At 33.8% G+C, this 57,671-nt stretch carries 57 protein-coding genes, 3 pseudogenes, 1 riboswitch and 2 other annotated features (1 of these 63 running past the window's edge); of the genes and pseudogenes, 17 read left to right on the top strand and 43 right to left on the bottom strand.

The annotated features are described in order from the left end of the window. The 3 genes from TA89_RS01605 to TA89_RS01595 form a co-directional block, all read right to left on the bottom strand. A protein-coding gene (locus TA89_RS01605) for a DUF58 domain-containing protein (protein ID WP_040210330.1) crosses the window boundary here: on the bottom strand, window positions 1-59 show its beginning. 1,141 nt of this gene lie to the left of the window's left edge; only the first 59 of its 1,200 coding nucleotides appear in the window; the start codon lies at window positions 57-59; its stop codon lies off the left edge, out of view. Between the two features lies 1 nt (window position 60). Beyond that, window positions 61-1,002 carry an AAA family ATPase gene (locus tag TA89_RS01600; RefSeq protein WP_040210329.1) on the bottom strand — a complete coding sequence of 314 codons (942 nt, stop codon included), beginning with the start codon at window positions 1,000-1,002 and terminating at the stop codon, window positions 61-63. Window positions 1,003-1,159: 157 nt separating this feature from the next. Then, window positions 1,160-2,578, bottom strand: coding sequence for a VanW family protein (locus tag TA89_RS01595; RefSeq protein ID WP_052447262.1), 1,419 nt, complete (start codon window positions 2,576-2,578; stop codon window positions 1,160-1,162). Window positions 2,579-2,797: 219 nt separating this feature from the next. On the opposite strand from TA89_RS01595, the gene TA89_RS01590 reads away from it, so the two are divergent. Beyond that, window positions 2,798-3,844, top strand: a complete 1,047-nt coding sequence (locus TA89_RS01590; protein ID WP_040210328.1) for a M42 family metallopeptidase — start codon at window positions 2,798-2,800, stop codon at window positions 3,842-3,844. 178 nt (window positions 3,845-4,022) lie between these two features. Here TA89_RS01590 and TA89_RS01585 read toward each other — a convergent pair whose 3' ends face one another. The 5 genes from TA89_RS01585 to TA89_RS01565 all read right to left on the bottom strand — a co-directional run bounded on the left by TA89_RS01585 (window position 4,023) and on the right by TA89_RS01565 (window position 8,922). Continuing rightward, window positions 4,023-4,952 (bottom strand): glycoside hydrolase family 25 protein, encoded by a 930-nt coding sequence (locus TA89_RS01585; protein ID WP_040210326.1) that lies wholly within the window; start codon window positions 4,950-4,952, stop codon window positions 4,023-4,025. Window positions 4,953-5,004: 52 nt separating this feature from the next. After that, on the bottom strand, window positions 5,005-6,567 hold the full coding sequence (locus tag TA89_RS01580) for a sensor histidine kinase (RefSeq protein WP_040210324.1): 1,563 nt from the start codon (window positions 6,565-6,567) through the stop codon (window positions 5,005-5,007). Continuing rightward, window positions 6,557-7,255: a response regulator transcription factor gene (locus TA89_RS01575; protein WP_040210323.1), complete on the bottom strand. Its 699-nt coding sequence runs from the start codon at window positions 7,253-7,255 to the stop codon at window positions 6,557-6,559. The genes TA89_RS01580 and TA89_RS01575 overlap by 11 nt, the downstream gene beginning before the upstream one ends. Further along, entirely contained in the window at window positions 7,201-7,890 is a 690-nt protein-coding gene (locus TA89_RS01570) for a phosphatase PAP2 family protein (RefSeq protein ID WP_040210322.1), read from the bottom strand. The genes TA89_RS01575 and TA89_RS01570 overlap by 55 nt, the downstream gene beginning before the upstream one ends. A 129-nt stretch (window positions 7,891-8,019) precedes the next feature. Beyond that, window positions 8,020-8,922 (bottom strand): D-alanine--D-alanine ligase, encoded by a 903-nt coding sequence (locus TA89_RS01565; RefSeq protein WP_040210321.1) that lies wholly within the window; start codon window positions 8,920-8,922, stop codon window positions 8,020-8,022. A gap of 233 nt (window positions 8,923-9,155) precedes the next feature. Here TA89_RS01565 and TA89_RS01560 point away from each other — a divergent pair, with 233 nt between their 5' ends. Further along, complete coding sequence (locus TA89_RS01560; RefSeq protein ID WP_040210320.1) at window positions 9,156-10,028, top strand: DMT family transporter; 873 nt, start codon at window positions 9,156-9,158, stop codon at window positions 10,026-10,028. Window positions 10,029-10,063: 35 nt separating this feature from the next. Here the strand turns inward: TA89_RS01560 and nth are convergent. The 5 genes and pseudogenes from nth to TA89_RS01535 form a co-directional block, all read right to left on the bottom strand. Continuing rightward, window positions 10,064-10,697 (bottom strand): annotated as a pseudogene (nth, locus tag TA89_RS01555) (endonuclease III). A gap of 140 nt (window positions 10,698-10,837) precedes the next feature. Then, window positions 10,838-11,847, bottom strand: a pseudogene (gene queG, locus TA89_RS01550) (tRNA epoxyqueuosine(34) reductase QueG). A 25-nt stretch (window positions 11,848-11,872) separates the two neighbouring features. After that, entirely contained in the window at window positions 11,873-12,460 is a 588-nt protein-coding gene (gene epsC / locus TA89_RS01545; protein WP_040210319.1) for a serine O-acetyltransferase EpsC, read from the bottom strand. 11 nt (window positions 12,461-12,471) lie between these two features. Continuing rightward, complete coding sequence (gene cysK, locus TA89_RS01540) at window positions 12,472-13,380, bottom strand: cysteine synthase A (RefSeq protein WP_040210318.1); 909 nt, start codon at window positions 13,378-13,380, stop codon at window positions 12,472-12,474. A 58-nt stretch (window positions 13,381-13,438) separates the two neighbouring features. Then, window positions 13,439-13,670 (bottom strand) — a binding site (T-box leader). A gap of 112 nt (window positions 13,671-13,782) precedes the next feature. Beyond that, window positions 13,783-15,037, bottom strand: a pseudogene (locus tag TA89_RS01535) (magnesium transporter). A 259-nt stretch (window positions 15,038-15,296) separates the two neighbouring features. Continuing rightward, a riboswitch (M-box (ykoK) riboswitch) is annotated at window positions 15,297-15,463 on the bottom strand. A 111-nt stretch (window positions 15,464-15,574) separates the two neighbouring features. On the opposite strand from TA89_RS01535, the gene TA89_RS01530 reads away from it, so the two are divergent. Further along, window positions 15,575-17,440, top strand: a complete 1,866-nt coding sequence (locus tag TA89_RS01530; protein ID WP_040210316.1) for a YgiQ family radical SAM protein — start codon at window positions 15,575-15,577, stop codon at window positions 17,438-17,440. Window positions 17,441-17,532: 92 nt separating this feature from the next. On the opposite strand, the gene TA89_RS01525 is transcribed toward TA89_RS01530, so the two are convergent. Then, complete coding sequence (locus TA89_RS01525; protein ID WP_040210314.1) at window positions 17,533-18,417, bottom strand: YegS/Rv2252/BmrU family lipid kinase; 885 nt, start codon at window positions 18,415-18,417, stop codon at window positions 17,533-17,535. 259 nt (window positions 18,418-18,676) lie between these two features. On the opposite strand from TA89_RS01525, the gene pssA reads away from it, so the two are divergent. Beyond that, window positions 18,677-19,192: a CDP-diacylglycerol--serine O-phosphatidyltransferase gene (gene pssA, locus TA89_RS01520; protein ID WP_040210313.1), complete on the top strand. Its 516-nt coding sequence runs from the start codon at window positions 18,677-18,679 to the stop codon at window positions 19,190-19,192. 25 nt (window positions 19,193-19,217) lie between these two features. Here pssA and TA89_RS01515 read toward each other — a convergent pair whose 3' ends face one another. From TA89_RS01515 to TA89_RS01480, 8 genes are all read right to left on the bottom strand, one after another. Then, on the bottom strand, window positions 19,218-19,565 hold the full coding sequence (locus TA89_RS01515; RefSeq protein ID WP_040210311.1) for a hypothetical protein: 348 nt from the start codon (window positions 19,563-19,565) through the stop codon (window positions 19,218-19,220). 76 nt (window positions 19,566-19,641) lie between these two features. After that, the gene (locus TA89_RS01510) at window positions 19,642-19,929 is read right to left on the bottom strand and encodes a hypothetical protein (protein ID WP_040210309.1); all 288 of its coding nucleotides are present in this window, start codon (window positions 19,927-19,929) and stop codon (window positions 19,642-19,644) included. Window positions 19,930-19,945: 16 nt separating this feature from the next. Continuing rightward, complete coding sequence (gene rbr, locus TA89_RS01505) at window positions 19,946-20,491, bottom strand: rubrerythrin (protein WP_040210307.1); 546 nt, start codon at window positions 20,489-20,491, stop codon at window positions 19,946-19,948. Between the two features lie 185 nt (window positions 20,492-20,676). After that, window positions 20,677-21,198 (bottom strand): isopentenyl-diphosphate Delta-isomerase, encoded by a 522-nt coding sequence (gene idi / locus TA89_RS01500; protein WP_040210305.1) that lies wholly within the window; start codon window positions 21,196-21,198, stop codon window positions 20,677-20,679. A gap of 103 nt (window positions 21,199-21,301) precedes the next feature. Then, on the bottom strand, window positions 21,302-23,092 hold the full coding sequence (recQ, locus tag TA89_RS01495; RefSeq protein WP_052447263.1) for a DNA helicase RecQ: 1,791 nt from the start codon (window positions 23,090-23,092) through the stop codon (window positions 21,302-21,304). A gap of 102 nt (window positions 23,093-23,194) precedes the next feature. Beyond that, a complete protein-coding gene (sdaAA, locus tag TA89_RS01490; protein WP_040210302.1) occupies window positions 23,195-24,076 on the bottom strand; it encodes an L-serine ammonia-lyase, iron-sulfur-dependent, subunit alpha in 882 nt (293 codons plus the stop codon). Next, window positions 24,076-24,759, bottom strand: coding sequence for an L-serine ammonia-lyase, iron-sulfur-dependent subunit beta (gene sdaAB / locus TA89_RS01485; RefSeq protein WP_040210301.1), 684 nt, complete (start codon window positions 24,757-24,759; stop codon window positions 24,076-24,078). The genes sdaAA and sdaAB overlap by 1 nt, the downstream gene beginning before the upstream one ends. A gap of 112 nt (window positions 24,760-24,871) precedes the next feature. Then, window positions 24,872-26,530: a nucleoside kinase gene (locus TA89_RS01480; RefSeq protein ID WP_040210300.1), complete on the bottom strand. Its 1,659-nt coding sequence runs from the start codon at window positions 26,528-26,530 to the stop codon at window positions 24,872-24,874. A 120-nt stretch (window positions 26,531-26,650) separates the two neighbouring features. On the opposite strand from TA89_RS01480, the gene TA89_RS01475 reads away from it, so the two are divergent. The 7 genes from TA89_RS01475 to TA89_RS01445 all read left to right on the top strand — a co-directional run bounded on the left by TA89_RS01475 (window position 26,651) and on the right by TA89_RS01445 (window position 32,678). Further along, window positions 26,651-27,328 (top strand): YetF domain-containing protein, encoded by a 678-nt coding sequence (locus TA89_RS01475; protein WP_040210299.1) that lies wholly within the window; start codon window positions 26,651-26,653, stop codon window positions 27,326-27,328. Window positions 27,329-27,340: 12 nt separating this feature from the next. Beyond that, complete coding sequence (locus TA89_RS01470; protein ID WP_040210297.1) at window positions 27,341-27,721, top strand: DUF4363 family protein; 381 nt, start codon at window positions 27,341-27,343, stop codon at window positions 27,719-27,721. A 213-nt stretch (window positions 27,722-27,934) separates the two neighbouring features. Next, window positions 27,935-28,870, top strand: a complete 936-nt coding sequence (gene fba / locus TA89_RS01465) for a class II fructose-1,6-bisphosphate aldolase (protein WP_040210296.1) — start codon at window positions 27,935-27,937, stop codon at window positions 28,868-28,870. A gap of 310 nt (window positions 28,871-29,180) precedes the next feature. Next, window positions 29,181-30,041: an ABC transporter ATP-binding protein gene (locus TA89_RS01460; RefSeq protein WP_040210295.1), complete on the top strand. Its 861-nt coding sequence runs from the start codon at window positions 29,181-29,183 to the stop codon at window positions 30,039-30,041. A 2-nt stretch (window positions 30,042-30,043) separates the two neighbouring features. After that, window positions 30,044-30,757: an ABC transporter permease gene (locus TA89_RS01455; protein ID WP_040210293.1), complete on the top strand. Its 714-nt coding sequence runs from the start codon at window positions 30,044-30,046 to the stop codon at window positions 30,755-30,757. Between the two features lie 216 nt (window positions 30,758-30,973). Next, window positions 30,974-32,035 carry an IS1595 family transposase gene (locus TA89_RS01450; RefSeq protein ID WP_040210292.1) on the top strand — a complete coding sequence of 354 codons (1,062 nt, stop codon included), beginning with the start codon at window positions 30,974-30,976 and terminating at the stop codon, window positions 32,033-32,035. Window positions 32,036-32,129: 94 nt separating this feature from the next. After that, window positions 32,130-32,678, top strand: coding sequence for a nucleoside/nucleotide kinase family protein (locus TA89_RS01445; RefSeq protein ID WP_082023802.1), 549 nt, complete (start codon window positions 32,130-32,132; stop codon window positions 32,676-32,678). A gap of 185 nt (window positions 32,679-32,863) precedes the next feature. Here the strand turns inward: TA89_RS01445 and TA89_RS01440 are convergent, their stop codons facing one another. The 8 genes from TA89_RS01440 to TA89_RS01405 form a co-directional block, all read right to left on the bottom strand. Beyond that, window positions 32,864-33,043, bottom strand: coding sequence for a hypothetical protein (locus TA89_RS01440; protein ID WP_040210290.1), 180 nt, complete (start codon window positions 33,041-33,043; stop codon window positions 32,864-32,866). Window positions 33,044-33,055: 12 nt separating this feature from the next. Next, window positions 33,056-33,502: a hypothetical protein gene (locus tag TA89_RS01435; RefSeq protein WP_040210287.1), complete on the bottom strand. Its 447-nt coding sequence runs from the start codon at window positions 33,500-33,502 to the stop codon at window positions 33,056-33,058. A 24-nt stretch (window positions 33,503-33,526) separates the two neighbouring features. After that, complete coding sequence (locus TA89_RS01430; protein WP_040210286.1) at window positions 33,527-33,946, bottom strand: DUF3788 domain-containing protein; 420 nt, start codon at window positions 33,944-33,946, stop codon at window positions 33,527-33,529. A gap of 85 nt (window positions 33,947-34,031) precedes the next feature. Further along, window positions 34,032-34,418: a hypothetical protein gene (locus TA89_RS01425; RefSeq protein ID WP_040210285.1), complete on the bottom strand. Its 387-nt coding sequence runs from the start codon at window positions 34,416-34,418 to the stop codon at window positions 34,032-34,034. A gap of 473 nt (window positions 34,419-34,891) precedes the next feature. Continuing rightward, complete coding sequence (locus tag TA89_RS01420) at window positions 34,892-35,929, bottom strand: nucleoid-associated protein (protein WP_040210284.1); 1,038 nt, start codon at window positions 35,927-35,929, stop codon at window positions 34,892-34,894. Between the two features lie 18 nt (window positions 35,930-35,947). After that, entirely contained in the window at window positions 35,948-36,448 is a 501-nt protein-coding gene (locus TA89_RS01415; protein ID WP_040210283.1) for a hypothetical protein, read from the bottom strand. Between the two features lie 223 nt (window positions 36,449-36,671). Further along, window positions 36,672-36,947, bottom strand: a complete 276-nt coding sequence (locus tag TA89_RS01410) for a helix-turn-helix domain-containing protein (protein WP_040210282.1) — start codon at window positions 36,945-36,947, stop codon at window positions 36,672-36,674. A 276-nt stretch (window positions 36,948-37,223) separates the two neighbouring features. Further along, window positions 37,224-37,466 carry a hypothetical protein gene (locus TA89_RS01405; RefSeq protein ID WP_040210281.1) on the bottom strand — a complete coding sequence of 81 codons (243 nt, stop codon included), beginning with the start codon at window positions 37,464-37,466 and terminating at the stop codon, window positions 37,224-37,226. 398 nt (window positions 37,467-37,864) lie between these two features. Between TA89_RS01405 and TA89_RS01400 the strand changes: the two genes are divergently transcribed. Together TA89_RS01400 and TA89_RS01395 are read left to right on the top strand one after the other, a co-directional pair. After that, on the top strand, window positions 37,865-38,425 hold the full coding sequence (locus tag TA89_RS01400) for a class IV adenylate cyclase (RefSeq protein WP_040210280.1): 561 nt from the start codon (window positions 37,865-37,867) through the stop codon (window positions 38,423-38,425). A 17-nt stretch (window positions 38,426-38,442) separates the two neighbouring features. Beyond that, the gene (locus TA89_RS01395; protein ID WP_040210279.1) at window positions 38,443-39,627 is read left to right on the top strand and encodes a winged helix-turn-helix domain-containing protein; all 1,185 of its coding nucleotides are present in this window, start codon (window positions 38,443-38,445) and stop codon (window positions 39,625-39,627) included. A gap of 60 nt (window positions 39,628-39,687) precedes the next feature. Here TA89_RS01395 and TA89_RS01390 read toward each other — a convergent pair whose 3' ends face one another. Then, window positions 39,688-40,233, bottom strand: coding sequence for an NADH peroxidase (locus tag TA89_RS01390; protein WP_040210278.1), 546 nt, complete (start codon window positions 40,231-40,233; stop codon window positions 39,688-39,690). 311 nt (window positions 40,234-40,544) lie between these two features. Then, window positions 40,545-40,753, top strand: a binding site (T-box leader). Between the two features lie 67 nt (window positions 40,754-40,820). Between TA89_RS01390 and leuS the strand changes: the two genes are divergently transcribed. Beyond that, entirely contained in the window at window positions 40,821-43,283 is a 2,463-nt protein-coding gene (leuS, locus tag TA89_RS01385; RefSeq protein WP_040210276.1) for a leucine--tRNA ligase, read from the top strand. A gap of 64 nt (window positions 43,284-43,347) precedes the next feature. Here the strand turns inward: leuS and trhO are convergent, their stop codons facing one another. From trhO to TA89_RS01370, 3 genes are all read right to left on the bottom strand, one after another. Then, entirely contained in the window at window positions 43,348-44,337 is a 990-nt protein-coding gene (gene trhO, locus TA89_RS01380; RefSeq protein ID WP_052447261.1) for an oxygen-dependent tRNA uridine(34) hydroxylase TrhO, read from the bottom strand. A gap of 123 nt (window positions 44,338-44,460) precedes the next feature. After that, window positions 44,461-45,207, bottom strand: a complete 747-nt coding sequence (locus TA89_RS01375; protein ID WP_040210275.1) for an rRNA adenine N-6-methyltransferase family protein — start codon at window positions 45,205-45,207, stop codon at window positions 44,461-44,463. A 24-nt stretch (window positions 45,208-45,231) separates the two neighbouring features. After that, window positions 45,232-45,654 (bottom strand): hypothetical protein, encoded by a 423-nt coding sequence (locus TA89_RS01370; protein WP_040210274.1) that lies wholly within the window; start codon window positions 45,652-45,654, stop codon window positions 45,232-45,234. 263 nt (window positions 45,655-45,917) lie between these two features. On the opposite strand from TA89_RS01370, the gene TA89_RS01365 reads away from it, so the two are divergent. Then, the gene (locus TA89_RS01365) at window positions 45,918-46,247 is read left to right on the top strand and encodes a HesB-like protein (protein ID WP_082023801.1); all 330 of its coding nucleotides are present in this window, start codon (window positions 45,918-45,920) and stop codon (window positions 46,245-46,247) included. Window positions 46,248-46,317: 70 nt separating this feature from the next. Here TA89_RS01365 and TA89_RS01360 read toward each other — a convergent pair whose 3' ends face one another. From TA89_RS01360 to yjbM, 4 genes are all read right to left on the bottom strand, one after another. Further along, complete coding sequence (locus tag TA89_RS01360; RefSeq protein ID WP_052447260.1) at window positions 46,318-47,691, bottom strand: vWA domain-containing protein; 1,374 nt, start codon at window positions 47,689-47,691, stop codon at window positions 46,318-46,320. Window positions 47,692-47,713: 22 nt separating this feature from the next. After that, on the bottom strand, window positions 47,714-48,838 hold the full coding sequence (locus TA89_RS01355; RefSeq protein ID WP_040210273.1) for an AAA family ATPase: 1,125 nt from the start codon (window positions 48,836-48,838) through the stop codon (window positions 47,714-47,716). A 20-nt stretch (window positions 48,839-48,858) separates the two neighbouring features. Next, window positions 48,859-49,638, bottom strand: a complete 780-nt coding sequence (locus TA89_RS01350; RefSeq protein WP_040210272.1) for a hypothetical protein — start codon at window positions 49,636-49,638, stop codon at window positions 48,859-48,861. A 166-nt stretch (window positions 49,639-49,804) separates the two neighbouring features. Then, window positions 49,805-50,602, bottom strand: a complete 798-nt coding sequence (gene yjbM / locus TA89_RS01345; protein ID WP_040210271.1) for a GTP diphosphokinase — start codon at window positions 50,600-50,602, stop codon at window positions 49,805-49,807. A gap of 147 nt (window positions 50,603-50,749) precedes the next feature. Between yjbM and TA89_RS01340 the strand changes: the two genes are divergently transcribed. Then, window positions 50,750-51,433, top strand: coding sequence for a DUF2225 domain-containing protein (locus TA89_RS01340; RefSeq protein ID WP_242850053.1), 684 nt, complete (start codon window positions 50,750-50,752; stop codon window positions 51,431-51,433). 14 nt (window positions 51,434-51,447) lie between these two features. Further along, a complete protein-coding gene (locus TA89_RS01335) occupies window positions 51,448-52,407 on the top strand; it encodes a methyl-accepting chemotaxis protein (RefSeq protein WP_040210269.1) in 960 nt (319 codons plus the stop codon). Window positions 52,408-52,471: 64 nt separating this feature from the next. On the opposite strand, the gene TA89_RS01330 is transcribed toward TA89_RS01335, so the two are convergent. The 5 genes from TA89_RS01330 to TA89_RS18470 form a co-directional block, all read right to left on the bottom strand. Continuing rightward, window positions 52,472-54,958: an FAD-dependent oxidoreductase gene (locus TA89_RS01330; protein WP_040210268.1), complete on the bottom strand. Its 2,487-nt coding sequence runs from the start codon at window positions 54,956-54,958 to the stop codon at window positions 52,472-52,474. Next, window positions 54,958-55,257, bottom strand: a complete 300-nt coding sequence (locus TA89_RS01325; protein WP_040210266.1) for an ArsR/SmtB family transcription factor — start codon at window positions 55,255-55,257, stop codon at window positions 54,958-54,960. Before TA89_RS01325 ends, TA89_RS01330 begins: the two co-directional genes overlap by 1 nt. A 235-nt stretch (window positions 55,258-55,492) precedes the next feature. Next, a complete protein-coding gene (locus tag TA89_RS01320) occupies window positions 55,493-56,182 on the bottom strand; it encodes a metallophosphoesterase (protein ID WP_040210265.1) in 690 nt (229 codons plus the stop codon). An 8-nt stretch (window positions 56,183-56,190) separates the two neighbouring features. Then, a complete protein-coding gene (locus tag TA89_RS01315; protein WP_040210263.1) occupies window positions 56,191-56,457 on the bottom strand; it encodes an EscU/YscU/HrcU family type III secretion system export apparatus switch protein in 267 nt (88 codons plus the stop codon). An 11-nt stretch (window positions 56,458-56,468) separates the two neighbouring features. Next, window positions 56,469-57,671 (bottom strand): hypothetical protein (locus TA89_RS18470; RefSeq protein WP_052447259.1); only part of this gene is annotated, 1,203 nt, incomplete at its 5' end.

The raw sequence follows: 57,671 nt of genomic DNA, 5'->3' as shown, positions 1-57,671 counted from the left end.
TAAGCAAATATCCATGCTAAAATCATCAATATTATAAATCTTATATTAAATTTAATCATATTATACTACCTTTGGAACACTAACTCTCTTAATCAAATCCTGAAGAATTCCTTCTTCCGTATATCCGTTAGCCTTACCTAGTGAAGATAAAATAATCCTATGACTTAGCACCAAAGAGATATTTTCTTTTACATCCTCAGGTATAACATAATTCCTTCCTTTAATCAAAGCGTTTGCTTGCGAAATTCTAAGTAAAGTAAGTGCCGCTCTGGGACTTACCCCTAAGCTTATATAGCTGCTGTTCCTTGTCATGTTGGCAATATCTACAATATACTCATTTACAGCGGAATTTGCCTTTACCTCTTTAACCTTTTTTTGGAGGTTAATAATATCATCTCCTGAAGCTACAGAATCAATATTCTGCAGCGGCTCCATTTCTCTATAAACATCTAAAATATTTATTTCTTCTTCTCTTTGAGGATAACCTATTTTAACCTTCATAATGAACCTGTCAAGCTGAGCTTCCGGCAGAATGAATGTACCTTCGTAATCTATAGGATTTTGAGTAGCCAGTACAACAAAGGGTTTCTCCAGGGTGTATGTATAGTTTCCTTCAGATACCTGCTTCTCTTCCATTACTTCAAGCAGTGCTGATTGAGTTTTAGGAGATGTCCTGTTTATTTCATCCGCTAATACTATATTAGAAAAAATAGGACCTTTTTTAAATTGAAATTCCATCTCTTTTTGATTGTAAATAGATATTCCGGTGATGTCAGAAGGCAGCAAATCCGGTGTGAATTGAATTCTGCTGTAAGATAGGCTTAGGGATTTTGCAAGTGCTTTTACAAGAGTTGTTTTTCCTACTCCCGGTACATCTTCAAGGAGAATATGTCCTCCTGCAATAATTCCCTTCATTATATCAGTAATAACATCTTCTTTTCCTATTATAACTTTACTTATGTTATTTATAATATTTTTTAATATTTGCTTTTCTTTATCCATATTTTCACCTCATAAATATTGCTAATTATAATTCTACCACATAGCTGTATTTCAATACTATAATAATGGTAATTATTAATAGATAACTATTGAAAAGCAATTATTTTATCAAAAGCTAAGGCTTCTGCTATATTAAGCAGAAGCCTTAATTTATTAATTATTGTGTTTTTGCAGCTTCATTATTTTGAGGAGCAGCAGGAGCTTTTTTAGTTCCCTTTCTTATCACACCATCAACGGTTTTATAAGTATCTGTGGAAACAGCTTCCCTCTTTATCTCTTTTCCATTTTGATATGTTACTAAATAAGATTTAGCTACATATCCCGTTACCGGTTTCTTTTCAATTTCCGTCTTACCATCTTCAAGGTTTGGATCTTCTATTGTTCTTATCTTAGGTTGATTAACCTTAACTATATCTGAAATTAGCTGATAGCTTTTTCCACCCATTCCTTCTTTATTTCCATATATATTAAATGTAAGATTTCTGTTTTTTGTTACGGCTTCAATGTAAACAGGGAAATCATAATTATTTTTAAATTTATAATCAATAGCTCCCCAAACTACAGTCGCATCCATTCCCACCTTTAAATAACTCACAGGCATGGAGTGGTTAGTTCTGTCTACGGACCTCAGGTTTGCCATCATAGCTGCTACATAAAGTGTACTGGAGGTTTGACATATTCCTCCTCCTATTCCCTGTTCAACCTTATCTCCTACATATACTGCCGCATCCTGATATCCTCTTGCCTTAGATCTTTCTCCTACGGTTTTGTTATAGCTAAAAACCTCTCCCGGCATGAGCAGGGTTCCATTTATTGAACTTGCAGATAAATCAACATTATGTGCTCTAGCTGCAGTAGAAGAAGTATAGTTTGTAGTATAGGAGGATATTTTACTATTTATCTTACCTAAGGTTTCAGCGGTTATCTTTGGTTCCACCGCTTCAGCTTTAGCTTGTACAATTATATTCTCTTTTATACCTTCGGTTATCCTGCTGTTAATCTGGTTTTCAAGATCTTCTGTATCAACCTTATAGCCTTTAACATCCTGGGTGATTTTAATATTGCCTTCATTTATTTTTATTTTTGCATTTACCGGCTCCTTATCTAATTCATTGGCAATATCCTTGGAGAAGTTTGATATAACCTCTTTATTATAGGTAAAGGCTGTAGGAATATTCTTTTCAATTGGGTTTTTTATTAAAGAATATTTTTTAAACATGTTAAGCTCTTTACCATAACCATAGGCTTCATTAACAGCCTCTTCAAGATTATATTTTATTCCCAGTTTATCCAGGCTCAGATTGTATTCTTTATCTCCTACTTTAGCAGTTATACTGCTGCTGTTAATTTTGCTGTTATATCTGTCATTTAATATCTTAAGCGCTTCTTCCTTGGTCTTTCCTGATACCTCTGTACTTCCAATCTTTATACCCGGATAAATAATATTAGTCCATTGATTAACCTTTGAATAGGTATAAGCGGTATATGCCGAGGCACCGCCGATTATTGCTGCTGCAGCAATACCAGCTATAATAAATGGAGTCTTGCTCCTTTTTACTTTTTTATTTTCACTCATGGTATCCTCCTTCTCCCTTTAATTATTATACTATATCCCCTTAAGAATATGAAATAATAATTTAAAAAAAATTAACATATTATGTCTTAAAGTTAAAGTTTCCTCATTTACTAATACGCGTAGTTAATATAATAGTTACAATCAAACTGTTTTTATGTGATTTATTGAATATGTTAATTTCTTAAAATAACATGTATAATTTATATTGAGGTGATTTTTATGAAACACAATCTAAAAAATAAGAGCATTTTGAAATATCTAAAGGATATACTGGCAATTCCAAGCCCAACAGGCAATACCTACAATGCTATGGACTATATAGTAAAGACCTTGAAAGAAATTGGTGCAGATTACACCATTACCAACAAAGGTGCTGTTATAGCCTCCATAAAAGGAAAAAATGACAATTACCAGAGAACTTTCTCAGCCCATTTAGATACCTTAGGTGCTATGGTAAAGGAAATAAAATCAAATGGATCTTTAGGGATAACTCCTGTAGGAGGCTTTATGATGTCTTCTATAGATGGAGAAAACTGCCTCATAGAAACTATTGATAACAGAGTTTATACAGGAACTATACAAAATATAATGCCTTCCGTTCATATAAGTGGAGATGAGGCAAGAGAACTAAAAAAAACAGCAAAAAATATGGAAATCATACTGGATGAAAAGGTGTTTAACAAAGTAGATGTTGAAGGTTTAGGAATTAATATAGGAGACTTTGTAAGCTTTGATACCAGAACGGTGTTTACTGAAAAAGGCTTTGTTAAAAGCAGACATTTAGATGACAAAGCAAGCGCAGCAGTTTTATTATATATAATTGAATATATAATCAGCAGCAAAATAGAGCTTCCATATACAACAAACTTCTTTATAAGCAATTATGAAGAGGTCGGTCATGGAGCTAAAGCTTCACACCCTGTAAACACCAAAGAATTCATTGCAGTGGATATGGGGGCTCCCGGTCCTGGTCAAAACTCCTCTGAATATTCAGTGTGCATATGTGCTAAAGATTCCTCAGGTCCTTATGACTTAGAGCTTAAAAAGAAGCTGGTTCAGGTATGCAGAGATAACTCTATTTCATACAAAATTGATATTTACCCTTATTATGGCTCAGATGCCTCCGCTGCTCTTTCTGCAGGCTGGGATTTTAAAACAGCACTAATAGGGCCAGGAGTATTTGCTTCTCATGCATATGAAAGGACCCACTCAGATGCACTTATGGCAACAGCTCAGTTGGTTTTGGAGTATTCTCTCACTGAGTAGTACAATATTAATTAACTACACATATTATAAGTCAAAAAAGAAGGATTTCTGTGTATATCCAGAAATCCTTCTTTAATTTATTCTTGTTTTCGTTAAATAAATTCTATATTTCCTTCTCCGTTTATAAAAACCTCACTATTAAGGAGATCATTACCCCTTTGACCTCTAGGCAAATTAGCTAAAGTCCTGTTTTAGAAAATTCTCCATCTATATCGAAGGCTTCAACTCCAACGGTTACCGGAGAAGTTGGAGTTATTCCATAACGTCTTTTAGATATAACGTAAGAATTTCTCCCTTTGTTTAAAGTAGTTACATAATTTCCATTTAAAAAGATGTTATACCCTGCTAAGTCTAAATCCGGGTTAGGATTCCAGTTAGCATAAACATTATTTGCATCTTCATAAACCCTTAAGCCGCTTACATCTCTGGGTGCCCTTAGCAGGTCTATACTGTTTGGTCCCCAGTTTAAATCTGTAGGAGGGTCTACTCCATTAACTTTTCCATCCTCACTGAACTGCCATATCCTCCATCTTGTCCATCCACCTTGATCAACTGGATAAGGAGGATTGCCGGGTATAGAAGTATACATAGCAATCCATAGGGGCATGTTGCTTAAAGGATAGCCTCTTCCAGGTATAAAGAAGTTATCATAAATATCGATAAAAAAGGCTCCGGTATAAAGCATTAATCTTCTTCTTGTACGGTTTTCAAATCTCCTCCTAAATCTATCAATCCAATTCACGAGCTGCTCTGTGGTTAACGATTTATCTACAGGTGTTTCTACATCAAGAACAGGAAAAAGGTCTCCATAATCCCCCTGCCCAAATCCCTGCTGAAGTACATCTGCAAAGTCGTCTGCCTGAGCATCCGCTGCAGGTAAACTAGTAGTTGGAAGAGCAAAATGATATGCTCCTACGGGAATTCCAAAATCTCTGCTGGCCTTTGCAAATTCCAAGAACTTTCTATCTACCCTGAATCTTCCGCTTCCAGAACCGGAAGATCTTAAATATAAGAAATCAACAGTTCTGGCTAATTCCTGAAAGTTGGCATTCTGGCTATACTCATTTATGTCTATACCAAATAAACTGCCTGGGTTTCTATTCTGCATTTTCCCTCCAAAAATATGTGCTTACACTATTAGGATATTATTTAAAATAATTTTAGTTCCAAAAATTTGCTTCATCCTCTAACTTTTCTTTTAGAAGAGGCAGCTGAACATAGAAAGTAATTAGATTATCCTCGCAGTTAGCCCATACCTTTCCTCCATGAAGTTCAACGATGTTTTTAGTAATAGCAAGCCCCAGACCGCTTCCTGATATAGTGCTGTTTCTTGCTTCATCCGCTCTGTAAAATCTTTCAAAAATCTTTGTAAGCTCTTCTTTAGATAAATTGTCCCCTCGATTATTTATGCTGAAAACCACAGTTTCAGAGAATTTTTCTAAATAAACCTCTACTGTTCCTGGTTTATGGCTGTATTTTATAGCATTTGTAAATAAATTTTCAAAGACCCTAAGCATCTTGTTGGTATCTACTTTTACCATTATCTTCTCTTGAAGAAAATTCTTTTTTAAGGTGAGCTGATTATCTTCATAATCAGCCCTTAATTCTTCAATTAACTGCTCTAAAAATTCATTTAGGTTTACCCTTTGAAGCTGGAGCTGCGCCTCGGCATTGGTAAGCTTGGTATATTCAAAAAGATCATCTATAAGAATCTTTAACCTTTCAGACTTGCTGAAAGCAATTTCCAAATATTCCTTAAGCTCTTTTTCATCTTTGTACTTTCCATCCTTAACCAGTCCGATATATCCCATTATTGAAGTTAGCGGAGTTCTTAAATCATGGGATACATTGGTTATAAGCTCATTCTTGGTTTTTTCAGCTTTTCTTTCATTTTCTATTTTAGTCTGGATTTCCTGAGCCATAAAATTTATATTCCCGGAAAGTATTCCAAGCTCATCCTCTCCCTTTTTATCAATTCTGTAGCTTAAATTACCTCTGGAGATTTCCTTAAGGCCCCGGGAGATTTCCTGTATATATTTCATCTTATTATTTGTTATTATTATAAAGGATAAAACAAAGCTTATTAAAGCAACTAAAATGGATAAAAAGGATTTTTTCCCTACATAAGTTCTCTCCATTATCTGCGCCGTGGGAATGGAACTGATTATCATATAGGCTTTTGTATCGGTAAAGCTTACAGGGTAAATCCCGTCTACCTTTTTACCTGCATTTCCTGAGCTTAAGGAATTCTTACTATCCATAGAATTTTTAACCATAGTATAGATATCAATTCTCGTTTCTGATGCATTATCGGTTTTAACTATAATATTTCCATCCAAGTCGGTGATAAGTACCTTGTCATCGCTGCGTCTTACAAAGCTGTTCTTTATCATTGATTTTATTTTATCTGTATCCTTTGAACTTACTTTAGATAAGTTTATGTTCCTAACCAAATCATCCGCTCTATAATAAATATTGCTTACGGATTCTTCATAATCCATATATGTTTCCCTTACTATATCCGAGAACATACTGTTGCTAAATCCAAAGGTTATAAAGGCAATCATAAAGCATACTCCAAATACCACTACAAGCTCAAACCTTATGCTTTTTTTCATTCTGCTTAAAAAGAGCTCCCACAGCTTTCTTATTGGAGAAAATATTCTGCTGTTTATAAGTTTGTAATACAAATTTTTAAGCTTTGGTTTTCTGCTATTTTTCAATTTTGTATCCAACTCCCCATACGGTTTTGATATATTTAGGCTTTCTTGGATTTTGTTCTATCTTTTCTCTGATTTTCCTTATATGCACCATGACGGTATTGTCTGATTGTATAAAGCTTTCTCCCCACACGCTTTCATATATATTTTCAATGCTGAATACCTTTCCTCTATTCCTCGCTAAAAGTTCCAATATTTCAAATTCTCTTGGGGTAAGCCTTATAAGCTTTCCCTCTACCTTAATCTCATGGGTTTCAGTATCTATCATCAAATCATCAATTTCAATGGTGTTGGTTTTATTGCTTTGGCCATTATTATTTAATTTAATATACCTTCTAAGCTGTGACTTTACTCTGGCAATTAATTCAAGGGGATTAAAAGGTTTTGTAATGTAATCATCAGCACCGGTAGTAAGCCCCATTATCTTATCCATATCCTCAGATTTTGCTGAAAGCATGATAATAGGTGTGTTTTTTTCTTCTCTTATCTTCATACATGCATGGATTCCATCTAATTTAGGCATCATAATATCCAATATTATAAGCTGAATATCAGTGCTGTTTAATATATTCAAAGCCTCCATTCCATCAGAAGCTTTCACAGTATTATACCCTTCATTTTTCAAGTAAATCTCTATTAAGTCCCTAATTTCCTTTTCATCATCCACAATGAGTATTGTTTCCTTATCCATTTAAGTATTTTCTCTCCTTCCGGCTTGTACATGAGCCTATATACTAAATATGCAGCAGTAATACCCCCTATGGCATCCATAAATACATGCTGCTTTACAAATAGCGTAGATAATATAATCAATATTCCAAGAACATTAAGTGAATTTCTAAACAAAAAGCTATCTTTAAAATTGCTTTTTCTCATTACAAAGCATCCGTAGGCTGTAGTAAACACATGAATGCTTGGAAAACAGTTATAGGGATTATCATTTTCATATATTTTTTTTGTTAATATTGAAAAAAAATCATTTTCTTCTATCAATGGCCTTGGAACGGTAGTTTGAAATATAGAATAAATCAAATAGCACATAAGCATGCCCAGCGAAAAGCCTATAAGCAGCTTAAAATAATCCTCTCTGGATTTTAGATATAAGCTTATTATTACCATAGGTAAAAATACATACCAGGAATAATAAAATATGATAAATTCCTTGGTAAAAGGAATGATTTTATCTATATATATTTCCAGATTATAAACTATGGAATCAGGTTTATTAAAAAAGATATACATTGAAGCTGTTATTAAATATACCATAAGAAGTATTATTTCTTTTTTTTGATTTTTTACTTCGTTTATAACTCTCGTTATCTCCATATAAATCACCTCTTTAATAGTTTATTTTATAAAGCTTAAATTTTTCTTAATAAACCCCTTAATTTTTTATAAATTCTATTTATAATAAAAATTCCCTCTAAAATTGGAGAGGGAATTTTTCAGTATATTTTATGCTCTTACCTTTAAAGACTTTTCTACTATAATTTCCAGCAGTCTGGTAAAACTTATTCCTATTCCAGCTGCACTTTTAGGGAAAAGACTGTTTTTTGTCATTCCTGGCAGGGTATTGATTTCTAATACATAAGGTATGCCATTTCTTATTATAATATCTACTCTGGCATAAACACTGCATTTTAGTGCTTTCCAGCAATCTAAAGCCATCTTCTCCACTTCAATTTTTAATTTTTCTTCCAGCTCTACTATAAATTCATCTGCTCCGCCGTCTGCATATTTAGCAGTATAATCAAAAAACTCTGCATTGGGCTTTATTGCTAAAGTAGGATAAAGCTCGCCATCTACAACAGGGCAGGTAATTTCATCACCTTTTATATATTCTTCAATCATAACCTCTTTATCCCATTTAAGGCCTTCCTCTACTGCTCTTAGAACCTCTTCCTTCTTTTGTACTATAAAAGTAGCTACGCTTGATCCACCGCTGTTTGGCTTTATAACTATAGGATATCCCATTTTATTTATTTTTTCGTAATCAATTTCCTCTGCGGATTTTACGTTGTACCAATCAGCAGTTCTTATACCACTGGCCTTTAATATCTTCTTTGTAAGATCCTTATCCATACACAAAGCACTGCTTAAAGGATCGCATCCGGAATATGGCACACCTAAAGTTTGGAGTACTGCCTGTACTGTTCCATCTTCTCCAAATTGTCCATGAAGGGCTAACAATGCGAAGTCTATTCCATTAATTTTATTTAATATATCTTCTTTTTTATCGATTACTATGGGTACCGCCTCATATTTGCCGTCCTTAAGGTATTTAACCATAGATTCTCCACTCTTAAGGGATATATCTCTCTCAGAAGATATTCCGCCCATTATCACACCTATTTTCATCTAAAGACCTCCATAAGTTATTTCACATTCATTATATTCGCTAGTTTTAATCTTTGTTTATTATACCACCATATAATAAAAACAAAAAGCATTTAAAGATATCTTTCGCCTTTAGAAAATGATTCCTTTTCATTAAATTTGTTAAAGTTGACCTTTTAACTGGGATTACATAGAATAGTATATGGAGTAAAAATACCTAGTATTTTAAAAGTTTTAATAAAGGACGTGAAGTGATGAATAATAAGTCAAAGGGTATACTGTATATAATAATTTCAGCATTTGGCTTTGCTGCTATGGGTATTTTTGTTAAACTTGCAGGGGATGTTCCCTCCATAGAAAAAACCTTCTACAGGAATTTAGTTTCTCTTGTTTTAGCTTTCATTTTAACTGTAATACATAAGGAAAGCTTTTTCGGAAAAAGAGAAAATCAAAAGTATCTCCTTGCTCGTTCCATTCTTGGAGCTATAGGAACTATTGCAAGCTTTTATGCCATAGATAATTTAGTGCTTTCCGATGCCACTATGCTGAACAAGCTTAGTCCATTTTTTGTTATAATTTTTTCTTTCCTTTTCTTAAAGGAAAAAATCAAACCCTCTCAGGCTGTAGCTCTTATTGTAGCATTTTCCGGGAGCTTATTTATAATAAAGCCAGGATTTTCTTCAGATATATTTCCTTCCCTGATAGGGTTGGCCTCTGCTGTCTTCGCAGGTGCGGCCTACACCTTTGTTAGATTTTTAGGAGGAAGAGAAAAATTTTATACCATTGTTTTCTATTTTTCTTTTATATCAATTTTATCAGTGCTTCCATTTTTGATATTTGTGTATGAGCCCTTAACCCTATCCCAATTTCTATATTTAATGGGAGCAGGTATATTTGCTTCTATATCACAATTTTCCCTCACTGCTGCTTATAAGTACTCTCCAGCCAGTGAGATTTCAATCTACGATTATACTCAAATATTATTTGCAGCTATTTTGGGATTCCTATTCCTTAAAGAGGTTCCTGACAGCTTAAGCATAGTAGGATATATACTCATAATAAGCGCTTCCATAGGAATATTTTTATATAACTCCCATAAAGCAAAAAAACTTAAGGATAAATTTTAGAAATAAAAGGTCAGATGCATGGCATCTGACCTTTTTTACTTTATTAGCTCTTTATAATAATCGCAGTATTCTCTAATGACACATCTTCCGCAGTCAGGCTTACGTGCATAACAGCATCTCCTGCCGTGAAATATTATAAGATGATGAGTCAAAGACCATTCCTTTTTAGGGAGCTCTTTCATAAGCTGGATTTCTGTATCTTTAACATTATCAGCCTTGGCAAGACCTATCCTGTTGGATACCCTAAACACATGAGTGTCAACTGCAATAGCAGGTACTCCAAAGGCATTGGACAATACAACATTGGCTGTTTTTCTTCCTGCACCTGCCAGTGAAGTCAGCTCTTCCATAGTACCGGGCACTTCTCCGTTAAAGTTTTCCTTAAGCTGCCTGCACATTGTCAGTATATTTTTAGCCTTGCTTTTATATAGACCAATTTTTTTAATTCTTTCCTCAAGCTCCTCCTGAGTAAGGTTTAAAAAATGATCTAGGGTTGGATAATCTTTATAAAGGCTTTCTGTAACTTCATTAACCTTTTTATCGGTAGTCTGAGCTGAAAGTATGGTGGATACAAGAAGCTGAAAGGGAGTCTCATGGTTGAGCTCGCATTTAGCATCTGGATACTCTTCCTTTTAAAAGCTCTAATACTATTTTAGTCTTCTTTTTCATAATACTTTCCTTTCATTTAATATAAGAAAATAATTAAAAATTACGGATAATATATTTATATTTTTTCGATTTAATTGATAAAAGCTTTAATAATTATCCGCTTACACCTTAATTCTACCCTTTATATTCATATTTTACAATTATTCTTTATTGCTGTTTAAAGCTATTATTCTCTTTTTATATTCCATTAAATACTCTGAATTTGACTTAAAGTCTTCAATAGATTCCTTTTCAAAAAAGGCCCTTCTAATCAAAGCATTTCTCTGAAGAACTGCTTTTCCTCTCCATCCGCAGGAGGTGATTAAATATTTTTCTTTAAAGGTCTTTTTATCAAGATTTAATACTTCTTCAGTATTCTGTTTTTCCATATGTTCGTAGGGCTTAAATTCTTCTAAGGGAGAGAGTCTTACCAGCTGGTTATACCTGCATTTTTTCTGGCAGGAATCACAGCCAAAGAGCCTTCCCTTCATCTGAGGAAGCCATTTATCCTCTAGCTTCTTCTTTTGAGTAATATAAGACATGCAGATGTTAGCATTTTTCTTAACTGCATTTTTAGATTTCGTAGGGCATTCATCAAAACATAAAGTGCATTCTTCCCCACATTCCTCATATTTAAGAAGCATTTCTGGATTTCTCTCAGGAAAGTCAGGCTCCAGTTCAATATCTGTTATAATTTCTCCTAAGAATACATAAGAACCATATTTCTTTGTAATAAGCATATTGTTTTTTCCTATAAAGCCTATTCCGCTTAAATATGCTATATATCTTTCAGGAAGGCATTGCTGTCTGTAAGTGCTACAGATTTTCCTCCCAAGGATTCTATAAATCCGCATATTTTATCTAAATAGGATTTTACCACTCTGTGATAGTCATTTCCTCTGGTATATACAGAAAAAGCGTAATTTTCCCTATTTTCTATCTTATGAAGATAGGGGAAAGCTATAGAAATTATAGTCTTCCCCTCTTCAAGATATATATTAGGGTTTATTCTTTTTTCAATATCTTTTTCTTCAAATTCATTTTCAGTACCCTGAGCTTTTCTTTCTTGAAAAAAATCTCTAAGCTCTTCAAATTTTCTGCATTTTACAAATCCTACTTTATCAAGTTTCAGTTCGCTGCAGAAATTAAGTATCTCTTGTTTTTTATCCATATTACCGCTCCTTTATAAAAGCGTATTAAATTACCATCTCGTTATAAATAGTTTTTGTTATTCCCTTATAATTCTGTATATTTATTATTGTACAAGGGGGCTTAACTATATTTCTTGCCGGAGCACCTACGGCAGTTGCATTCTGAGGAACATCATTAAGCACCACTGCATTAGCTCCTACCTTTGCATTATTTCCAATGGTTATTGGTCCTAATATCATAGCACCCGCTCCAATTATAACATTATCTCCCACAGATGGGTGTCTTTTTCCTTCAAGCTGTTTTCCCGATGCTCCTAAAGTGACACCATGATGCAGGGATACATTATCTCCAACCTCCGCAGTTTCACCAATTACTACTCCCATACCATGATCTATAAACAATCCTTTTCCTAGTTTAGCCCCGGGATGTATTTCAATCCCCGTAAAAAATCTTGCAGTCTGACTTATGAGCCTTGCTGCAAAAAACAATTTACGTTTATACAATTTGTGAGCCAGCCTATAAGCTATCATCACATGTATGGTAGGATACAGCAGAAATACCTCAAGTGCACTTTTTGCCGCAGGATCCTTTTTTAATACATTTTTTATATCATATCTTAAATTCTTAAACATTTTTATCACCTTTACTGAAAAATATCCATAGACATATATTTTTCTCCACCGTCGGGAGCTATAACTAATACCTTTTTACCTTTTCCAAGGCTGCGAGCCCTTTGAAGTGCAGCAAACACAGCGGCTCCGGAGGATATTCCCAGGAGTATTCCTTCCTTGGAAGCAAGCTTTCTGGCGGTATCTACTGCATTTTCATCACTTACCTGAATTATTTCGTCTACTACTTCTTTTTTATAATTTTCAGGTATAAATCCTGCCCCTATTCCCTGGATTTTATGAGGTCCTGCTGCTCCTCCTGAAAGCACCGGCGATCTTTCAGGCTCAACGGCTATGATTTTAACCTCTTTATTGCTTTCTTTAATGTTTTTTCCTATACCGGTTATTGTTCCTCCGGTACCTACCCCTGCAACAAAAGCATCTAAGTCAGGTAAATCCTTAAGTATCTCCTTTGCAGTAGTTGAGTAGTGTTTTTCAGGATTAGCTTCATTTACAAACTGCTGAGGCATAAAATAACCATATTGATCTACAAGCTCCTGTGCCTTGCTTATAGCCCCCTTCATTCCTTTTGTACCATCAGTTAATATGAGCTCAGCACCATAAGCCTTAATCAAATCTCTTCTTTCCTTACTCATGGTTTCAGGCATTATTATAATGACCTTGTATCCCTTAATGCTTCCTATCATAGCAAGAGCAATCCCTGTATTTCCGCTGGTAGGCTCTACTATAACGGAGCCTTTTACTAATATACCAAGCTTCTCAGCTTTTTCTACCATTCCAAGAACAGCTCTATCTTTTACGCTTCCTGCAGGGTTGTATTTTTCAAGCTTCACATATACCTCAGCACTGTTCTCCTCTGTAAGATTGTTTAATTTTAAAATTGGCGTGTTACCTATCATATGAATTACATCATTAAAAATCATGTTCAAACCTCCTTTAATTATCTCTTTAATAAAATAAAAACTCCGTCTCTATATAAATATAAGAGACGAAGTTTAACCTCCGCGTTTCCACTCTAATTAGATACAGCGTATCTCACTCATTTAAGCACATATATGCTCTATCACTGTAACGGGCGATCCCGGGAAACCTTACTTAATTTCAGGCTCCTACTCCAAAGTGCACTTCACTTTAACTTTAAGCAGAAACTTCTCAGCACCGTTTCCTCTCTGTGGCTTTCCATTAAGCTACTTTACTTTTTCACTGTATTTAAATCCGAGTAAAATAATATGATTTATTAATATTATTATATTCAAAGTTTAAAAAATGTCAACCTTAAAAAGAAGTTTTATTAAAAAAACTCTGAATTAGTATTGAAAATTTCTTTATTTAAATCTTCTTTTCCATATAGGAAGTACAATTTCATCAACAACGTCATGAATAATTGCAATTCCAACCAGCTTATCTGAGGAATCTACCACTGGAATTGATACCAAATCGTACTTTATAAACATCTCCACTATTTCCTCCAGCTTATCCTCTGCATTTATTTTTTATTATGCTTTCCATTATATCTTTAAGCTTATCACTGCCGCTATGCATTAATATGCTTTTTAAAGATACCGCTCCCTTAAGCCTTTCCTCTTCGTCGGTGATATATATATAATTAATTACTTCATCATCAGGATCCAGCTCCCTAAGAAGTTCTAAAACCTCGCTAACTGATATGTCTATATTAACGGATATAAAGTCCTTGTTCATAATGCTTCCTACAGTTTCTTCCTGATAGGACATAAGCTCTCTAATCTCATCGGCATCTTCATTTTCAAGACTCATTAAAATCTTTTCCACCGTTTCTTCATCCAGATCTTCTAAAATATCAGCTATTTCATCATTTGGCATATTATCAAAAACTTCTACTGTTTTTAATTCACTTAATTCTTTAATTATGCTTTCCTGATACTTTGGTTCTATTTCCTCCAGGGTTTCAGCAGCAAGATTCTCATCCAGGCTTTCAAAAACTTTATTCCTATGCTGGGAATCCAGGTCTTCTAATATATCTGCCAAGTCAGCAGGATGCATCTTGGAAAGCTTTTGATAAGGTATAGCCAGCTTTAAATTATCATTAACCATTTCCAAAGACTCAACATCATCCCACATAATAACGCTGTCTTTATATTCTTTATGCATAAGCTTTAAAAGTCCCTTAACAGGTTTCTCAATTCCTAACTTTCTAAACTTTGAAAGTATACCGGACTCTACTGCTATAACTTTATATTCTCCTGCAATTTCTGCAATTCTTAAATCATTAACCCTTACAACCTTCTTGCCGTTTACATCTACTATCTTTCTGTCCAGCAGATGTCTTGATAATAAGTAAGAGTATTTTTGAGCTATAATTTCTCTTGCTCCTTTAACATTAATTCTTACTAGATTATTGTCCTGAAGGAGAAATTCTATATTTTTAAATTCATAATCTATAAATATTCCATCCTTTTTCAACTTATATCCAATTATTCTTGGATAGCCTTCCTCCGTAGTGACGAATATATCTCTTATAATCCCTATACTGTCACCAAACTCATCGTATACCTTTCTTCCTAAAATTCCGCTGTACAAAAACACTGTGAGCTTTTTCATGATTCTTCCTCCTTTTACAGCATAGAAAAGAAGAAACATACAGCGGCATTTAAAAACAAATGAAAATATTTTCTATATGGAAGCCTGTACATTAACCTCTTTACTATGTCTAATATTCAATTTTAACTTGGTACTATGAGGGCCAGCCTCCATTTAAACTCCACCACCTTATATCCTTGAGAAGTTAAATATACTATTCTCAAATAAAAACCTAATTCTTAATTTAAATTAAAAAAAGAGCTCGAGGCTCTAAAATTCAACCGTGATTACTTCGTTGAGTTTTAGCACTACACAGCTTTGAATATTAAATTCAGCTGCATTAAGTTATACCTTACTTCGATAAAACCTGTTGACCCATTGGCATCTCTCGATGTTTCCGGGCAGCAGCGTGTATCCGTGTAGGAGCCTCACCTAACAAATTATAATTTTTTATACTTACATTATATGCATGAGCTTTCAAAATTGCAATATTTATTATGAAACATCTAGATATTGTGTTAATATATTATCGTTAAATAATAATTAAGGAGATATGCTATGCAGCTTGCCAAGGAATTTCTGCCTGTAAGTAAAGAAGATTTAAAGATTAGGAATATTAAAATTCTGGATTTTATTATAGTGACAGGAGATGCTTATGTAGATCATCCTTCTTTTGGAGCTGCCATTATTGGCCGTATACTGGAATCTCAAGGTTTCACTGTAGGCATAATATCTCAGCCCTCCTGGAAAGATACCATAGATTTTAAAAAACTCGGACAACCCAGGTATGGTTTTTTAGTCAACTCAGGAAATATCGATTCTATGGTTAATCACTATACTGTCTCCAAAAAAAAGAGGAGAGACGATCTTTATTCTCCCGGAGGAAAAGGTGGCTTCAGGCCGGATAGAGCTCTTATAGTTTACTGCAACAGGATTAAAGAAGCTTATAGGGATACTCCTATAATAATCGGAGGTATTGAAGCCAGCCTCCGTCGATTTGCTCATTATGACTACTGGGATAACAAGGTAAGAAGAAGCATACTTTTAGATACCAGAGCTGATTTATTAGTCTACGGTATGGGTGAAAAAACTATAATCCAAATTGCTGAACTTCTTAGATATGGAAAAAAAATCGAAAATACAACCGGGGTTAGAGGAACAGCTTATTCCTCTAACAATTTCAATTTGAGCTCCTCAGAAATTCTTCTTCCATCCTGTGAAGAGGTAACAGAAAACAAAAAGGCTTATGGTACAGCTTACAAGCATCAATATTTAGAACAAGATCCTATAAGAGGAAGAACTCTTATACAGAAACATGGCAACAGATATGTAGTTCAAAATCCTCCTCAGAATCCACTAACTCAGGAGGAAATGAACTATACCTATAACCTACCTTTTAAAAGAGCCTATCATCCTATGTATGAAAAAATGGGAGGCATCCCTGCTATAAGTGAAGTTAAATTTTCCATAACAAGTCATAGGGGCTGCTTTGGCTCCTGTTCCTTTTGTGCCTTAACCTACCATCAAGGAAGGATAATACAAAATAGAAGCGAAGAATCAATCCTTGAAGAAGCTGAGCTATTAACCAATTTACCGGACTTTAAAGGTTATATTCACGATGTAGGCGGACCTACAGCTAATTTTAGAAATAAATCCTGCAGCTTTCAGGCGGAGAATGGTGCATGCAGAGATAAGCAGTGCATGTTCCCTCACCCTTGTAAAAATTTAAAAATAAATCATAAGGATTACTTAGCAATTTTAAGGAGGATAAAAAACCTTCCTAAGGTGAAAAAGGTATTTATTCGTTCTGGAATCAGATATGACTACCTGATACATGATAGTAATACCGAATTTTTCAAGGAAATGGTTAAAGATCATATAAGCGGTCAGCTCAAGGTAGCACCTGAGCACATATCTGATAAGGTACTTTCTCAAATGGGTAAACCCAGCAGAAAGGTCTACGATAAATTTACTGCTAAATATTATGAAATTAATAAATCCCTAGGGAAAAATCAGTTTTTAGTACCTTATTTAATGTCCTCCCATCCGGGGAGTGATTTAAATGCAGCTATTGAGCTTGCACTATATATAAAAGAAATGAATTATACTCCTGAACAGGTTCAGGATTTCTATCCTACTCCGGGAAGCATTTCTACAACTATGTACTACACTGGCTTTAACCCTTTAACGGAGGAAAAGGTATATGTACCTAAAGACCCTGAGGAAAAGCAAATGCAGAGAGCATTGCTGCAGTTTAAAAAACCTGAAAACCACAGCATTGTAAAAAAAGCATTATTAAAAGCGGGACGTGAGGATTTAATTGGTCATGGAGCTAAATATTTAATAGATTGGATTCCAGAAAAATTTTCAAAAAACAAGAATAAGCTAAGTAAAAAGAAAAATTTTAAAGATAAAGTTAAATAATATACAAAATAATAAAATAGATAACCAGATTACAAAGCTGGTTATCTATTTTATTAATACTTCCGAATATCTATAATAAAAAATTATTTCTATTATTTTTCTGCTATTCCTAACACTTTAATTCCATTATGAATACATTTAATTGATAGAGGAAAATCCGGACCCTTTTCTCCGTCAATATCCGTCACAATATTTTCAGTACTATGGACTAAAAGTTCATTTGTCTTAAAATGTACTACTCCCGGATCGTCTAAATGCTCACCTTTTATCACCCTTATAAAAAGAGGAAGAAGTTCTTTTATAGGAACCGCTTTAAATATGATAACATCTAAAAGTCCATCTGTAATATGAGATTTAGGAGCAAGCTTAAAGTTTCCTGCTGTCATCCCGTTAAATATCAATAACAAATACATATACCCATCATAATTCATTTCTTTAGATGTAATATTAACTTTTAACTTTCTAAAGTTAGGCAGCTGTTCCAGTCCTTTTAGATAATAAGCCAATTTACCAATGGTATTTTTAAGATTATCATCAGTTTTTTGAGAAACATCGGTAAATAGTCCTGTACTGGCTACATTTACAAAGTATTTATTATTTATTTTTCCGATGTCAACGGGTAATGGCACCGACTTTATTATTTTTTGACAGGAATCGCTAATATCCTGCGTCATTCCTATCAACTTTGCAAAATCATTTGCAGTACCAACAGGAATCACTCCAATAGGCAGATCAATATTCTTTTCTATCATTATGTTAACTACTGAATCGATAGTACCATCTCCACCTGCTATGAGTATGTAGCTGAACGAAGAATCTATGTCATTAAAGGCATCATGAATATCACTATCACTATCTATTCTAAAAGGGATAATGGTATAGCCTTCCTTCTGATGAATCTTTATAACTTTATCTATTTCATTTATTATTAAATTTTCACCAGAAAAAGGGTTGTATATAAATTTAACCTTTTTCATTTTAAACCTCCTACCCTAATAGCTAAAAAGATTATATCACTTATAAATATCTTTATCAATGAGAATGGTCTGACATAAAACTACTTTAAAAGCTATAATATTATTATGCTGATGCATATTGGATGCAATGACTTTTAACAATTTCTTAATAAATTTTGCATAATGTGTTTAAAACTTTATCAAATTGAGGTATAATATTGTGGACATAATATATTTTATATTAATTATTCATAATTAATTTTTGGGAGTGATTATTTTCATGAGGAAAAGTACAATTCCAAATATGTTTACTTTTGCTAATTTATCATGCGGGATTTTATCAATATTAAGCATATTTAACGATAAATATCATTTAGCTGCAATTTTCATAATTATAGCTGCTTTGGTGGATAGATACGATGGAAGGGTTGCAAGATTTCTTAATGTATCCAGTGATTTAGGTAAGGAATTGGATTCTTTAGCAGATTTGGTTTCCTTCGGCGTTGCACCTTCTCTTCTAATATACAGTCTATACGAGTTTCAGACTTTAGGCCCTAAAGGTTATGCTGGGTATTTAATACTACTGATATTTCCTATTTGCGGTGCTTACAGATTGGCAAGGTATAACTCCTCAGATTTTGACGGTGTTTTTACCGGTATACCTATAACCGCAGCAGGCAGCTTTATGGCACTATTTGCCCTTATTACCTTAAATAGGGGAGTTACCAGAGCACTTCCTGTAATATTCTTGATAGTATTGTCTTATCTGATGATAAGCACTTTTAAATTTAAATAGGTTTAATAGAAAAGAAGCCTTTTAATCAAGGCTTCTTTTCTATTTCATTAAAAAAACTCAGTTCTTCATCAACTTCTGTTTTAATGATATTAAGGTTATTTTTGCAATTTATATAGTCTGATTTAATCTTGCAATATTTAAAATAAGCACAGTTGCAGTAATCTATCACCTCAAGAAGCTCATCTATGATTTCTCCCAGTTCATCTGCTCTTCTTATGGCATCTCTAACATCCTTCTTCTTTGCCAGGGCAATACTATTTAAATCTGAGGCTCCTCCTATAAGAAGCCTGTAGGAATTGGTGAATTTAAAAAGCAGCTCAGCCAGATTGTTTATATCTGAAGAATGCCTTTCAATAATTTTTCTATAACCCATACAATCACCTAACTATAAGTTAATAATACTATTTATATTAACTCAAGCCAGAATTCATGCTAAAGAAATCGTCCTCCTATTTGCTGCTTTTATGGTTATAATATTCCTCATCTATCTCTTCAAATATATCCTCTGAAGTAAAGACTGCATTTCTTTTACTGCAGCAGTTTTTCTTATGTTTTTTCAAAGGTCTATCCTTTAAAGCTTCATTAACATATTCCTTGTCAATGTCCTTCCAGTAATTTTTATCCTCCTTGCATTCATATATTTCCTCTTTGCTGGGAAGAAAATAATCCTCAGTAAACTTAAAGCTGTCTTTATACACTATAGGAACTATATATTCCTCCGGCAGGGAAATAATCATATTAATCCCTCCCAAATTAAAACTCTTCACATAAAGGTTTGAAAAAAGCTCTAGGGAATTTGCATAAAGGACAAGCAGCTGGTGCTTCTGTTCCTTCATAAATATAACCACAGTTTAAACACTGCCATTTAATAGGTACTGGGGAAGTAAATACAGTTTTACAGTTTACCTTATCATATAATGCTTTAAATCTTTTTTCATGGAACTCTTCAACTTCTGCAATTTCTTTATAAAAGTCAGCTATTTCTTTAAAACCTTCTCTTCTTGCAACCTCCTCAAATTCTTTATAAATTTTCGAATATTCCTCTGTTTCACCTTTAATAGCATCCTTTAAATTTTCCGAGGTATTTCCCACGAGTCCTAAAAATCTTCTGTAAACTTCTCTGGCATGAGCATATTCGTTTCCTGCAGTTTCATCAAAGATGTCTCCTATCCACTCATATCCTTCCATCCGAGCTTTTTCAGAATATAGGTTGTATCTATTTCTTGCTCTTGATTCTCCTGCAAAGGTTTTAAATAAGTTTTTTTCTGTCTGAGTTCCCTTTAAAGACTTTTTGTCCATTAAAATCCTCCAAATAATTATCTCTTTTTATAATATTCAAAGTAAAATAGGTTGTTACACCGTTAATTATAACTTTATGAATATTAACTGCTCCTTCAGTATAAGCAATATTCAGCTATAGTATAAAAACAGCCGGTAATATAAAATATTACCGGCTGTTTTTTTACTGATAAAATCTAAAATCTTTATTTTTCCATAATTGAAGCTACCTTTGGAAAACATATCTTAAACCAATAAGTATATTTATCAGGATTCTTTTCTATATCCTGCTTCAGCTCCTCTAAATCCACCCATTTGTAATCTTCTACTTCCTGAGGGTTAGGGATTATATCTCCTTCGTAATGTCCTATATATACGTGGTCAAATTCATTTTCACTAAGCTCTTCATGAAATTTAAAATTATAACTAAAGGTAAAAGCTTCTTTTAATTCAGTGTCAAAGCCCATTTCTTCCTTAAGTCTTCTGTGTATAGCATCTGAAAGCTCTTCATTTTGTCTTTGATGGGAGCAGCAGGTATTAGTCCAAAGACCTGGTGAATGATATTTATTCTTTTCTCTTTTTTGAAGCAGCAGCTGATTTTTAGAATTAAAAATAAATATGGAAAAAGCTCTGTGAAAGAGACCTTTCTTATGAACTTCATGCTTTTCCCCATATCCCATTTCTTTATCATTTTCATCTACAAGGAGTATCATTTCTTTTTCTTTCATGGTTTTCACCACCTTTAACTTTTATTCATATACTCGTATAATAATCCATTTTAACATTAAATAAAAATATTAAAAGGGTTTTAGTTAATAATTATTTTCCGCCCTATCCTCTGTTTTCATTGGAAGCCTTGTAAAGCTTTATTGCATTTACAAATATACTGCTGTATTTAGTGCTTTTTTTCTCTCCTATACCTTTTATTTTACTGAATTCCTCTTTGGTTTCAGGAACAAATCTTGCAATATCCATAAGTACCCTGTCTGAAAAAATTATATACGGAGGTACATTTTCAGAATGTGCAATATCCCTTCTAACTCTTCTTAATATTTGGAACAATAAAGGATCACTTACCTCTTCTATATCCTCAGCTATGACCTTAGAAAGAATTTTTTCTTTTCCTTTAAGTATGCTGTAAGATTTAGAATTAAGCTTAACCATAGAATAAGTTCCTTCTTTTTTATCAAGGTAACCATTATTAATCAATGTATGTATTAAATCCTTTATAAATTTTGAGCTGTACTCCTTCATGATTCCAAAGGTAGATAAATGATAAAGCTTAAATTCCTTTATTTTAGGTCCTCTATATCCCTTTAATATATCCGCAAGTACGCTTATTCCATACCTCTCCTCTGTTCTGTATATACAGGACAAAATCATCTGAGCCTCCAGGGTTATATCCTTTAATTCCTTATTATTTAGACAGTTGCTGCAGGAACTGCAGTAATCCTTTATGCTTTTTTCCCCAAAGTAATTTAATATATATTGAGTATAGCAGCCTGTATTAAGGGCATAGGCCTCCATGTTATGAAGCTTTGAAAGCTCTATTTCCATCCTTTCTGAAGAGGTGCTGCCTTTAATTAAAAACTCCTGCAAAGAAGCATCCTTAGGATGATATAATAGGTAGCAGCTGCAGGGGTCACCATCCCTTCCACCCCTTCCTATCTCCTGATAATAGCTTTCAATATTTTTAGGAAGGCTGTGATGGATTATAAACCGTATATTGGATTTGTCTATTCCCATTCCAAATGCATTAGTGGCTATCATCACATTAAAATTATCATAAATAAATTCTTCCTGGAATCTGTTTTTATCACTATCCTCCATCCCTCCATGATATTTACCCACACTGTAATTCATAGCACGAAGATAGTTATAAAGCTCATCTACTTCCTTTCTGGTAGCTGCATAAATTATTCCACAGCTCTCAGTATTCTTATTTAAATAATCCACAATAAAGCGTATTTTCTGTTCCTTATCTTCTGTTTTAACGACATTTAAAAGGAGATTCTCCCTGGTTAAGCTCAACGGATAGAAATATGGATCCTTAAGCTCCAATAGGTCTATGGTGTCCCGTTTTACAAGATCTGTAGCTGTAGCTGTAAAGGCTGTAACCACAGGCCTTTCCTTTAAGGTTTTTATAAAAGGAGCTATGTTTCTGTAGCTGGGTCTAAAATCGTGTCCCCATTGTGTAACGCAGTGTGCTTCATCTACAGCTACCTGAGATATATTCATGCCTCTTAAGGCTCTGCAGAAAATTTCAGATTCCAGCCTTTCAGGAGCAATATATATCATCTTATAAATTCCTATATCCGCATCATCCAGTATGTCTCTAATCTCTTCAATGCTTTGAGTACTGTTAATATAAACTGCTGATACCCCCATAGATTTCAGTGAATCCACCTGATCCTTCATCAAAGATATTAAAGGAGATATCACCAGAGTAATACCGTAAAATAACTGGGCGGGAATTTGATAGCATAGAGATTTCCCTCCACCGGTAGGCATAATTACGAAGGTGTCCTTTTTTCTTAAAATATTCTCAATTATTTTATATTGACCTTCCTTGAAGGTTTGGTAACCATAATATTTTTTCAATACCTTAAACGCTTTTTCCATCATAGTTAAAGACTCCTGCACTATATTAAAATAAAAAGGATACAATGAGTAATAAATACAGCATCGCTTAATTTATTATATCATTATACCCAATTTATGCTTCTATTTGTTCTTATCAAATATTTTTTTGCTTAATATTATTCCTCTGTTAGTAGCGGCACATCCTCCCAATGCAGTTTCTCTAAGTTCAGCAGGCATAGCCTTTCCAATCTTATACATAGCGGAAACCACATCATCAAAAGGAATTTTACTCATAACTCCTGCCATTACTAAATCCGCTGTGGTCAAAGCACTTACTGCTCCTGCTACATTCCTTTTAGCACAGGGCACTTCTACCAGACCCGCAACAGGATCACATACTAAGCCTAATATATTTTTAATAACTATGGCTCCGGCATTTAATGCCATTTCAGGGGTTCCTCCCATCATTTCCACTACCGCAGCAGCGGCCATAGCTGCAGCAGATCCACATTCTGCCTGACATCCTCCCTCAGCACCGGCAAGGGTAGCATTCTTTGCAATAATCATTCCCACTGCGGAAGAAGCTAAAAGAGCATTAACCATTTCATCCTCATCTTTATTTAATTTTTCAGCAGCAGTGAGTATTACTGCAGGCAGTATACCGCAGGAACCGGCAGTAGGAGCAGCCACTATCTTCCCCATGGAAGCATTTACTTCAGAGCTGGATAAAGCCCTTGCCATAGCCTTAACCATAACATCCCCTGTTAAATTAACTCCCGATTCCAAATATTTATTAACCCTGTAGGCATCTCCTCCGATAAGTCCGCTTACAGAGTGAACTTCTCTTCTCATCCCTTCTTCAGCTGAATATTTCATAACTGCAAGAGTATTTTTCATTTTATTATAAATTTCTTCTTTAGAGGCCCCTGAGCTTTCCATCTCTACTTTAAGAGCATACTCAGCCAGGGTTATGTTATTTTCAGCACATATCTTAATTAACTCTTCACCATTAGATGCAAACATTAAGCTTCACCATCCTTTACAGGGCTTATATAAGTTACTCTGGCTATTTCAGATATGGAATTGATTTTACTTAATACCTCCTCTGGTATGCTATGGTCTGTTTCAAAAACCATAGTTGCAATTGTCCCTCTATGATTTCTGAACACCTTCATAAAGGCTATATTAATATTCTCTTCATAAAGAAGTGTCGTAACTTTAGATACCTGACCTGGAACATCTCTATGGCTGATAATCAGTGTAGGGTAGGCTCCGGTAAATTGAACTTTATCTCCGTCTACTTCTGTGATTTGAATATTTCCTCCTCCTATAGAAGAGCCCATTACTGTAACCTCTCCACCGCCTTGGCATTTAATTATAAACTTTACTGTATTAGGATGAACATCCCCTAAATCTTCTTCAATAAAATTTACTTCTATACCCTTTTCCTTGGCAATGGTTAGAGCATCTCTAAGCCTTTCATCACTGGGTTCCATTCCAAGTATTCCAGCAACCAGTGCTCTGTCCGTTCCATGACCTTTATATGTTTTACCAAAGGAGCCATGCAGCAGAAAATCAACCTTTGTAATCTTACCTCCGGCAATTGTTCCTGCTATTTTTCCAAGCCGTGCTGCTCCTGCAGTATGAGAACTTGAAGGACCTATCATTATAGGACCAAGCACCTCAAATACTCCATATTTTTTCATTGGTATTCTCCCTTTCCATAATAGTTAAAATGTATTTATTCTGTAGTTTTCAAATTTCCTATAAACATTTTATATTAAATTAGTGAATAATCCTAGAGAAAGTTTTTCATTTTTAATATTTATAAAACCAGCTTCCTCCTATGAATTCTCTAAGTATGGAGTTGTCAGGAACAAGCTCCTTTTCAATTTCCTTAAAGAAGCCCAAAAAGCTTTTTAATCTTAATGCTTCATAATAAACAGGGCTATCCGGTTTGATTTTTTCAAGCTCCGAAACAGCATAATTCTTAAGGACACAAAGCTCGTAAACCAAAGTAGAGTTAAACATTACATCCGCTTTCTCCTGATAAACGAATATATTCCTTTCCTCACCCCTTTTTATAGAAGGCCATAAGGTAAGGGTAACCTCTGCGCTGTAGCCTCTTGAAAGAGTATCTCTCACAATCCTTCGTATTTTTCTTACATCAGTAGTTGCAATCCTATTGTGATTATCTACATTTAACTGGGTAAGGGCGCTTATATATATTTTAAATTTATTATTGTCTAATACAGAGGAGGTAAGTCTTTCATTAAGCCCATGAATACCTTCTATTACCAGGACTCCATTCTGAGGAAGCTTTAAAAGATTTCCATTCCATTCCCTCATTCCTGTGAGGAAATTGTAGGTAGGTATTTCAACCTCTTCTCCATCCATAAGAAGGTTTAGATGCTTGTTAAACAGCTCCAGATCAAGGGCATCTATGGATTCAAAATCCGGCTTGCCTTCTTCATCTAAAGGAGTGGAATCTCTGTTTATAAAATAATCATCCAAAGATATGGCCTTAGGGATAAGTCCGTTAACCCTAAGCTGTATGGACAGTCTGTTTGCAAAGGTGGTTTTTCCTGAGGAGGAAGGGCCTGCAATGAGTATTACCTTGACTTCCTTTCTTTCCGCTATCATATCCGCTATATAGGCAATCTTTTTTTCATGAAGAGCTTCTGATACCCTTATTATGTCTATTATCTCACCGCTTACAATTTTTTCATTTAAAGAGCCTACATCACCCACCCCAAGTATATTCAGCCACTCTTCAGTTTCTTTAAATATCCTTGAGAGCTTTCTGTATTCAACAAACTCAGGAATTTCAACAGGGCTTTCCAAAGGAGGATACCTTAATATAAACCCCGGCTCATAATATATTAAATCAAAATATTTAACAGCTCCTGTGGAATAAGCCATAGGCCCATAGAAATAATCATATCTTCCCTGAAGATCATAAAGCTTCACTGTATCGGAAGCTACAAAACCCAAAAGCTTTACCTTATCCATCATTCCATAATCCTTGAATATTTCTATGGCTTTTTCTCTTTCAATGCTTATTTTATTTATAACCGTATCTGAATCTATGATTTCCTGCATTCTGCTTTTAATTCTTGTAATATCTTCTTCATCAAGAGCTTTATCCATATGTATCTCACCATAAAGACCCTTGCTTATTGAATGCTCTATGGTAATTTTGCTGTTTGGGAAAATGTCCTGCACTGCTTTTATAAGTATAAACTGGAGGGTTCTGGAGTAAGCATTATTACCCATGGGATTGTTTAAAGATACAGCTTCAAATATTCCCCCTTCTTCTAAATGAGAGGAAAGTTCATAATATTTTCCGTTTACCATTCCAAGCACTGCAGGCAGCTCTGTATCTTCATAATTTTCTTTTACAATATCATAAAGCAGTTTATCTTTATCTGCTGAAATTTCTCTTCCATTGCTTAAAGTAAGCTTCAACTCAGCCATTATATCACTCCATTTCAATAAACATTATACTCTTCAGTATTATTATTATACTTTAAAAATCAATAATAATGTCATAAAAGAATGAATTTTACAAAATCTATACTAAAGGAGGTGATTTATTTGTTTGTAGTAATAATAAGAACTATTATCCTTTATACCCTTGTAGTAGTAGTTATGAGGCTTATGGGAAAAAGGCAGCTTGGAGAGCTTCAGCCGTATGAGCTGGTTATAACCATTATGATATCAGAGCTTGCCTCTCTTCCTATGCAGGATACCAGGCTGCCGCTGCTTTTAGGGATAATTCCCATAGTAACAATGCTTATAATGCAGATTTTAGTATCGGAAATACAGTTAAGGAGCGAAAAAGTAAGATCCATCATAGATGGTAAACCTTCGATACTTTTAAGAAACGGCATACTAGATACCAAAGCACTGAGGGAACAAAGGATAAATATTGATGATTTAATGGAGGAGCTTCGCACTAACGGATACTTTAATTTTGAAGATATAGCTTATTTAATACTGGAAAACAACGGACAGATTTCAGTAATTCCAAAAGCAAATCTATCTCCTGTTACAAAAAGCGATTTAAATATCTCAGTTCCTCAAGATGTTCTCCCCACTGTTCTTGTTATAAACGGAAAGGTAAATAAGGAAAATCTCAAAACAATCAATAAAGATATGAAGTGGCTGCTTCAGAATATAAGGAGCCGAAATATAGAGAATCTGGAAGAAGTATATATAGCTTTAATGGATTCACATAATAAATTCTACTGCCAAAAAAAAGACATGGTATAAAGAGGTAATGCAATGAAAAATGTTGTGATTTCTATTGTATTGTTTTTATCACTGCTTATTTTTATGGTATACTCGAATAAACAGCTTCACAATTTCTGCAGTGCAGTTTCAGATTCCTGTGAAGAGCTCGAAGCACTGCTTAAGGATGATGAATGGGATAGAAGCTACGATGAAGCCTGCAGCCTTCTTGATATAGTTAAATCGGAGGCTCCAATGATTTCTGTTTTTATGAATCATGCTGACATCGATACTGTTTCTCACGAGGTCTATAAGCTCACCCAGTATGTAAAACAGCTGGATAAGTCTGAATCCTTAGCCAGTGTTCATATTTTAAAGCATCATATCGATAATATTGTAAGTCTTCAAAGGCTTTCTATAGAAAATATTTTTTAACCTTTTTTAGTGCAGTCCATCAAATAATAAATGTATCTATTATATGAAATTATTTCACGGCATATATATTTACTATAGAAAATGTTGTAGAATTAATATATAATAGGAGGTGGGAAATTTAGTCCCACCGGGTCTAATCATATACCCGCTTTGTAGATATTAAAAGGGCTTATTTTACATGTCCTTAATATATTATGAAAGGTGGTCCAATTTATGCCATTAGTTACTACTAAAGAAATGTTCAAAAAGGCTTATGAAGGCGGATATGCTATAGGCGCTTTCAACATCAATAATATGGAAATACTACAAGGAGTTTTAAGAGCAGCAAAAGCTAAGAAGTCTCCTGTTATACTTCAGTGCTCCACTGGAGCAATAAAATATGCCGGCCCACAGATGCTTAAAGCTATGGTTGATGCAGCAGTTAAAGAAGCAGGGGTTGACGTAGCTCTACACCTTGACCACGGTCCAGATATAGAAGCAGTTAAAATGGTTATAGATGCAGGTTTCACTTCTGTAATGTTTGATGGTTCACATTATGATTACGAAGAAAATGTAGCTAAAACTAAAGAAGTCGTAGAATATGCACACGCCAGAGGTGTAGTTGTAGAAGCAGAACTTGGTGTTCTTGCAGGAGTTGAGGATGATGTAGAAGCTGCAGAGCATGTTTACACTGAACCTGCTCAGGCTGTAGATTTTGTTAAGAGAACCGGATGTGACTCTCTTGCTATAGCTATAGGAACTTCCCATGGTGCATTTAAATTCCCACCAGACTTCAAACCACAATTAAAGTTTGATATTTTAGAAGAAATACAAAAGCAGTTACCTGGCTTCCCAATAGTTCTTCACGGAGCTTCCGCTGTTGATCCTGACGCAGTGGCAACCTGTAACCAATATGGCGGAGCAATAAAGGATGCTAAAGGTATTCCAGAAGAAATGCTTAGAAAAGCTTCCTCCATGGCAGTTTGCAAAATCAACATGGATACAGACCTAAGACTTGCTATGACAGCAGCTATAAGAAAAGTATTCGGAGATACACCTGCGGAGTTTGACCCAAGAAAATACTTAGGAGCAGGCAGAGATGCAGTTCAAAAGGTAGTTGAATACAAAATAGATAATATTCTTGGTTCAACTGATGCAATGAATAAATAAATCACAACCAAATACTAAGTTAGTTTTAAATTAAGTATAAAAAAGCAGAGGATACAGTTTTTTAACCGTATCCTCTGCTTTTATTTTATTAATTATATAATTTAAAAATTATTTCTCATTTTTTAATTCAGCTATTATTTGTGACGTAAGGTCATATATTATAATGTACTCATGGATGTGGTTATTTTGATAAAGAAAGATTTATATACCGTAGGAGAACTTGCCAAAGAAATGATGATTATATAGGAAAAGCATTAAGTTTTTATTTAAATAAAATAGGAATTATCATTCCTGAAATGGAGGAATAATATTGAATACCTCACTTATTATTGAGAATTTAAAAAAGCAATATTCCGGAAATGAAGTTTTAAAAGGTATATCCTTTCAGGTAAAGGAAGGGGAAATCTTTTCCCTCTTAGGTATTAATGGAGCAGGCAAAACCACAACCTTAGAGTGTATTGAAGGCCTAAGAAGCTTTGAGGAAGGAAAGATAGATATCAGAGGCAGCATAGGAATACAGCTTCAAAGCTCATCTCTTCCTGAAAATATAAAGGTAAAGGAAGCACTATTGCTTTTTGCAAAATGGAAAAAGGCTTCGATAGATTGGGGACTGACTGAAAGGCTTGGATTGAAGGAAATAGAAAACAAGCAATACAGACAGCTTTCTACAGGACAAACACGCCGCCTTCATCTAGTGCTCTCAATCATCGGAAATCCTGATATTATTTTCTTAGATGAGCCTACTGCAGGGCTTGACGTGGAAGGACGCTCTGAACTGCACAAGGAAATTAGGGCAATGAAAAGTCAGGGAAAAACTATAATAATGACCAGTCATGACATGGCTGAAGTAGAAGGTCTAAGCGATAGGCTCGCTATTTTAAAAAATGGTAATATTGCTTTTATGGGAACTTCGGAGGAGCTCACTGGGAAAGAAAAAGAAAATTACAAACTTCACATAAAATCAAAGGTTCCATTAAGCATTTTTCAATTGCACCACTGCAGCTTTAAAGCTGAGCATCAGGGATACATTATCTTTGAAACCCTTAATCTTCAGGAGGGTCTTTTAGAAATCCTCACCCTTGCAAAGGAAAAGGAAATTGAAATTGAGGACATAAAAATTGAACATCTAAGTCTTGAAGAAGGCTTTTTAAATATTGCTAAGGAGGTATAAGCATGGATGCATTTTGTTATGGAATATGTCTTCAGTGGAAGCTGGATATGAGAAATAAAGGTGTACTTTTAACTTATTATATTGTACCCTTAGTATTTTTTGCCTTTATGGGAGGAATCTTCTCCTCTATTGATCCTAATTCAAAAAACACCTTAATCCAGTCTATGACTGTGTTCAGTGTAAGCATGGGAGCATTATTAGGAGCTCCTATCCCCTTAGTAGAATTTTTCAGCAGCGAAATAAAAAAGTCCTACAAAGTAGGTGGAATACCTTTGTGGACTGTTATTATCAATAATTTTATATCGGGATTTATTCATTTATCCCTGGTAAGCATAATTATTTTCTTCACTGCACCCTTTGTCTTTGATTCTGCTGTACCGGATAATATTCTCCTCTACTTTGCTGTACTTTTGTTATTTATTATCTCCAGCTTAATGATTGGCACTGCACTTGGGCTCTTTGTAAAAAGTATTTCAAAGCTTACAATGATTTCTCAATTTGTATTCCTGCCCTCTATAATGCTGTCAGGAATCATGTTTCCTGTAACCATGCTCCCTAAAGCCTTTGATTATGCAGGAAAGCTTTTCCCTTCAACCTGGGGATTCTTTAGTATGTGTAAGGATTCCTTTGGAGATCTTTCTCTAGGTCCGCTTTTAATGATAATAATTGTTTTTGGTATATTCTGTGTTATAGGGACAAGGAAAGAAACGAGGTAAAAGATAATGAAAAGTTAAGAATTAAAAATGGAGGATGAAACTCCTATCGGAGTTTCTTTAATTAAAATAAATTTAAGAAATTCCGGAGGAATTTCCTCCTTCATTTTGCATTTTACATTTTTTAATTTTGGCTATGTTTAAAATAAATGTTAAAACTGGATAATATTGAAGTATTAGGGTATAATGTATTTTATCAGTTATCGTGGAGGAACAATTATGCCCAGTATAGAATCTGTAAAAGAAGACATCAAGTCATTAGATATATTTGCTCAAGAACAAATCTTAGAATTTATCGAAGAAATAATAGTATTAGGTTCGTTTGCTTCTGTATTAGCAACAGAAATAAAAGAAAATAGATTTTCTCGTGGGAAAGTCTGCCCTTTCTGCAATCGTAATGAAGTGTCTCGTAATGGCAAGTCAAACGGAACACAGATATATATATGCAAGTGTTGCAAAAAGACATTCACAGATTTTACTCGTTCTCCTATGCATAATAGCAAGAAAGATTCAAAAAAGTGGATTTCCTACGCCAAGTGCATGGTTAATGGTTATTCTATAAGGAAATCTGCTGAAGTAGTTGGAATAAGCGTACCAACTTCCTTCTATTGGAGGCATAAAATATTAGATGCCGTTAGAAGTTATATGGGAATTGGCAGTGTTGGAGGGATAGTTGAGGCTGATGAAATCTTCTTTAGATTATCTTTTAAGGGGAATCATAAGAAGAGCAGGAATTTCTCTATGCCAAGGAAGCCACATAAAAGAGGGGTTAAAGGTAGTAAGCCTAACAAAGGTGAAAAGAGAAAAAGAGGAATATCATCTCAGCAGGTGTGCGTTCTTTGTGCTACTGATAGAATTGGTAATATAATGGTAGAGCCTGTGTGCAAAGGTAGACTTAAGCATACAGACTTAGAGAGATTCTTTAATGAAAGGATAGATAATGACTCGGTTCTTTGTACAGATTCTCATAAAAGTTATATCAAGTTTGCTCGTAATTTTAATCTCGAACTGCAACAAATAAAGAGAGGCAGACACAAAGAAGGGATATATCATATACAACATATAAATGCTTATCACAGCAAACTTAAAAAGTGGATGGGTAGGTTTAATGGTGTTGCGACAAAATATTTGGCTAATTATATGTACTGGTTCAAATGGTTACAGGTATTTAGTGCTGAAAAAGATATGGCAAGGATTAAGCATCTCATAGTGCAATCTCACACTGTCCATACCGATACAAAGATAAAATACTTTTCTTACAGAGAACCAATATTTGTGTAATATTTACAATAATATGAAAATGATGCATAATAATATTAGGTCTCTTTAGTAATAAAGTGCGAACTAACGAATATATAAATATGTGGGGGATATTATGAAGAAGCCTATAGTAATTGCGATTGCCGCAGTATCAGGCGGAGGTAAAACAACTGTTACAAATGAATTAAAGAATAGATTGCCTTTATCAACGATAATTTATTTTGATGAATATGATTTTGAGGAAGGTCCTGAAGATTACTTTCAATGGGTACAAAGTGGTGCAGATTATAATGCTTGGAATCTTGAAGTATTAGCGAACGATATTGAGCCATTGTTGGCACAAGATAATTTGAATTACATACTGCTTGATTATCCTTTTGCGTATAAAAATGATAAGATTACACCTTACATTGATTATGCGATTTTTATAGATACTCCATTGGATATTGCAATGGCAAGACGTATCTTAAGGGATAATGTAGAACAGTTACCAGACTCATTAAGAAATGATTTGAATTGTTATCTTTCTGGCGGTAGAACCGCATATTTGGAAATGTTAAAAACAATAAAACCAAATTCAGATTTTGTTGTGGATGGTAACTTGAGTGCCGATGATATTGTGCATCAAATTATTGAACAGATATCAAAACTTAATGACTGTTAGTAAAGCATTTGATTCGGAATCTTCCTTTTAAACGAAGTAAAGGGCTCCGAAATTTGGAGTCTTTTTTTAATACTTTAATATCAACAATAATTTTAAACATAGCCTTAATTTTTAATTGTTTTTTCAATTTTCCCCTTCTATCTTATAAGGAAACATATTTATATCTAATTGCCAAGACTTACTATTTATTTTAATAATTTCCTAAGTTCAGCAATTTCCAGGTCTTTTTTCTTCCTATCCTCTATTATTTGTTCGTATGCTTTCTTATAATTTATTTCGTTATCATTTTCTTCTTGGTTCTCAGGTTCCTGAGGTTTTACTGCCTGACCGTATCTTTTATAATTATCCTTCCATTTAGAAAGCAAGCCTCGAGGAAACTATCGCTTTTTCTTATAAACATAACCACTGAAAAACACTAGCATCATTAATATTAACCCTAAAGCCTGAATTGCAAAAAAGGTAACCGGAGTTACCTCATTAGGATTTCGTTGAAATATTAATGCAATTTTTGCTGTTATAATGCCAAGAGGAGCGGTAAATAATTGAAAAAAAACTGCTAAAGTTAAATTTCTATCCTTATCTGCTGTAATAACAAATTGATAATAATATAATACAAAAGCTATTGTTCCAATGAAATTAGCATAAAGTGTTGCTTTGAGTGGACTTTTAACATTTTCCGCAAATTTTCCTCCTACCCAGAACCAATAACCCATTACTAAAAATGGAACAGTATACATTAACCAAGGAATAAAAAATATGTTAATAAACAAATATCCTATTATTATTGGCAATAGAGCCATTAATATCAATTTCACTTTCTTCACTGTATACCTCCATGAGAGTTTACTCTACTCTTTTCTTCTATTCGGCTTTTTCTTTATCAATAATAGTCCTTCTATATCCTTCATTATCGTATCCTTTGTTATGTCTAAATACAGCCATTTCCCATCATGATATTCATGAGTACTGTCATAGAAGTAATTCATATCATCAGAGAAATATTCCCTGGATGCTTCGAATTTTCCTCTTTCATTCCTTCCAAAGATGATTAATATACGGATACCTTCTTCTCTTGGATACAATGCGCAAAAGGTTTTCCCGCTTTTTCGGTACTTTAGTTCAAATACCCCTGTTTTTCCTCCATTGTCCCAAATCATATCCATATTATAATTATCTTTTATAAAGTTATTGATAGAGCACCAAGCTCTATAGGCATCTTTACCCATTAATTCATTCAATTCATATTCTGTTGGCAGTTTCTCAAGCATATTTTCACTTCCTTTAATATGTTTAAATAATGAAGTTTAGTAAAAAGAGATCAACGGGTTAATATATAAATAAAACAGCCAATCTCTAATGGTTTCGTAATTTATAATATTTCTCTAATATCAAATTAGATATACCCATAAAAAATATGTTTACAATTATTAAAAGCAAAACATATATTTCTGCTGCTATCTCAAAGGCGTAGATTAATAATACCCCTTCTATGAAAAACAATATTGCCATTAAATACCCTCTTGATTTAACGAATAATCGGAATTTCTTTTCGTCAATTACTATTTCATATTTATCCTTAGGAAGCTCACAATAAGTACCTGCAATAGGAATTTGATTTTTATCAGAAGCAGCAGAAATAATCAATATTGCTGCTATTAAAGAAAAGCTCACTCTAGGGAAATAGAGCAATGATAATGCAATTACTATCCTTATAGGATTATTTAATGAATCTCTTTTCATATCACTCTTAAATGCTGTTGCACCTATCTCCTATTATTAGTTTATATATTTATAGTACAATATTTCTTTCAATTATTATACTATAAATTGTAATTTATGTTAATCTTTATTATAATTTATCTTATGCTATTATTTAGTCTTAACTTAATATTTAGAATGATGTGCATAGAACGTGAAATTTAAAGTAATAAAAAAGTGGAAATATAAATGAAAGTGAGAGTTGTTATGAAAATTGAAACGATTTTAGCAAGCAGTGAAACTGAAAATATAATCAGGAATATATATCAAAGAAATCATTTGATACAACCTTTGATGGAGAAAAGTTAATATTTAGATTCAGCAATAAAGCAGACTTACAAAATATAATCTCTTAAAAAATAATAAGGGAAGTCAAAAGACTTCCCTATAATTTTATATATTTTCATCAGTATTTTAAAGGATTTCCTATCTATTAATTTTTAATAAGCTTTTCATCACTTTTCAATATAATTAATCACATGCTTGATTATCATATTGATACTGCCGTCGCCGTTTCTTACTATTTCAAAGCGGTTAATATCACCATAAACCTCTTCATTGATATAAAGATCAATATCCTTATCTATTTTAAGTCTTACCCGCTTAAGCTTTTTTTCAAGGTACTGCTTATCAAGGGTAATTTCCTCATCTAAGCCCTGAGCGGAAGCATATTCCGTAAAGCTTTGTATAGCTTGAGGTTCTTCTTTAAAAATTTCCTCTGTAAGCTCATTGATATTTATGGTTTCCTCGGTTTTTAGCTTTTCCTTGATCTTAGATCTTACCTGCTCAGCTCTATCAGCATTTTCTGACATATTATCTCTCGTCCAGGCTTCAGAGGTTTTGATGAGATTTTTTGTCATATCCCTTTCATTGGCAATAATATTGCATCCTAAATAATTTGATATAAAATAATTAGAACCGTATTCCTCTTTATCCTTAGACTTTGTCTGCTTATCTATTACCATGATATTAAATTCCTGATCTTCTCTTATAGGCTTAATAAAGGCACATTTTTGAAGCCTCTGCCCTCCTCCAGGTAATCCTGCAGCGTGAGGCACAATATTTATTCCTATTTTATCATCCACAAAATCAATTTGATGAGTAAAATTCTTAACATAATCCATCTTCAATATCCCCAGCATTGGTCCGTATTCTGTGGATATATAAACCACCATTAAATCGCAGGAGGGTATGTTTACATTGGACTTCATAAGAGAAAACATCTGTCTGGCAAGCTCCTGAGACACTGCTATAAAATCAGGGTTATCTCCATTTAAAAATTCCTGAGTTACTTCCTTTACTATAGTTCTTTTATTAAATACCGCATATTTAAGCTCTTCATCATTAAAGGATTTCTGCAGATGTTTAAGGATAAATTTATATATATCCTCGTTTAATTCCATTTTGTACTGATTTAAAATCGGCTCATCTCCATTGTTATCCAAAATGTGTATTACTGCCTCCATAATACTTATGTCATTTATGTATTCCATGGATTCACCATCCTATGTTTAATTATTTTTCTTTACTGCCTTTGGGTTGTATAAAAAGCATAGCTTTACAAATTCTTCATTAGGAGCAAAAATAACCTGTAACTTTTTACCTCCCTGAGAAATTACTGCTGAGAAGGCTCTGTCACTATTTCCTGAAGGTATTGCCGGAACCTTTTCAGAAGGTTTTGAGGAATAACCTTTATATATGTCGCTGTCAATGGGAGCTAATAACTCCACATCCTTCATGTTGAAGCTAATTATTCTCTTTCTGCTTTTCATTTCTAATATCTTATCTATATCTATTTCTCCGTTGGTTATGCTGTATTCAAATTCTGTATAAAGATATCTTTTAAAGTAGAACAGAAATCCTGCAGCTAATGCAAAAATAATTCCAAAGATTAAGTTCTGAATTACAAAAAATAAAAATGCCATTACAGCAAATACATACATAAATATAGTGGATATTTTATAAGCTGTTTTATTTTCTACGGTGACCAGCTGTTCCTTAAAATTGTCCATTAATCCCCCTCCTATGATTCATAGCTATTGTATAATACATCATTACCATATTAGTAATATTTTATTAATATACAAAAACATAGAACCACATTAAATCTATGTTTTTGTATAAAAGTTATTTATTCATATCACAATGGTAACATAAAATCACACATTTTAATAATGAATTTTTGACGTTTTTTTGACGGCAAATAAAATAGGAGGGTTAATCCCTCCTTATTATTTAAAATTTAATAATCTCATTTTTAATTCTGTTTAGTGCTGCTTTCATATCACATATTTGATTTTGTAATTCTTCTATTTTATTTTCTAATTCAACTTCTCTTGTGGTTTTTCCGTTATTCACAACATTGGTATAATCATCAATGCTTTCTTGTGTGAACCTTATTTCCTTTCCCACCCTAAAGCATTTTAAATTATTCCTTTGTACTTCTCTTTTAATAGTGTCAGCATGAACATTGAAGAGTTCAGCTAGTCCATCAACCTTATAATACTTCATAATTCTATACCTCTATTTTTATATGTTAATAACTATACTCCTCGGAATGTCCTTCCTCCTTCTTTTGCTTCCAGTATTTTAAATTCCCATTAACCGTTTTTTTCCGGATTTCCAAAGTTTATAGCAACCGGCTGTTTTTCAGTTTACTGAATATTCCCAATTTCTTTTGATATTTCAGTTTTCTTCTTTTTCTCTTGTTTAGGTGGCTCTGAATTTACTGGAGAAAGGGCATGAAGATTTTATAATTCCAAAGAAGAAAAACAAAGTGCATAAGAGTTAAGAATACATTTTGTACACAACATATATTAAAATAAATGAAGAAAATATAGGTAGAAAGTATCCGATTGCTCTACATATTATGTATGGTTTAAGCCTTTTTCTTTCCATATCAGATAGTTCTCCATTTGATATTCCAAGCTCTTTTTCCACTTTCTTTGTTCCTATTATTCCGATAATAGAAAATATCACACCTAAAAAAACACAAAATACAAGTGCTATGGCTACAGAATAATATGTCATAAACTACCTCCTTAATAATAGAGTCTCCATTTATACTCTTTCTAAAATGTTTGTAACTATTATATCCCATTAGTATTATAAATACAGGAATTTTCATTTTAAATAACGTCTCTTTATACAACTTATGACGTTTTATTTCAAAAGATTATATGATTCAGGTGAGGCATCGGATCATCTATTTATTTGTAGTTTTGTTTACAAATACCTTCTTCTGAGTTACATATGCCTTCACCTTTTTTATTTTATAAGCTGTTTTATTTTCTACGGTGACCAGCTGTTCCTTAAAATTGTCCATTAATCCCCCTCCTATGATTCATAGCTATTGTATAATACATCATTATATCATAAAATATCCTCATAACACTAAAATATAACTACTTATTTATGAGGTGAATACTGTGAACGAATTCGAAGTAAAAGTATTAGATATAAATGTGGATGACATAAGAAGTATAATGAATAATCATAATATTCCTTTAGTAAAAAAGGAAGAACAGATAAATAATATTTATGATTTTGAAGATATGAGGCTTTTAAAGCTTAAAGGGTATGCAAGAGTAAGAGAAGTTAATGATATACTCCACAATAAAAAAGAATATTTCATGACGGTGAAAAAAATGCTTAGTCAGGATGTATTTAAGGTTATGGAGGAAAACGAAGTTATTGTAGACGATAGTGAGTCTGCTAAAAAAATCTTTGAAGGTCTTGGACTCACCTTGATTCAAAGTATAGAAAAATACAGAGAAAGCTATAAATATAAAAACACACTTATTGAAATTGACATAAATGATAAAACCTTTTGCCCCTTCCCCTATTTAGAAATTGAGACCTCTTCTGAAGAGGAATTCAATGAGATTTTAGACATCTTAGGTTATACTCCTGAAGATACCACCTCAAAAACCGTTTATGAGATTTTAGAGGAGAGAGGTATTAATAACAGTAATATAAAAGGTCTTTAACCTAGGGAGGTTTTGAAATGGTTCCGCTAAAGCTAACCAAAAAGCAGGCTGTCAGGTTTATTTTACTAAAGCAGGGTTTGATGGGAGATTATAAATACAGCAATAAAGAAGGAATTCTGGAGTTTATTACACAGGCAGGCTGTATTCAATATGATCCTATAGATGTATGCGGCAAAAATGCCGAGCTGGTACTCCAGTCAAGAGTTTACGGTTTTAAAAAGGAAATGCTTCAGGAGCTGCTTTATACGGAAAGAAAATTAGTTGATTACTTTGATAAGAATCTAGCTATAATTCCTGTAGAGGCCTGGATATATTTTAACAGATACCGCAGTTATCATAAAGAAAAAGGCAGAGGAATAAAGGAGGTAAACAAGGTTTCTGCTTCCATATTATCAAGACTAGAAGCTGAAGGTCCTTTATGCTCTAAGGATATTAATATGAAGGATAAGGTTTCCTGGTATTGGAGCGATACCAGGCTTTCCAGAGCAGCACTGGAAACCCTTTACTTCAGAGGAGATTTAGTTATCCATCATAAAAAAGGCACAGTAAAGTATTATGACCTTGCAGACAAATATATTCCAAAAGAGATTTTGGAAGCTGAAGAGCCTTATCCTCAGGATATTGAACATATAAAATGGAGGATACTCCGAAGAATTTCTTCAGTGGGACTTCTATGGAACAAACCATCAGATGCATGGCTTAATATATGGGAAATGAAATCAAAGGAGCGTAAGGAAGCCTTTTTCCAGCTTATTGAAGAAGGAAAAATCCTGGAGATAGATGTGGAGGGTTTAAAAGATAAACTCTACTGTCTCTCAGAAGATCTTTCTCTCCTTAAAAACGCCATAGAAAAATCAGAATTCAAGGAAAGAACGGAGCTACTTGCACCTTTGGACAATATGCTGTGGGATAGGAATTTAATTAAGGAGCTCTTTAATTTTCACTATAAATGGGAAATATATACCCCTGCTGCAGAAAGAAAATATGGCTATTATGTGCTTCCCATACTTCATGGAGAGAACTTTATAGGAAGAGCGGAAATTATCTTAAAGAAAAAGGAAAGCCTTCTTGAGATAAAAAATATTTGGTATGAGGCTAATGTTTCCCTAACATCTGACCTTCGTGAAAATCTCCATGAATGCTTTTTAAGGTTTATGAAATTTAATTATGCAGATAAAATTAGTTATATAACTAATGTTTAATTTAAATAAAAAAATTTAAAGCCCCGCAGTGTTAAATCCTGCGGGGCAGCTTAATTTATCTTATTTACCAAAATATCTGTTTAATAAACCTTTAAATGCTTGTCCATGTCTTGCTTCATCCTTGCACATTTCATGAACTGTGTCATGGATTGCATCTAAGTTTAATTTTTTAGCAAGAGTTGCTAAATCTTTTTTACCCTGGCAAGCGCCGTGCTCAGCTTCTACTCTCATTTGAAGGTTTTTCTTAGTATCTGCTGCTACCACTTCACCTAAAAGCTCAGCAAATTTTGATGCGTGCTCTGCTTCTTCAAAAGCTATTCTCTTATAAGCTTCAGCGATTTCTGGGTATCCTTCTCTATCAGCTTGTCTGCTCATAGCAAGGTACATTCCTACTTCTGTACATTCTCCCATGAAGTTTGCTCTTAATCCTTCTATAACTTCTGGATCTACTCCTTCAGCTACTCCTATTCTGTGCTCATCAGCCCATGCCATATCATCAGACTGCTCAACAAATTTAGCAGCTGGTGCTTTACATATTGGACAAGCTTCTGGAGCTTCATCTCCTGTGTGAACATATCCACAAATTGTACATACAAATTTTTTCATATTAATAGTACCTCCTACACTTACATTATGTCTTACACTCTTACAACAAAATTATATAATAATTATTATTGCATTGCAATATATATTTTTAACAAACTTATATTATTTAGTATCAATTATGGTTTAACTCAGTTATTTTGTTATATCATGTTATTTATTTATCACAAAAAACTACGGCAGTAATTATTATATCATCAAAATCCGTAAGAATCACTCATCTGTTTATATTTATTTATAGGTGATGCTTCTTTATATTTCCTATATATATTGACCTTTAAAGGCACATGGGTTATAATTTATTCATTATTTAATACTGTGCTTTGAAATGGAGCAGTAATATGAATTTTATAGTTTAAGAGAGCTGCCGCTTTGGTGAAAGGCAGTACTGTAAAGCATATGAACTCGCCATGGAGCTTATCTGAAGAAAATCAGGTACGGTAATTCTGTTATAATTTTAAGGTGAGGTGCATTTGCACCTAACTAGAGTGGTACCGCGGAATCGAACCCTTTCGTCTCTATTTTTTTACAGACGAAGGGCTTTTTTTATTTTAAGAATTAATTATTAAAACGTAATAAGGAGGATTAAAATGACTAATTACTCAACAGCTATTGATAAAAAGTGGCAGAAAAAATGGGAAGAAAGCGAATTATATAAGTTTAACCCAGATAAGATGGATAAAAAACTATATGTACTTGAAATGTTTTCCTACCCTTCAGGAAGCCAGCTTCATGCAGGCCATTGGTTTAACTACGGACCTGTAGATTCCTGGGCAAGATTTAAAAGAATGCAGGGATATAATGTATTTCAGCCTATGGGATTTGATGCCTTCGGTCTTCCTGCAGAAAATTATGCTATAAAAACCGGAATACATCCATGGGATTCCACTAAGAAAAATATCGCAACCATGGAAGAGCAGCTTAAGGCTATGGGTGCTATGTTCAACTGGGAAAACGAGATAGTAACCTGCGACCCTGAATATTATAAATGGACTCAATGGGTATTTTTAAAGCTTTATGAAAAAGGTCTTGCATACAGAAAGAAAGCACCTGTTAACTGGTGTCCATCCTGCAACACTGTTTTGGCAAACGAGCAGGTAGTTGAAGGCGGATGCGAAAGATGCGGTACAGAGGTTACTAAAAAGGATTTAACTCAATGGTTCTTAAAGATAACTGATTATGCCGATGAACTTCTTACAGGTCTTGATTCCATAGATTGGCCTGAAAAGACAAAATCTATGCAGAAGCACTGGATTGGAAAATCCACCGGTGCAGAGGTAACCTTTAAGGTAAAGGATAAAGATATATCCTTTGATGTGTTTACTACGAGAGCAGATACCTTATTTGGTGTAACCTACGTGGTTTTGGCACCTGAAAACCCCTTAGTGGATGAATTGACTACCTCCTCTCAAAAAGAAGAAGTAGAACGCTATAAAGATGCAACTAAAAAGCAGAGCGACATTGAAAGGCAATCTATAACAAGGGAAAAAACCGGAGTATTTACAGGCTCTTATGCCATAAATCCAATAAACGGTCTGGAGGTTCCTATCTGGATTGGAGACTATGTTTTATCTACTTACGGTACCGGTGCAGTAATGGCTGTACCCGCCCATGATGAGAGAGACTTTGCCTTTGCTAAGAAATATAATCTTCCTATAGTGAAGGTTATTGATGGTAAAGACAAAACAGAGCTTCCTTTCACTGAATACGGAACATTAGTCAATTCTGAAGAGTTTGATGGAATGAGCTCCGAAGAAGGAAAAATTAAAATAGTGGAAAAACTCGCTGAAAACAAACTTGGTTCAGAAAAGGTTAATTACAGATTAAGAGATTGGCTTGTATCAAGACAGAGATACTGGGGTGCTCCTATTCCTATAGTTTACTGCGATAAATGCGGTGCTGTACCAGTACCTTATGAGAATTTGCCAGTAACTCTTCCATATGATGTAGAGTTTGCACCGGATGGGAAATCTCCTCTTGCAAAATCAGAAGAGTTTATAAACACCACTTGTCCTCATTGTGGAGGCAAAGCAACAAGAGAAGCAGATACTTTAGATACCTTTGTATGCTCCTCCTGGTACTATTTAAGATATGCAGACAGCAAAAACGACAAGGAAGCCTTTAATCCTGAAATAATAAATAAAATGCTTCCTGTAGATAAGTACGTGGGTGGTCCTGAGCATGCATGTATGCACCTGCTTTATGCAAGATTTTTAACTAAGGCTTTAAGGGATATGGGTTATTTGAATTTTGATGAACCTTTCCTTTCACTGACGCATCAGGGACTTATTCTTGGACCGGACGGATTCAAGATGAGTAAATCAAAGGGAAATACCATTTCTCCCGATGATTATATAAGTCAGTACGGCTCAGATGTTTTCAGAATGTATCTGATGTTTGGATTTTCCTACGTAGAAGGCGGAGCTTGGTCTGATGACGGAATTAAATCCGTAGCGAGGTTCTTAGAAAGGATCGAAAGGATTATAGAAAATTCCTACAGCCTTATTAAAGAAAATAAAAACATCAAAAATACTATGGATAAAGCAGAAAAAGAGCTTAACTACTGGAGACATAACAGCATTAAAGCTGTAACTTCCGACACTGAAATACTTCAGTTTAATACAGCTATTGCAAGGCTTATGGAATTCAACAATGCACTTTCAAAGTACATCCAGGAGGAAACTATAAACGCTAAATTCCTTGAGGAAACTATAAATGACTTTATAAAGATATTAGCCCCTTTTGCTCCACACTTTGCCGAGGAGTATTACAACAAATTTAATCCTTCAGACTTTAAAGACAATAGCTACTCAGTATTTAATCAAAAATGGCCTGAAGTTGATGAAAAGGCTCTTATTAAAGACGAAGTAGAAATAGCAATTCAGATAAACGGAAAGATTAAGGCTAAAACCAATATACCTACAGACATAGATGAAAATGCTATTAAAGAAATCGCTTTAAATGAAGCTTCAATTAAAGAAGCTTTAGAAGGTAAGAATGTGGTTAAGGTTATAGTTATTAAAGGAAGATTAGTAAATATTGTAGCTAAGTAGTACCTTATATAAATTTAAATCCCAGATAGAATTTCTATCTGGGATTTATTTATATAAATAATACTTATACTAGCTTTCTAAAGTAATCCGCTTTTTCATGATTTTGATTATATTTTTTATATAGTTCAAGCTTAGCTTTTCTTCTTATTCTAGCATCTCTTTCAGGATGCTTAATAACATATTTATGGCACTCCTCAGAACAGAAGCCTTCATATTTTTCCTCACATTCCTCACAGCATAGATGCTGATCATGACAATCGTCGTTAGTACAGTTTATATACCTGTCCGAGGGCTTTCCGCAATGTGAACATACTGAAATGATTTTATCCTCTTTCGTGTTATTTACCTTAACGGAAATTCTTTCATCGAATACATAGCATTTACCGTCAAAAAGTCTTCCCTGCACCTCAGGATCCTTTCCATAGGTTACAATTCCTCCTTCTAAATGGTAAACATCTTTGAAGCCTTGATTTAAAAGTACTCCTGTAAGCTTTTCACATCTTATTCCACCGGTGCAGTAGGTTAATATCTTTTTATCTTTATGCTCTTTTAAGTTTTCCTCAATCCATTTTGGAAACTCCTTAAAGTTGTTCACATCAGGTCTTATAGCTCCTCTGAAATGTCCTATTTCATATTCATAATCATTTCTTCCATCAACTACAATTACATCCTCCTGCTGAAGCATGTTATAAAAATCCTTAGGCTTTAAATATTCACCTACAAGATTATTAGGATTTACATCATCATCCTCTTTTAAAGTAATAATGCTTTTTCTCCTTCTCACATACATCTTTTTAAAGGCATGGTCAGCAGCTTCGTCGGTTTTAAAAATCATATCTTTAAACCTTTCATCCTGATGAAGAACTTCTATATATTTATCTGTATTTTCCCTAAGTCCGGATACCGTTCCATTTATTCCTTCTTCCGCAACTAATATTCTTCCTTTAAGTCCTAAGTCCTTACATAGCTTTAAGTGTTCTGCTGCAAAATCTTCCGGATTATCTATATGAACAAACTTGTAGTATAGTAAAACTCTATAAGGCTTTTCTGTCATATTATCATTCCTTTCAAATACTATAAAAACACATACTTATAATATAAGTAATTTTTACGCATTTGTAAATAAGAATGATTATTAATAATTAATTATTATCATTTATTCCTTCCTGCAGAGCTGTTAAAACCTATTAAATTCCTCTCCAAAGGCTTTTAACACTTCTTTCACTGAATCTTCCGGTAAAGGCTTAAATAAATCCTTGTAAGAGGAATTATTGTATTTTGAAAAAAGCTCTTTTGACATAGACATCCAAAGCTCCGGAATGTATATATAAAGAATATCTTCTATACTGCAGGAAAGCAAAAATCTTTCCATTCCCCAAAAGGTATATTCCTCTATTTCATGAAGCTTATTAAATGCTATATAATGCTCTACAGCAGATATATCAAGCTTATTATAATAAATATCAGCAAAGAAAAAATCGAACTTATCTCTTTGCGCTTTAAAAGCATCTCCATGAATTATTTTAAGCTTTTTATTTTTTCCAAAGGAATTGTAATAAAAGTTTATTACTTCCTCATCGCTTTCATATACCACCACTTCTTTTACATTCTTATTTTCCAGCACCTTCAATGTAAAATATCCAAGACCTAAGCCTACTATCCCAACCTTTCCTCTGGCATAGCAGGCAGCCTCATAGCAGCCTATAATTTCTTCAGGAGAAAGCTTCATTAGCTCCTTGTTATGAGACATCAAAACAGGGACTTTGGAAAAGTTATCAGTATATTCATATATATATCCATTGATACAACCCTTTAAAGACTTCAAAGAGACTTCTATATGATTGTATTTTAAATCTTCCTTATTCAATTTACTAATATAATTTTCAATCTCAGTATGTAAAAAATCCTTATTAAACGGAATCATATTTTTTCCTCTTTCTATGGCAGGTTATTTTATTTCTTTCCCCTCAACATTAATACTATATTCCATTGCTTTAAACTTTTTAAAATATATATGTTCTAGATTAGCTTTCTTTTTTTCATACTCCTCATAATTATTCAGATCTATACACATTTCATCTTCATACAAATTTGAAGCTGCAAGCCTTTTGGACAACTCCTTCCAAAATGCCGCTTCATCGTATTCCCTTTTTAATTCCTTAGCTTTATTTATCTCACTGTCCTTTATTGAATCATCCTCATAGGAGTCCTCAGATAATGCGTTATGAAGATCTTCATAGCTTAGTATATAGTGAATAAGCGAGGAATATTCTTTATACTTTTCAGGTTCGCATTCCCTTAGGAGCTGAAGATTTAAAAGCATTAATTCCATAAGAGCTTTAAACTGACTTCTGGTAAAGTTAATTTTCATAAAAATTCCCCTATCCTCTTTTATATAATTTTATTTTAACATCGCACCCACTATTTTCAAACCTATTAAAGAATATATATATTAATAAAATTTAAATTATATACAAATAATAAGGTTGATATTAAAAAAACAATAATATATAATAACAAATATCTGTTAATATTATTTTCGTAAAAAATAGTATTGATAATAGTGATAGTTAGTATTATTATTATAGAAGGTATCTATAACAGGTGCTAAATTCAAAGGAAATGAGGGATAATATGAGCGCAATAACTATGAGCGATACAGCTTATACCGAGTTTAAGCAGTTCTTAGACGAGAATAAAGTTGATAATTATAACATCAGGATAAATCTAGCAGGTATTGGCTGAGGCGGCCCAATGTTTAATATTGTTCTGGATGAACAATCAGATAATGATGTAGTGGAAAAAATTCAAGATATCACCTTTATGATAGATAAAGAATTGGTAGATGAATATGAAGGATTTGTAGTTTTATCTACTGAAGAAAATGACGGCAGAGGCTTAAGCCTTAAATCAGTACTTGATGCCGGCGGCGGATGCTCCTCCTGCGGCGGCGGATGCCACTAATTTAAAATCAATTAATATTAAAAAAGCGACAGTCCTTTAAAGACTTCGCTTTTTTTGCTTTAATTCTTAATTATAAATCTACTCTTAAGCTTTGTATACTGTTAGCTTCCGTATCTATATCCCAGTCTTTTAATAGCTCCTTTGCAACCTTTATTCCGTAATCATTTTTATCAGCAGAAGAATTTTCCTTCCCCAGCTTAACTATTTCACCAGGATATTCTTTTAGAGAAAGGACTTCCTGACCTCCTGTAAGAACCCATAAAGTTTTATAATTGACAGGAAGTGATGTTAACTTTTCCTCTCCCTTTCCATCGGTGAAATAAATTAAAAAATGATCCTTTAAACTATTCTCTTTTATATACTGGAATACCGGAGAAAAAGCTGTAGCTCCTGTATTTTCTAAGGTATTTTTAATATCCCTTATGCTTCTTATGTTATAAATTCTTTTTATGCTGTCATCGCATTCAATTACCCTTACTTCTCCTTGATAGTTTTTAATAATATTAAACAGTTCAACAAGTATAAGATGAAGCTCCTTATGACTCATACTTGCACTTATATCAATGGCTGCTATAACCTTAGGTATCCTTTTAGGAAGTCTTCCTCTTATATCTAATCTATCAGGCTGCCTTCTGTCCTTTCTTGTAATTGTCTTTTTATAACCACTGGGCATTGAAGCTATGGTATTTTTTAAATAATCCTGCCAGGTAATTACTGACTTCTCTTTGTTCAGCAAAAGAGCCTCTTCCATACCTGCGGGAATCTTTCCCTGAAAAGCATTTAATGACAGTCTTTTCTGCAGGGTATTTAAAATATCCTCGGTTATATTGTCACTCTGCAGCCATAATTCATGAATTGATTCCATATCCAGTGCATTATCCTTTGCACTTTTATCCTTTTTAACAGTGAGTTTATCTATCGCTCTTTGGATCATTTCTACATAGGCTTCTAAAGGCATGTTTTCTTTTAAATCTATATTATATTCAAGGCTTGTGTCATAAAGCTTCCTGCTCCAGGCTGGCAACTTATTTATGTACTGGTTTACCGATATATCCATAGCTGTATTTATAGCCAACAGGCTGTATTTATTTCTTAAAGCTTTAATCCTCTGGTGATGTTTATACATTATATGATACACCTCATGCTTTAAAAGTGCCTTCATTTCGTTTTTAGTATTTGATAAAAAGGTTAAAGGGTTTATATATAGGATATAACCCTCATTACCTGGAACTGTAGATAAAGGAGCCTGACTTTTTAAGCTCACCTCTCTTCTAAGCTGCATAAGAAACATACCAAAAAAACCTTCATCCTTTTCCATAAGCTCTAATGTACATTTTTCCACCAAAGCTAAGAGCTCTCTTTTAAACTTATTTGTAATTTCTGCTGAAGCTTCAAGCTTAACTGCTTCGCCGTATAATCTTATTCTTTCCTCCTCAAAGCTCAAATCTCTTCCTCCTCAGGCCGCTTTATGCATAGCTTTCAAAAAACACTTGGATAAACTCCTCATTATCTAAAAATGCATTGTAGAATTCAGTACTGCAATCACTTTTTATACCTTTCATTATACCTATTCTAAGGTCGCTGGGATAATAACCTAAAAGCCTGCTGAAGATTTCTATATCTTCTTCCTTTATACCTCTTTCCTCAATGAGGTTCAGCATATTTTTACTGAATATAAAAAGCCTTGAATGGCTTTCTTTTAATATCCTCTCTTTGGTATCTACAGCAATAATTCCGCTTTCAAGAATATCCAGAGGATTTATCATAGGATTTTTATAGCTTCCTATAAAGGATATAAAATCCTGTGCTATTTCTTTTCCTACATTACCTTTCACCGCATTATATAATATGTTAATTGGTATGCTTCCCTTACTTTCTTTAAATATCCTATAGGCTTTAGAAACCCTCTCAAAGCTTCTTGGTGTAGCCTTTATATTATCTTCCGCCTCAGGGGTGTGGAGATATTCAGGAAAAGCGGATATGAATTCAATAACATGCTCATGTATATTGCCCTCTTTGCTCATAGCCCACTTTATCCACTCTTTAACTTCCGAATCTAAATATATCCAAACAAATCTGTCCTCCTGGGCAGGATCCATGTCTACCACCTGGTATTGGGTATTTTGAAAATTATGATACCTGTTGGAAGGATTCATAGCTGCAACAACCCTTACCTCATGAGGAAGCTTGTATCCGTTTATTTCTCTGTTTAATATAAGGTTCATGAGTTCCTGCTGAACTGAATGCTCGCATCGGTTTATCTCATCAATAAACAAAAGCACCTTATCAGCCTTCCCGCTGTTTAAGACTTCATTTATTTCTATAAGCTTTGTGTGGGCTGCATAAACCGTTCTCTTCTTTTTTTCCCGAAGTCCATTTATGCTTATCTCAATTTCGTCTATTGTAGGAAGTCCTCCTATTTCGCCTTCCTTAAGCAGATTTGCATCTATAGTTATAAGATAATATCCATGCTTTTCACTAAAACTTTTTACCAAAGAGGTTTTTCCTATACCGCTTTCTCCCACAATTAAAGGTACCTCTCCTGATTTTATAATAAGTTCAACGGTTTGAAGTGTTTCTGTAAAATTCACTGTTATCTTCCTTTCCAAGGCTAATTTGAAAGCTTATAATCTATAAAGGCTTTTTTTGCTTCTTTGCTTCCAAATTCTTTTATAAAATCTAATTTGTCCATATCAAGTATTTCAAGCTCCATATAGTCTTTTATATAGCTTTTCTCTATATCCTCCTGTGATACCTTATCCTTTAGTACCTCCACCACAAGATTTATATCCAGAGTTTCATAGATATACTTTAAAATATTGATATTAGTTTTGATAAAGAGCTTAAGCTCCTCTTCATCATAATCCGTTAAATACATTATTGCTTCAGGATTCTCTTTTATAGCAAGGCATTTTACTTCAATATCAGGGTGTTCAATAAATTTAATAGCTCCCCAATGACCTTCTACAGCTTTTATTTGAGCCGCTTTAGAAGGATCTTTTATGTGTTTTATAGCATCATAATCATTTTCTACAGCAATGACTTGCTGCTTTTCTGAAGGATTATTTACAAATTGAATAGCCCACCCCTTAGCTCTTAAGGCCGATTCAACTACAGCTTCAGAGGGATTTTTCACATATTTTAAAGCATTCCAGTTTCCTTTTACTGCTGCAATACTTACAGCTTCTGATGGTTCTTTTATATACTGAATTGATAAAGGTGAATTTTTTACAGCGATTAGCTGAACCTCCTCCTGAGGATTGCTTATATATTGAATGGCATTTCCATTCCTCTTCACCGCTTCTATTTGAAGAACCACTCCAGGATTATCTAAATGCCTTATGTATATAGGATTTTCTTTAATTAATTTTATTTCAGTTTCTTCATTCATATTAAATACCTTTTCCTTTACATTATGCTGATATTTTACACTAATTTATATTATAACTCCTATTATCATAATATCAAATTATAGAAATTCAAAAACTAAACTATAACATTTTACAGTTTTCTTTTAAATTTTTGCATAAAAAAATGCGGGTTTAACCCCCGCATCCTTATACTTCTTTGTATTTTTCAATATCTCTTTCTATTGAATACAAAAGATTATTAAATTCCCAAACTTCACCCTCATCAATAAGCTTATTTAATGCTATTTGATATCTGTTAGCCTCTGCTACTTTTCCAATAGACATTAAGGTTAAAATACTGTTCATTATATTGGAAATCACATCGGACTTAACTTCAAAAAGCTTCTGGGCATCTTTAATTTCATCTTTTATCTCAAGCATTTCCTTATCCAGCTGAAAAGCAGCATCTGCTGCATTTTTAAGTTTATGTTTAATATCCTCGGGAATATGCTGCTTATATTTATAATTTAAAGAATGCTCTATAGTTGCCCAAAAGTTCATGGCTAAAGTCCTTATCTGAAATTCTGCAAGTATCTCTTTTGTTTCCTCTGCCATATTTACCGGATACTTTATAATCATATGATGGCTCCTATAACCGCTTTCTTTTACATTAGTTATATAGTCTTTTTCATACATAATCTGCATATCCGTTCTTTTACGTAATATTTCAACTACCTTTTCTATGTCATCAACAAACTGGCACATTATTCTTATGCCTGCAATATCCTCCATTTCATACTGAAGCCTGTCAATAGGGATTCCAAATTTATTAGCTTTTTCTAATATACTTAATAACTCCTTTACCCTTCCTGTAATAAACTCTATAGGAGAATACTCATTTTTTCTTCGGTATTCTTTTTTAATACTTCTGAGTTTCACTTTTAACTCTTCCACAGCTTGCTCATAAGGGGTTAAAAATGCTTTCCAATCCTTAACAACTGCCATGCTATCACCCTCTTACACTTTTTCCTATATACATTATATCAAATTAGTTGAAATATGCCATTTGATTTTTGTTCCAGGTATAATATTTTGTTAAAATCCTTCGATAATATATATGTATATAAATATTTACTGTCTAGAGGTGTACTAATGATGTTAAATGTTGAAAAGCTTGCAGCAGATTTATATGAAAAAAGTGTAGAATGCCCTGTGTGTCAGTCAAAATTTAAAGAACTTGCAGTAAAGATATCCAGCCAAAGGATATTAAAAAAGGACTCAGATCTACAAATCTATTATAAAAGCACAAATCCTTATTTTTACGATGTTTGGATATGCAACAGCTGCGGTTATGCTGCACTAAAGGTGGATTTTCCAAATATAAAAAGCTATCAAAAGGATTCTGTCTTAAAAAACATTACTCCTCGATGGAAGGAACGAAGCTATGGCACTCTATATAATGAAAATATAGCCATTGAAAGGTATAAGCTTGCACTGTTAACCTCTATGATAATTGAAGGTAAGAACAGCACTAAAGCTCTTATCTTATTAAAAATAGCTTGGATGTATAGATTATTAGAATCAGATGAGGAAGAAATAAGTTATTTAAATCAGTCCTTAAAGGCTTTTACAAAAGCCTATGAGGTTGAAGACATACCTTTTTACGGTATGGATAGATATACTGTTATGTATCTTATTGGGGAGCTTCACAGAAGAAATGGTAATAATATAGAAGCTTTAAAGTGGTTTGGACAAGTAATAACAAGTACCTCTGCCCCCCATAGAATTAAAGAACTGGCTAGAGACCAAAAAGATACAATAAAAAATACTTATTAAGGAGAAGAATTTATATGACATTATTTAAGAAGAACAAAGCACCTAAAAGTATGGAAACGGAAGTAGTTAATGATACTGCTGAAATAGCTGTGCAGGAAGAAAATACTTATAAGATTCAATGCAAAGAACACCTAGGCAGCATTATAGGAAGTACTTCAGAAATAGAAAATTTAAATGACGAAATTAACTCCTCCTGCAGCAGGATTGCCAGCTTCAGCACAGCTCACAGCAGAGAGCTATCAAACACAGCGGATCTATTAAAAGATTTTAACAGCACCATGGAAGATTTGGCATTTAATATAACCAATGTTCATGCTACTGTTTTAGATACAGATAAAACCGCTGACGAAGGAATAACTACAATGGATTCTTTAGACACCTCTTTAGAGGATTTAAAACAGGCTATACATATTTCCAGCTCCACAGTAAATGCACTGGTAGGAAAGTTAGAATCAGTTAATTTAATAACGGATTCCATAAGCCAAATAGCAAGTCAAACTAACCTATTGGCACTTAATGCTGCCATTGAAGCTGCCAGAGCCGGAGAGGCAGGAAAAGGCTTTTCCGTGGTTGCAGGTGAGGTTAGAAAACTGGCTGAGAATTCAAAACAGGCAGTTCAAAGTATAACTAATATACTTGAAGAAATAAAAAAAGATATCTTAAGTGCCTCTTCTGCGGTATCTCAGGGTACCATAGCATTAGGCTCACAGCAAAAAAGCATTTCAGACTCCAAACTAGCATTTAATGATATAAAAAACTCAATCAGCGAAGCGGCTTCCGAAATAGATAACTGCATTGTAAATCTCACCACCGCTTCTGAAAAGAAAGATAATGTTATTAGCTGTATAGAAGAGCTTAGTGCCGCTTCTGATGAAAATACACTTATGTCACAGGAAACAGCTGAACTTATACGTACTCAATGTACTAATGTAGATAATTTAATTGGAAAACTGAATGAATTAAATTCCATATAGAAAACACATAAAAAGAGCCTATACCCATAATGCCTTGAGCATTAAAGGTATAGACTCTTTAACTTTAAATAAATAAGTTTACATTTGCACCTTCAGCTTCACCAAGATAGTACCCTACTCCTCCAAGATTAACTCCTGGAATGAGTTCCTCAGCTGTTATACCCATAACATCCATAGACATTGTGCATGCTACTATATTAACACCATTATCTATAGCGGCTTTTATGAGATCTTCAAGGGATTGAATATTTTTATCCTTCATCACTCCCCTTATCATCTTAGCTCCAAAGCCTCCCATATTCATCCTGGATAATCCAAGCTTCTTGGAGCCTCTTGGCATCATCATTCCAAAAGCTTTTTCTATAAAGGACTTATGAACATTTACCTTTTCCTCTTTTCTAAGAATGTTCAATCCCCAGAAGGTGAAAAACATAGTAACCTTCTTGCCCATGGAAGCTGCTCCATTAGCAATTATAAAGGATGCAATAGCTTTATCCAGATCTCCGCTGAAAACAATTATGGTTTTTCCGTCTCTGCCGTCATAAACCATATTTTTATCTTCCTTTTCCATTTCATCATTATTTATTACTTCTGTACATTTTTTAATGGAAGCATTAATAATTCCCGCTTCTTTTTTAAGATCTATGAGTTGGTTTTTAGTGGTCGTTGTCCAAGCTTTTATATCTTCATAGAAACCTGGATCAGAAGCTTTTACCTTTAATATATCACCCTCCTTGAGCATATCCATCTCCATTTTAACTCTCATTAATGGTCCCGGACAGCATAAACCGCTGGCATCAATTTCTTTTACTGTAGAGTTTGTGATATTTATTTTTCCGGAGTTTTCAGTTCCATCTTTATCATTATCACCCTGATTAGTACTATCGATGTTCTCTGAAGGTTTAAATCTGCCTAAAGTATAGGATTTGTATCCGCCTGTAATATTTTTAGTTTTAAATCCCTGCTGATTTAATATTCTTGAAGCGATATATCCTCTTAATCCTACTGCACAGTAAATAATAATTTCTTTGTCCTTATAAGGCATGAGCTCATTTAATCTTTCTCTAAGCTCATTAACAGGAATATTTATATGCCCCGGAATTGCTCCCTGTTCTACTTCTATGGCATCTCTCACGTCTAAAAGTATCTCTTTATCCTTGTCTATTGTATCTGCGTATTCAGGCTTTACCGTATCAATACCGCCTTTTAAAATATTCTGTGCCACAAATCCAGCCATATTAGCGGGAGATTTTGCAGAAAGATAAGGGGGAGCATATGCAAGTTCTAACTCAGTAAGATCTTCCACCGTTCCTCCAAACTTAATTGCTGTTGCTATAACGTCAACTACCTTATCAACGCCATCATATCCCATAGCCTGAGCACCAAGTATCTTACCCTGCTCATCAAAGATAAGCTTAATGTGAAGCTCAGTGGCATCGGGATAATAGGAGGCATGGCTCATAGGATGGATAAATACCACCTTATAATCTATACCTGCTCTCTGAAGGAGCCTTTCATTATTACCAGTGGAAGCAGCTGTTAAATCAAAGACCTTAATTATTGAGGTTCCCATTGTACCTTTATAGGAGGAATGAATCCCCGCTATATTATCAGCTGCTATTCTTCCCTGTCTGTTAGCAGGTCCTGCCAAAGGGATTGCCGCTTTTCCTCCTGTTATATAATCTTCAATTAAAACAGCATCTCCTGCTGCATAAACCCCTTCTGCGGAAGTCCTCATGTGGTCATCTACAATAATATGTCCTCTTTCCGCCAGCTCTATGCCGCTGTCTTTTAACCAAGCGGTGTCCGGTGATACCCCTATAGCAAGAACAGCCATTTCTCCGGTAACATTTTTACCGCTGTTTAAGGTTACTTTTATAAAATCCTTTTCCTCATCAAAGGATTTTACACCATCATTTAATATAAGCTGAACTCCATTTTCCTCCATAACCTTCTCTGCTAAGGCAACCATGTCTGAATCAAAGGGTGCTAAGATATGAGGTGCAGCTTCTACTAAAGTAACCTCTACTCCCCTATGCCTTAAGTTTTCAGCCATTTCAACACCTATATATCCACCGCCAATAACAACAGCTTTCTTTACTCCCTTTGAATCAACAGCTGCTTTTATTCTATCAGTATCAGCAACATTTCTTAAGGTATGAATCCTTTTGCTTTCGATACCAGGTATTGGAGGTTTTAAAGGCTTGGCACCAGGTGAAAGTATTAAATAATCATAAGATTCTTCATAGCTTTTTCCGTCTTTCTGCCTTACAGAAACCTTTTTATTTTTAGTATCAACAGCAGTAACCTCGCTGTTAATTCTCACATCTATTGCAAATCTGGCTTTCATTGCTTCCGGTGTCTGCACCAAAAGCTTTTCTCTTTCTTTAATAGTTTCTCCGATGTAATAGGGAAGCCCGCAGTTTGCAAAAGAAATATGCTCGTCTCTTTCAAACATTATAATTTCAGCACTTTCATCTAGTCTTCTTAATCTTGCAGCTGCAGAAGCTCCTCCTGCTACACCTCCTACAATTAAAACCTTTTTTCCCATTACTTAACCTCCTGTTTTTGTTCCTGCAGCAAAGCTTTAACAGTTCTTGCTGCAGTTTCTGAACATACATGATATTTTATTTCAAGTCCATTTCTTTCACCTTGAATAATCCCTGCGGATCTTAGCTTCTGTAAATGCTGAGATACAGTAGACTGAGGTACATTCAAGCACATCTGCATATTTGTAACATTTTGTGAACCGTTCTCCAATAAGCCTTTAACTATACAAAGTCTTACGGGGTGTGCTAAAACTTTCAGTATCTCTGCTGCATCTTCCAGCTCTTTGTAGTTAAAATTCAAATGCTCTCACTCCTTAGTAATTAAATAAAACCACATTATATTTCATTATATTTATATATTAAGATATAATAATATGATTGTCAATAAAATAACTATTAACTTAATACACATTTAATTAATGATTTATCAATAAAATTCCTTGATAAATCATACAATTATCATCAAAGAAAAAACTAGAAGTTTATGCTATAACTTCTAGTTTATTCATCAATGTTTTTTCTATGTATTAATATTTTTAATCTAAGATTAAAACAGGATCAAAATCAATATAATCGCAGGAGGTCATAATGTACTCTATTCCATCTCTAAAACCCTTAAGTACTCTGACTAAGGAAGGACCATGAAGATGACCATATATGACTTTTTTAACCCCATACTCTTTAAATATTTCAGTAAATGCTGAGTCTTCGAACTTTTCATTGGTAGGAGGATAATGTATCATGACTATTATATTTTTGTATCCTTCTGCTTTTGCTGCATCTAAGGACAGCCTCAGCCTGATTTGCTCCCTTGCATATATTTTTTCATCCTTTTCTCCAAATCTGTCTCCTCCAGGGCATATCCATCCTCTGCTTCCGCATACAGCCCAATCCTTGTAGGTGAAGAAATTGTTTTGAATAAAGTGCATATCTTCATATAAGTTGTTTAATTTTGTAATGCTGGTCCACCAATAATCGTGATTTCCTTTAATTATTATCTTTCTGCCGGGAAGTTGGTGAATCCAGTTTAAATCCTCCATGCCTTCATCTATCTTCATAGACCAGGAAATATCTCCCCCTATTAATACCGTATCCTCTTTTTTGACCTTTTTCATCCAATTATTTCTAACTTTCTCATGATGCATATACCAATGCTGTCCAAATATATCCATGGGTTTATCGGTATTTAACGCCAGGTGCAGATCTGATATTGCATACAGTGCCATATATTAACTCACCTTTCATCTATTAGTTTATCTATATCTGCAACATATGCTATTATATAAGCTGCCGCTTCATACAATTCCGGGGGAATATATTCTCCGATATCCACGTTAAGAAGAAGCTCTGCCAGTTCTTTATTGTATACAACCGGCACAGAAGCCTCATTAGCTGATTCTATAATCTTATCTGCAATAAATCCCGCTCCTGCAGCTGTAACTACCGGAGCATCGAAATTTTTCTCATATTTTAAAGCTGCGGCTTTTCGTCTGTGTCTCATTAAATCACTCCTTAAACGAGAACATCTACTATTGTAAGCATACTGTCATTGAAGAACTCTCTACTACTTGATATAGTAGCATCTTCCTCTTTCTTTGTCACTGATATATCTGTATTATACCCTAAAGTTACTAAAGAATTAAGAAGCTTTACCTTTTCCTTCTCCAAAATACCTACCCACTTCTCATTACTTTTCAGTTCTATATCCATATTACTGTTCACTGCATGAATATATGCATCAACTACATCAAGATTAGAAGTATCTACAGAAATAATCATCTTTACATTTTTTGAATCAATTTTTTTTCCTTCTTTTCTGTTATCTTTAATTATTAACTTTAAAGGATACTCTCTTTTATTTAGTGTTATAGGAAGATCCAGATAATAGTATTCATTGGATATGGTATTTAATAGTTTGAAATCATTGATTCTATCCTTCATCACCGCATATATCTTATCTGTTAACTCTGAGTTTTTTCCGCTGGTTATCCTTATTAGTGAATTAATTATACTTTTTATTTCCAGAGATTTTTCTTCCATCTGAAGTTTTACTTCTTCCTTAGAACTTTTATTTGAATTTCTCGAATACAAATCCTTGTTTCCTATGTTTTGTGTTTCTCTATCCAAAAGTTCAATTATACTTTCCAATTCTTCCGCTGTTATTTCGTAGGCTATCCCTGTTTTATTATAAATAAAATTCGACAGTTCCTTTTTAATTTCCTCTGTACTGGAGAGCTCCATATTCCCTGCTGATAAAGCTTTTATGAAACTTTTAATCTCTTCTTTATATTCATTAATCTGTTTATAAAAATCACTGTCTTTATTGACAGTTTTAAATTGTATTTTCTCTTCTTTATAATTATTGCTGCTTCTTTCATTTTCTATAAAGCCCGTCTCTTCCTTCACCGGTCTATTTGATTCCTTCTCGGCAGCATCAATTTCTTCCTGGGATAATATATCCTTTATCTTGGTTATTATACTTATACTCTGCTTTGAATTATAAGCCTTAGAAGCTGTAATTTGGGGACTGCTTTCTTCTTTTCTGTCCTTTAACGTAACCTTTCCTTCCTTTTCCCCTTCTGAAATCTCTTTATTTTTTAAATTAATCCTATGATTATCTGCAGTAAAATAATCTTCCTCTATATCTTCTGACAGCTCTAGAGATGCTTTTTTTATTGTATTATATATACTTCCCCATTCTTTAAATATTCTATT

The sequence above is a fragment of the Clostridium polynesiense genome, from assembly GCF_000820705.1.
Classification (GTDB): domain Bacteria; phylum Bacillota; class Clostridia; order Clostridiales; family Clostridiaceae; genus Clostridium_AA; species Clostridium_AA polynesiense.
The sequence above is the reverse complement of the archived record's forward strand: the minus strand, read 5'-3'. Positions and strand labels throughout refer to the sequence as shown.

What these genes read in the sequence shown, in the direction of transcription:
- TA89_RS01375 (WP_040210275.1), bottom strand. Translation starts at nt 45,207, where the DNA reads ATGATTCCGTTTAATAAGGATTTTTTACATACTGAGATTGAAAATTAT.
- idi (WP_040210305.1), bottom strand. Translation starts at nt 21,198, where the DNA reads ATGAAAGAAAAAGAAATGATACTCCTTGTAGATGAAAATGATAAAGAA.
- TA89_RS01415 (WP_040210283.1), bottom strand. Translation starts at nt 36,448, where the DNA reads ATGGACAATTTTAAGGAACAGCTGGTCACCGTAGAAAATAAAACAGCT.
- TA89_RS01590 (WP_040210328.1), top strand. Translation starts at nt 2,798, where the DNA reads ATGAAACACAATCTAAAAAATAAGAGCATTTTGAAATATCTAAAGGAT.
- fba (WP_040210296.1), top strand. Translation starts at nt 27,935, where the DNA reads ATGCCATTAGTTACTACTAAAGAAATGTTCAAAAAGGCTTATGAAGGC.
- yjbM (WP_040210271.1), bottom strand. Translation starts at nt 50,602, where the DNA reads ATGGCAGTTGTTAAGGATTGGAAAGCATTTTTAACCCCTTATGAGCAA.
- recQ (WP_052447263.1), bottom strand. Translation starts at nt 23,092, where the DNA reads ATGGAAAAAGCGTTTAAGGTATTGAAAAAATATTATGGTTACCAAACC.
- TA89_RS01320 (WP_040210265.1), bottom strand. Translation starts at nt 56,182, where the DNA reads ATGGCACTGTATGCAATATCAGATCTGCACCTGGCGTTAAATACCGAT.
- TA89_RS01315 (WP_040210263.1), bottom strand. Translation starts at nt 56,457, where the DNA reads ATGAGACACAGACGAAAAGCCGCAGCTTTAAAATATGAGAAAAATTTC.
- TA89_RS01390 (WP_040210278.1), bottom strand. Translation starts at nt 40,233, where the DNA reads ATGAAAAAATTTGTATGTACAATTTGTGGATATGTTCACACAGGAGAT.
- TA89_RS01330 (WP_040210268.1), bottom strand. Translation starts at nt 54,958, where the DNA reads ATGGGAAAAAAGGTTTTAATTGTAGGAGGTGTAGCAGGAGGAGCTTCT.
- sdaAA (WP_040210302.1), bottom strand. Translation starts at nt 24,076, where the DNA reads ATGTTTGCATCTAATGGTGAAGAGTTAATTAAGATATGTGCTGAAAAT.
- TA89_RS01410 (WP_040210282.1), bottom strand. Translation starts at nt 36,947, where the DNA reads ATGAAGTATTATAAGGTTGATGGACTAGCTGAACTCTTCAATGTTCAT.
- TA89_RS01420 (WP_040210284.1), bottom strand. Translation starts at nt 35,929, where the DNA reads ATGGAATACATAAATGACATAAGTATTATGGAGGCAGTAATACACATT.
- TA89_RS01425 (WP_040210285.1), bottom strand. Translation starts at nt 34,418, where the DNA reads ATGAAAAGAGATTCATTAAATAATCCTATAAGGATAGTAATTGCATTA.
- TA89_RS01480 (WP_040210300.1), bottom strand. Translation starts at nt 26,530, where the DNA reads ATGGCTGAGTTGAAGCTTACTTTAAGCAATGGAAGAGAAATTTCAGCA.
- TA89_RS01470 (WP_040210297.1), top strand. Translation starts at nt 27,341, where the DNA reads ATGAAAAATGTTGTGATTTCTATTGTATTGTTTTTATCACTGCTTATT.
- TA89_RS01530 (WP_040210316.1), top strand. Translation starts at nt 15,575, where the DNA reads ATGCAGCTTGCCAAGGAATTTCTGCCTGTAAGTAAAGAAGATTTAAAG.
- TA89_RS01595 (WP_052447262.1), bottom strand. Translation starts at nt 2,578, where the DNA reads ATGAGTGAAAATAAAAAAGTAAAAAGGAGCAAGACTCCATTTATTATA.
- trhO (WP_052447261.1), bottom strand. Translation starts at nt 44,337, where the DNA reads ATGACAGAAAAGCCTTATAGAGTTTTACTATACTACAAGTTTGTTCAT.
- TA89_RS01515 (WP_040210311.1), bottom strand. Translation starts at nt 19,565, where the DNA reads ATGGGTTATAGAAAAATTATTGAAAGGCATTCTTCAGATATAAACAAT.
- TA89_RS01455 (WP_040210293.1), top strand. Translation starts at nt 30,044, where the DNA reads ATGGATGCATTTTGTTATGGAATATGTCTTCAGTGGAAGCTGGATATG.
- epsC (WP_040210319.1), bottom strand. Translation starts at nt 12,460, where the DNA reads ATGTTTAAGAATTTAAGATATGATATAAAAAATGTATTAAAAAAGGAT.
- TA89_RS01445 (WP_082023802.1), top strand. Translation starts at nt 32,130, where the DNA reads ATGAAGAAGCCTATAGTAATTGCGATTGCCGCAGTATCAGGCGGAGGT.
- TA89_RS01340 (WP_242850053.1), top strand. Translation starts at nt 50,750, where the DNA reads ATGATGTTAAATGTTGAAAAGCTTGCAGCAGATTTATATGAAAAAAGT.
- TA89_RS01585 (WP_040210326.1), bottom strand. Translation starts at nt 4,952, where the DNA reads ATGCAGAATAGAAACCCAGGCAGTTTATTTGGTATAGACATAAATGAG.
- TA89_RS01395 (WP_040210279.1), top strand. Translation starts at nt 38,443, where the DNA reads ATGGTTCCGCTAAAGCTAACCAAAAAGCAGGCTGTCAGGTTTATTTTA.
- TA89_RS01450 (WP_040210292.1), top strand. Translation starts at nt 30,974, where the DNA reads ATGCCCAGTATAGAATCTGTAAAAGAAGACATCAAGTCATTAGATATA.
- TA89_RS01370 (WP_040210274.1), bottom strand. Translation starts at nt 45,654, where the DNA reads ATGAAAATTAACTTTACCAGAAGTCAGTTTAAAGCTCTTATGGAATTA.
- sdaAB (WP_040210301.1), bottom strand. Translation starts at nt 24,759, where the DNA reads ATGAAAAAATATGGAGTATTTGAGGTGCTTGGTCCTATAATGATAGGT.
- pssA (WP_040210313.1), top strand. Translation starts at nt 18,677, where the DNA reads ATGAGGAAAAGTACAATTCCAAATATGTTTACTTTTGCTAATTTATCA.
- rbr (WP_040210307.1), bottom strand. Translation starts at nt 20,491, where the DNA reads ATGGACAAAAAGTCTTTAAAGGGAACTCAGACAGAAAAAAACTTATTT.
- TA89_RS01560 (WP_040210320.1), top strand. Translation starts at nt 9,156, where the DNA reads ATGAATAATAAGTCAAAGGGTATACTGTATATAATAATTTCAGCATTT.
- TA89_RS01565 (WP_040210321.1), bottom strand. Translation starts at nt 8,922, where the DNA reads ATGAAAATAGGTGTGATAATGGGCGGAATATCTTCTGAGAGAGATATA.
- TA89_RS01510 (WP_040210309.1), bottom strand. Translation starts at nt 19,929, where the DNA reads ATGATTATTTCCCTGCCGGAGGAATATATAGTTCCTATAGTGTATAAA.
- TA89_RS01405 (WP_040210281.1), bottom strand. Translation starts at nt 37,466, where the DNA reads ATGACATATTATTCTGTAGCCATAGCACTTGTATTTTGTGTTTTTTTA.
- cysK (WP_040210318.1), bottom strand. Translation starts at nt 13,380, where the DNA reads ATGATTTTTAATGATGTAATTCATATGATAGGTAACACGCCAATTTTA.
- TA89_RS01570 (WP_040210322.1), bottom strand. Translation starts at nt 7,890, where the DNA reads ATGGAGATAACGAGAGTTATAAACGAAGTAAAAAATCAAAAAAAAGAA.
- TA89_RS01575 (WP_040210323.1), bottom strand. Translation starts at nt 7,255, where the DNA reads ATGGATAAGGAAACAATACTCATTGTGGATGATGAAAAGGAAATTAGG.
- TA89_RS01600 (WP_040210329.1), bottom strand. Translation starts at nt 1,002, where the DNA reads ATGGATAAAGAAAAGCAAATATTAAAAAATATTATAAATAACATAAGT.
- leuS (WP_040210276.1), top strand. Translation starts at nt 40,821, where the DNA reads ATGACTAATTACTCAACAGCTATTGATAAAAAGTGGCAGAAAAAATGG.
- TA89_RS01525 (WP_040210314.1), bottom strand. Translation starts at nt 18,417, where the DNA reads ATGAAAAAGGTTAAATTTATATACAACCCTTTTTCTGGTGAAAATTTA.
- TA89_RS01335 (WP_040210269.1), top strand. Translation starts at nt 51,448, where the DNA reads ATGACATTATTTAAGAAGAACAAAGCACCTAAAAGTATGGAAACGGAA.
- TA89_RS01350 (WP_040210272.1), bottom strand. Translation starts at nt 49,638, where the DNA reads ATGAATGAAGAAACTGAAATAAAATTAATTAAAGAAAATCCTATATAC.
- TA89_RS01430 (WP_040210286.1), bottom strand. Translation starts at nt 33,946, where the DNA reads ATGCTTGAGAAACTGCCAACAGAATATGAATTGAATGAATTAATGGGT.